Genomic DNA, 55,653 nt, shown 5'->3' on the forward strand with positions numbered 1-55,653 from the left:
ATACAAAGCCGGAAACTGCCATGCTGGATTTTCATGACTTGGTCGCTCATAGGGAAGCTCTGCTAAATCAGCAGTTGAGGCCGAGATGCAGGAAAGCCTAAGCCTAGACTTCAAGACACCTGCGGTCGGAAAACAGGGGCCCGCTTTCACACCTCAAGAACAACCAACTAAGGATGGTCGGGCGGCGTTGGCAAAAGCACTGTCAGCCTTCATCAATTCGGCCGGTGGTGTTTTGGTGTTCGGTATTGGCTGCGGTAAGGACATGAGAAATACGCGTCGTCCGGCCTTGACGGGCATTAGATCAGGATTTGGCTGCAGAACGTCTCAAAGACCTTTGCGAGCCGGCCACCTATTGGCCAGGGCAGTCCTCTTCGAGTGTAAGCCGCAACTCACAGACCTTATCATGCCGATGCCACTGGGGCTTGGCTTTGATAAGAGCGCATTGGCAGAGGAGAGGGACAAAACTGAAGAGGTTTAACACTCTTGCTGGAATACCTGCTGCAACACTCCTGTCGGTAGCGACCGACCGCGCAAAGCACTCCCTTGGGAGCCGGCTGGGGCCGCAGCGGCCTCAACCCGGTGGGCATGCCCCGTCGCGATTTTGAGAAGAGTTGCAGCCGTTTCCTGTGGCGTCCAACCTTGCGCTTCTGACGCAGTCACCAAGGCCGCAAACGCGGCTTCTAATGCGACTTCACAGTTCACCTCACGGTCTGGGCTATCCTCTGGCAATATCGGGGGTTCGACGGATTGGGACATCGTGACTTCTTTCAAAGGGGAAAAACCCGCCGCCCCAGCCTTTTGCCACTCAAACATTTCAGCAAAGGATCATTCCAGCTATCAGCAGCGTGATTAGAACTGACAACGGCACGGCCAGAAGACCGACCAACTCAACATTTCTTGTGTTTTGTCGCTTGTCCATCTTCGTCGCCCGCATGTCGTTGGCTTTGGCATCTTGCCGTCAACGTGCAGCTGTTGGAACCAACCACAAGTGCCGCTGATCGGAGATTCAGTCGGTGCTGCATATTAGCAACACATTGTGGAACGATCGGGCGGCATCAGCCAATTGCTTTTGAATGCCCTTGCACTTGCTTCGTACGATTCCGTACAGTTTCCCCCATTGGGGGAGCTGCCGATGGACCATGACGAGGAAGGCTACAGCATTGACGCCTTCGATTTCGATGTGGTGTGCGAGACCTTCAGGAGATCCGTTCGGGAGCTGAACCTGGCTGAAGAGCATTGGGTAGACCACGCGAAGGCGCTCCTACGGGAATTCACCGACAGCGCACCTGACGACGACATGATTAGCCGGATCGTCGGGCGCTAGTGGCCTATACAGCCCTAGTTGGTTAGAATCGTACCCCGGTCCTGCCACGGAAACCTTTTCCAAGGTTTGCCGCGTCATAGAGGCATCACAGAAGCTCTCGGAACAGATTGCCCAGCGCGGAGGCCTATTAACGAAAAAGCTCGCCACCTTGAGGCAACGGGCATCGCCAATGCCCTCAGAGAGCCCTGCCTGGACGTGTGGCGTCCTGTCCGGCCCTCGCCATTGATTTCGTCGGCAAGCTTGTCTTTGGCCTCGTGATAGGTCTTGAAGTTGGCATCGGGATCGCAATCGCCGGCTGCCAAGGATGCCGGGCCGCTGGCCGACCTATCAGTCAGGCGTCCGAAGCCAGAGCGTTATAAAGCAGCAAACACGCCAGGATAGAAACGGCGCTGCCTAGCAGCTGGTCTGCCGTCAGGCCGGAAAAATAGACAAGATGAAACGTCACCATCGCTCTACCAATCACGGTTCGGAACACTGCCGAATTAACCGTTAGCCGACGCTAATGTTCCGCTCTGGACTCACTACCGCTTTGGAAGAATCCTGCCGCAGCGATCAGCGCCCCGCCCGACCTTGATCTCAACGTCGGTGCCACAAGGCTTTCCTTCGTTCGCATGGTTCGCAGAGATTAGCACGATCGCATACTCTCATCTCATCCGGCGTCGTCTCCCTCACAAAGCAGCGCCGGTAAGGCTCGGCGACCTTCTTGTTTGTCCCGTGTGCCAAAGGAGGTCGCCGGGCCTGCCGTTGCTCATCTTTGCTGGTGGTTGCTCCTGATGGCTGCGCTTGACGCCGTCGCCCTACTGCTACCTGCGGGGTAAGGCCGGCGAGCCCTCTTGTCAGGCAGTCCGGCATGTAGGATTATAGTCCTCGTTGCGGCGACCCCTCAATGGAGAGCGCCAATGGCCAGAACCAAACCTTCGGAACAACTTTCCCGGGCTGAAATCGAGCGCTTCCTGGCGGCAGCCGAAGCGCTGCACAAGAGCATCGTCGGGCCGCTCCTGGCGTACCACGGCGAGCACTACCAAGCTCTACGTAAGGTCCATGGACCCCTGTTGAAGTCGATCGAGACCATCACCGGCCAGAAGGCGAAGTTCATCCAGTGGAACGGGACAGGACCGGCACAGCCCCGGGACAAGCCTCCGGGCTAAGTCTCCTCCCGGAAATCCAGCAGCTTGGCATGGCGAAGCTTCTCCTCGCCCTTTAGGAACCGCACGCGGCCGACCAGGCCCGGCTTTAGCCATTCGGCCTTGTCACTCTTGAGCCCTTTCGGCGCCGGCCCGCCAATCTTGCCTTGCACGCGGTCCCATAGGCGCTGGCGCTTGTCCGCCTTGAAGGTGACGAAGGCGCCGCCGGCATAGTGGCCTTTGTCGGCCATCAGCACCATGGCAGGCTTGCCGGCCTCGCGCTGCACGCCGATGATGTCCATCTCCTTTTCGGCATAGCACTTGATCTTGCGCCAGTTCGTCGTCGGACCCGACCGATACTTGCTGCCCTTCCGCTTTGAAACGATACCTTCAAGCCCAGCCTGGTCGACCAGATGAAAGACGGCGTCGCCAGTGCCCGGCATCGCTTCGCTGAACTGGATTCGGCCGCCGTCCGGGATCAACGCCCGGAGGATCTCGCGACGGTCTTCCACCGGCGTGTTCCGCAAGTCATGCCCGTTCAGATGCAAGAGGTCGAATGCTAGCAGATACAGATCGCGCGACGGCTTGCGGCTGGTCGCGGCTGATTGATGCGCATGGAAGTCGGATAGGCCAGCCTCATTGATCGTAATGGTCTCGCCGTCGATGATGAAGTCTTTCGCCTCGATCGCTTCCGCCTCACCGGCAAGTTGGATGTAGCGGCCCGTCCAATCATAACCGTTCTTGGTGATCAGCCGAATCCCGTCATCATCCTTGATGACCTGGGTGCGGTAGCCATCGAATTTGATCTCATGAATCCAATCATCGCCCATCGGCGGCGTGTCGACCAGTTCGGGTTCCATAGGCTTGATGAATTTCAGACGCATGCACTGACTCGCAGAACCACGACTTCAATTAGCTATCGCTAAATTAGTTCCGGAACATTTTAGACGAATTGGATCTTTGAAGGGCTATGAAGATCGAAGCCGACCAATGCCGGGCAGCGCTGACGCTCATCCGGCGCACAATGGAAGAGCACTGTCCTCCTGGCGTGCTGCCGAGCGAAGAGATGGTCAATGGGCTCTATGGTCCGGAACTGATCCATGAGGCGGAAGCCATTGCCGCCGGCATCGTCGCAACCATTGACCAGCTGCAATTGCCCGTGATGAAACCGCCGTCCCCTAGTATCAAATAGAGACCGACACAGGGAAGGTCGCTTGGCCGCGCGATCGTGGGCTCGCAACGACCGGCGAGGCGATGCCGGCCTCACCAAGGGTTACAGCCCCTCGACCAGCAGCGAAGGCGGCTCGCGGCAGTGCAACGCCCGAAGTGTTTCGAGACGACGATGTCCACCGAGCGTAGCCAGCGCGCGTCGTGCTGCACAAGGACCGAGGCAGCGGCACGGCCGCCCGGGTTACTCCAAAGGCGGCTCTTCGCTCTGTGGAGCCAAAACGGTGATATCCATCCTGGCGATTGTCGATGCGGCGCGCCCCTGGGCGCCAGAATCCGTGTCGCCACTTTCTGCCGCCATTGCCTTGGCGCGATGTCCTACGCTGTCTGCGCTTTTGCCTGGCGCAAATCCTTCGCCCGGTTCTGTCTTTGCGGGTTTCGGTCGAGTTTCAGCTGCCTGCCGATGTTGGTTTCCAATCGCCGAGACCATTGATACCTCCCCTTGATGAGGCCGCGACTGTACCTGTCAAGGCTGTAGCGAGGCTGATCACTTAAGTGGTCGGGTTGCGCCCGCTCGTAGTGGCCCTCCGATCACTGGGCTCTCGATGCCTTGGCGCTCGCGGACGTCTGGTCGGGTGGGAAGTTCAAACTCAGCCGCCCTTTGCGGCACCGGCTTCGCCCGACAACTAGGAACGATTTCGGCCGCCATGTGTTACGCAATCATGAATCTCGCGGATCCCGGATCAACAATGGCAACCGATCTTTTCACGATGCAACTCGCTGATGCTCAGCAGCGCATCAAACAGACCGAGTTCGCGCTGGTACTCAGCGAGAAAATGGTGGCTGAGAACCTCGCTTTATCCAGCAGGATACGATCGGCGAGGCGGCGTGTCCTGAAGGCCGGAAGGCCTCTGGCGACAATCGACTCAACAACTGAAAGAGTTCTTCAAATGATCTCGACCCAGTCCGGACGTGCGAGAGCTTGCCGGTAACCTTAGCGGTAATCGGCCGAGTCGCAGCAGGAAGCGCGCTGAAAACTTGCTCGATGAAGACTGCGGCGTCGCTATGAATCTCGCCTTGTGTTGCCGAATCCGATCTGCGCAAAGGCGCGTGGTCGAGACCAGGCAGCGGCTCACGAAGATTGATCCCAGCAGGGCAAATTGACCGCTACGGCTCAGTTGAGGCAGCACTTCGAAATCACGGCTATTGACCTGCTGAGCTATCAGTTTGCCTCGATCTCTAATCGTATGGGTTCTCCGCACCACCCTTCGCTCTTCGAGCTTCGGGTGGCACGCCACCCAAGGCAGCCATCTCAAACGTCGAGATAGCCGGCGGCGACGAGCATCGCCTTGTATCGTTGGGCAAATCGGCTGGGCAAACGACTGAGGTAACCTGACGCGCCAATATCCCAATGCGCGCCCAGTTCGCGGTCGAAGGCAGCCGGGTCGAATTGCAGCAAGCCGCTGCGTGGGTAGACCGTGAATTCTCCGAAGATCGGCTCCCCCTCCTCCTCGTAGAAATCGACACGCACCATGTCGAACTCGCTGCCGAGCGCCTCGGCTGCCTCGATCATCCGCGCCAGGCTCTTGGGAGGGGGAATTTCCAGGCTCGAGTCGATCGCGCCCTGGACGATGTTCAGCGGGCGCCAATCGCGATCCAGGTGGCCGGTATTCTTGGCCGTGGAACGGAAGGCGACGACGACGATGTAGGCGACGCGGCCAGCCAGCACACAGAATTTGTAGTCGACCGGGTCATAATCCTGGTCCTTGCCGACAAGCGCTTCGACGAAAACCCGCCGCTCTATGTGCGCATAGCTGCGCTCCAGCTTGCGGGCGCCATAGGTTTGGCCAAGGTATTCCGTCATCTCGGCAATGATCGTCTCCCGGTCGGCGTTGGCCGGATCGCGAACGATGACATTCATGGCGCAACCGTGGTTGCATTTGACGGCGTATGGGATTTTCAGGTCATCGAAAGGGATCTGGCGCGGATCGTCGCCCTGCCACAGCACCTCCGGGATGGCGAGCCCGGGAAGCCGCTCCCTGACGATTTCCTTGGACTTGAGCTTGTCGAGAAGGCCGGCAAAGCGAGGATCGTCATCGAAAATCTTGCGCCAGTGGATCTTTTCCGTGAACGTCACCGGGGCTGCAAAATTCGGCAGATGCCGCATCCGCTCAAGGAAACGCTGGGTCAACCGGCGGTAGCGGACAAGCAGCGCGGCGTTCAGCAACAGGAGAGATGCCCGCGCGCTGTTCGCTTCAGCCATGCCTTTGCGCCACGCGCCATTCCGCTGTCCTTGCAACCTGCGCAACTTCATCCGCGAAGTGGACGTGCCACCCTGCCCGCAGCAGTGAGGCACGTCGAGCTTCGCCGAGCTAGCCCTTCATCGGGTACAGTTTCAAATGCTGGATCAGGATGATCGTCTTGGCATCGATGATGCGGCCGTCTGAAATGCCGGCCAGCGCTTCATCAAGAGGCATTTCCAGAACCTCGATGTCCTCGCCCTCGTCGGCCGCGCCGCCGCCGGCCGAGATGCGGTCGGCGGGTGAATAGCGCGCCACAAAGAACCACAGCCGTTCGGTGACGCTGCCTGGGCTCATATAGGGGGAAAACAGCCGCTCGATGTTCTGTAGGCGATAGCCGAGCTCTTCCTCGGCCTCCTTGAGGATGGCGGTTTCGGGATCGTTTTTGTCGAGCAGGCCGGCGCAGGCCTCGATCAGCGGTTCGCGGTGGCCGGTGACGTAGGCGGGGTAGCGGAACTGCCGCACCAGAAGCACCGTCTGACGCTCGGGATCGAAAGGCAGGATCACCGCGCCGTCGCCACGGTCGTAGGTCTGGCGAATCTGCGTCTCCCACTGCCCGTCGCGCCGGCGATAATCGAGGACGGTCTTCTTCAGAACCGCCCAGTCGTCGGACAGGACTTCCTCCGAGCGGATGCGGATACGATCTTCCATGATGAGCTCCAAGCTGTCGGCGCCATGGCGTAACCGCGAACGGTTTTGCGCGCAACCGAAACGGCGAAGCTTTCACCGCCTCGTGTCTGGTGCCGGCAACTGCCATCGCCTAAATAGCTGCAGTCCCTCTCCGGAGTTTTTTGATGACCGCAGCGCTTTTCCAGCCGATCGCCCTCGATGGCCTGACCTTTCCGAATCGTATCGCGGTGGCGCCGATGTGCCAGTATTCCGCCGAAGACGGCTCGGCCAGCGACTGGCATCTCTATCACTGGATGAACCTGGCGATGTCGGGCGCCGGCATGGTCACCGTCGAGATGACCGACGTCGAACGGCGCGGCCGCATCACCCATGGCTGCCTCGGCCTCTATTCCGACGACAACGAGGCGGCCGCCCGGCGCACGCTGGATGCAGCAAGGCGCGTCGCCGCGCCGGAAACGAAATTCGGTATTCAGCTTGCCCATGCCGGCCGCAAGGCATCCAACCGAAAGCCCTGGGAGGGCGGCGGCCCATTGCAGCCGGGCGAGGATCCCTGGCAGACCGTCTCAGCCTCGGCCATCGCCTATGACACCGGCTGGAATGTGCCGCATGCGCTGGAGGAAGATGAAATCCTGCAGCTTGTCGAGCGCTTCACTCAAGCCGCGAGGCGGGCCGAGCGCGCCGGCTTCGACTTCCTCGAGCTGCACGCCGCGCACGGCTATCTGATCTTCCAGTTCCTGTCGCCGCTTTCCAACCAGCGCACCGACCGCTGGGGCGACTCGCTGGAAAACCGCATGCGTTTCCTCATCGAGATCGCCAAATCGGTGAGGAAGGCAGTTCCAAACCTGATGCTTGGCGCCCGCCTGTCGGTGAAGGACTGGGTCGATGGCGGTTTCGAGGTCGACGAGGCGATCGAGGTGGCCAAAGCCTTGAAGGCGCTTAATGTTGCCTATATCTGCTGTTCGAGCGGCGGCAATTCGCCGTTGCAGAAGCTGCCGACCGGCGCCGGCTATCAGGTGCATCTGGCCGAAGCGGTGCGCAAGGGCGCCGGCATCCCGACACGGGCTGTCGGCCTGATCGACGATCCCTCGCAGGCAGAGGCGATCGTCGCCGACGGCCGCGCCGACATGGTGGCGCTGGCCCGCGCCTTCCTCGCCGATCCGCGCTGGGGCTGGCGCGCCGCCGCCACCTTCAGCGAAAAAATCCATCCCGCGCCGCAGCTTGCCCGCTCGGTGACGACGATGCAGCATTGGACGAAGGGCTGAACAGGCAGCGCCGACGGATGCGCCAAACGCATCTGCTGGACAGATTGCCGCAGCTTCGCTTTAATCCGCCCGCTATAGTCCCTGGGGGTAGGCCGCCTTGGCGGCCGGGTTGGGAGCAAAGTCCATGGCATCAAGGGCAATCTATCCGGCAGCCGCCGCTCTGGTGGTCGCACTGTCGTTCGCCGCGTCGTCTCCGGTCGGCGCGCAATATTGCGAAGGCACGGTGCACGGCCTGTCCAGGCACTACGATCTGGATACCGGCAGCGGGTTTCTCGCCGTGCGCGCACGGCCGAACTCGTCGTCGCGCATGATCGGGCAATTGTTCAACGGCGACCACACCGAGATTTTCGACCGCCGGGGCAACTGGTACCAGGTCGAAATCGGCGGACGGACCGGCTGGGCCAACGCCCACTGGCTGCGCAACGACTGCGGTTACTGAGACCAACGATTGCGGTTGGTGAGACGTTTGGGCGCAGGCTGACGGCCATTTTTGCAACCATATTGGCTGCTTTGCGTTGCGGCCATCATGGATAACAAACCTTTTGAAACCCCGGTCGTGGTCGAACTCGGCCATGTCGGCAAATATCGCCAGATCCGCAGCACCCAGGAAGCGGCGGAGTGTCTGATGACGGTGTGGCCGCTCAATCGCGGCCCGCGCCATCGTGATGCTCTCGACACTTGCCTCAAAGTGCTGGAAGGTTATCGTTCGACGGCCGATGCACGCAGGGCTTTGATCGAAGCGGCCAAGGAATCGGAAGTGCTGGTTCCCGAAGACCGGCTGCCAGACGCCAAGTTGCATTGAAGCCCAAATTGCAATGAAAAACGGGCCGCATTGAGCGGACGGACGAACCGGAGGATTCCATGGCGAAGCTGACTTACAAGATCGTCGAGCATGACGGGGGCTGGGCCTACAAGGTCGGTTCGACATTCTCGGAGACATTCCCGACCCACCAGGATGCGCTGCGCGCCGCCGAGATCGCCTCGGCCGAACAGCAGATCGCCGGCGCCACGGACGGCATCCAGTATGAGGATGCCGAAGGCAAGTGGCACGACGAACTGGCCGACGGCCGCGACCGGCCGCAGACCGAAGTTTCCGACTGATCCTTGCCCCTCAGCTTTCGCTGCCGGCCATGGATGCTCGCCTAAGCAATTCCCTTGGGAATTGCGTGTCAAAACAAACAGGCGGGACATCCTGCCGGTCAGTCGAAGCCGCGGCTTGATCACTTGCCGCAATATTGATCGTTCACGTTGGGCCTCACATTTCCATAGGGTCCTGACGGGTCGGAGGCGCACGGCCCCGTAGCGCCGCCATAGCCTTGGCTGCCGTCGGCATTGATGCTGCCGGTGGTGCTCTGGTCGACGGTCGATGACTGCTCGTTCCCGAACGGCCACCAGCTGTGATGGTTGGAATACGTGCTGTCCGATGACTGCGCCATCGCCGATGTGGCAAGACCGATCGTCGGCACGAATGCTGCAAAAACTTTCCTGTACATTGAATTACTCCGTATCCGCCGCCTTGGGTGCGACACGGGGTAAAACCGGATATCAGCCGAATGGTTCAGTGAAATTGTTGTGAGGCTGTGGTGAGGTCTTGGCCGGCGAATGTCCGCTCGGCAATGCGCTTGATGAAGGCGATGACGCGGTCCGGCTCGACGAATTGCGGCATGTGGCCGAGGCCTTCGACCGTCTCGAAATCGAGCCCTTCGATCCTGTCCTTCATCGGCTCCCCATGTATGCGCATGGCGATGACGCGATCGGCTGTCCCGAAGAAAATGCCGGCCGGCATGGCGATCTCTTCATAGCGCTCTTCGATGCGGCCAAGATCCTGTTCGACCGCTACGAAATCGGTGGAGGTTGCATGGAAATGGCTTGGCCTCAGCCCGAGCCATCCGCCGCCATCGATCATGTAGTCGGCGGGAACGGCCTGCGGCGCGAAGATGAACTCCAGTGTCTGCCGCGCATATCTGAGGCTTGTCGGTATCGCGACGGTGTAGGCCATGATCCAGCGCCAAAGCCGCGAACGGATATAGAGCAGGCCCGCTTTCTCGCGGGCGCCGGCTTCCAGATGCGTCAGCGGCGCCAGCAAAGCGATGCCGGAAATCGCGCCGGGATGCTCCAAGGCCAGGGTCAGCGCGACGGCGCCCCCAGCGAGTGCCCGACCACGAGCGGCCTTTCCAGCCCGAGTGTTTCGATGAAGCGCCTGATGATCTCGACCTGTTCAGGCAGACGGCCGGTGGCTCCTCGCGCGCGAACAGAATAGCCCGATCCCGGCCGGTCGAGTGCGATCAGCCGGCAACCGGGGCCGAAGCGGTTGAACAGCGTGTGCTGGAACTGATGAAGCTGGGCGCCAAGTCCGTGCACGAACAGGATCGGCCGTCCCTCGCCCGTTTCGACATAATGGATGCGGCTGCCGTCGATCTCGACGAAGTTTCCGCTGGCCGGCACCAGCCTTTCGGCCTTGGCGGCAATCCAGAGCGTAGCGGCCATCAGACAGGCCACGATGACGAGAGCCAGCACGGACAGGCCGGCGACAAGCCAAAGCAGAATCGATACCAGCATGTTTTCACCCGGGAAGCGGACCGGCGCGCACCATCACCCACTGACGAACGCTCGGCAAGGCAGATGGCGGCTTGTGTCGGCATTGCCGCCAGTTCGATGGCGCGCTATCTCAGGCGACCTTCTACTCTGCCTCAGGCGACCTTGTCTGCCAACGGGCCTGTTTGCCGGAGCCTTCCATGCCTGAAATCGTCACTGCCGCCATGCTTGTCATCGGCGACGAGATTCTGTCCGGCCGCACCAAGGATAAAAATATCGGCCACCTCGCCGACATCATGACGGCCATCGGCATCGACCTGAAGGAAGTGCGCATCGTTCCCGACGAGGAGGACGAGATTGTCGCTGCGGTGAATGCCGTACGCGCCCGCTACACCTATGTCTTTACCACCGGTGGCATCGGCCCGACGCATGACGACATCACCGCCGATTCCGTTTCCAAGGCTTTTGGGGTGCCGTGCGAATACGACGCCAAGGCCTATGCCATGCTGGGCGAGAGCTATGCCGCGCGCGGCATCGAATACACCGAGGCCCGCAAGCGCATGGCGCGCATGCCGCGCGGCGCCGACCATATCGACAATCCGGTCTCCGTCGCGCCCGGCTTTCGCATCGGCAACGTCCATGTCATGGCCGGCGTGCCGGCGATTTTCCAGGCCATGCTCGACAATGTCGTGCCGACGCTGAAGGCCGGCACCAAGATGCTGTCGGCCACCGTCCATTGCCCGTTCGGCGAAGGCCTGATCGGCGGTCCCCTGGGCGACATCCAGAAGGCGCATCCCGACACCATCATCGGCTCCTATCCGAAATATGGCGACGGCAAATTCTGGACGGAGCTGGTGGTCCGCGCCCGCAGCCAGGAGGCGCTGGATTCGGCACGCAAGGACGTCGAGGCGATGGTGGCCGGCTTCACCGCCGCCAATTGACCCTGGGTTCGCGGACCATCGCCGGGCCGGAACCAAGCACCGCACTCCCACGTTTTCCCTCGGGCGCAGCACGCGCTGGCAGATTTGAGGGATTTCGCATGCGCTTCAAGACCATCGTCGCCATATTGCAGAACGAACAGGACGCCGAACGCGTGCTCGACTGCGCCATCCCGCTTGCCGACCGGTTCGAGAGCCATCTCATCGGCATCCATGCCGAAGCGCTGCCCGTTCCCTACACCTCGGCAACCGGCTTCCCCGACACCGAGTTCCTGCAGGTCTCCGCCGACATGAACCGCGAGCGCGCCGAGAAATTGCAGGCGCTTTTCGTTGGGCGGATCGAGAATTCCGGCCTTTCCTTCGAATGGCGCAGCCTCGAGAGCTTTTCCGGCGACAGCGCGCTGACGGGTATTTCCAGCGTGCGCGCCGCCGATCTGATTATTGCCGCGCAGCGCGAGACCGGGGGCGACACGAGCGCCGATGTCGACACGCTGGTTTACGATGCCGGCCGGCCAGTGCTGGTGGTGCCGCATGAGGGGCCGTTGGTCACCACATTCAAACATGTGCTGCTGGCCTGGAACGGCAGCAAGGAGGCGGCGCGTGCCGCCTTCGACGCGCTGCCCTTCATCATCGAGGCCGAAAAGACCGACATTCTGGTCATCGATCCGCCGGATACGCTGGATGACAACCCGGAAGCCGCCGGCGCCGAGATCGCCGCGGCACTCTCCAGGCATGGCGCAACGGTCAGCGTGTCGGTGCAGAAATCGGGTAATGCTTCGGTCGATGACGTCATCCAGACCCGGATCGCCGAGACCGGAGCCGACCTTCTGGTGCTCGGCGCCTACAGCCATTCCTGGCTGCGTCAGCTTTTGTTCGGCGGCGTCACGCGCACCGTGTTGCGCAGCGTGCCGGTTGCGGCCTTTTTGTCGCGGTAACTCCACAGACTGGCCCCGCCCTTGCCAATGCCCTGACTTTCCAGTTAATTCCGCGCGCATTCCACAATGGTGCGCGCGGAGTGCAGAATGTCCCTTCCCGAAAAAGCCTTTCCGGTCTCCTGGGACCAGTTCCACCGCGATGCCCGGGCGCTCGCCTGGCGGCTTGCCGGCGCCAACAAGGGACAGTGGAAGGCCATCGTCTGCATCACCCGTGGCGGCCTGGTTCCCGCCGCCATCATCTCGCGCGAACTCGGCATACGCGTCATCGAGACGGTCTGCGTCGCCTCTTATCACGACTACACCAGCCAGGGGCAGTTGCAGGTGCTGAAGGAGATCACCCCGGCGCTGCTCGCCGATGATGGCGCGGGCGTGCTGATCATCGACGACCTCACCGACACCGGCAAGACGGCAGGCATCGTGCGCGCCATGATGCCCAAGGCGCATTTCGCCACCGTCTACGCCAAGCCGAAAGGCAGGCCGCTGGTCGACACCTTTATCACCGAAGTCAGTCAGGACACCTGGATCTACTTTCCCTGGGACATGGGTTTTACCTACCAGAAGCCGATCGCCGACGATCACGCAGGCTGATTCGCGCCAGCCCCATTTCTGCCCAGACGGCCAAACCCGCCCCGTTTGCTATGAAAACAGGCACTGGAAGGGACAATATTCTGTCGAATCGACAGCTGTTGGCGGAGTTTGACGGGTCGGTGTGAGGTTTTTTACTTTTAAGACTTACACTTGTCGGTAAGATTCATACGGCGGCTAACGATTCTGAGGGCTGGGGTAGCTTTCACTGATGCTGACGACACCGGCGACACACGACCATCTGGCTGAAAGGGTCCGCAAGCTCTTCGGCACTTCGCCTTGTCGCCTGCAGGTTGCCGCTTTGCCATGGCGCAATAACGAAGACGGCGTCGAGATCATGCTGATCACCAGCCGAGACACCGGGCGTTGGGTGCTGCCGAAGGGCTGGCCCGAGGCCAGGGAGCCGCTCTGCGAGGCAGCGGCGCGCGAGGCGGGCGAGGAAGCCGGATTGCGTGGCAAGATTTCGCTTTTCGAGGCCGGTCGTTACTTCTACGCCAAGGCCCTCGCGTCCGGCGAGGAAGTCCCTTGCGAAGTGCTGGTGTTTCCGCTGCAGGTCGAGCACGTTGCCGACCGCTGGAAGGAAAAGCGCGCGCGCACCCGCAAATGGGTCAATGGGGCCGAGGCCGTACGCATGGTCAACGAGCCGGACCTCTGCCAGATCATCGCCCATTTCTGCGCCGATCCCGACAAGTTCGTCGTTAGAGCCTAGCTCACAGCCACCGCTGCATAGTCCTGCGCGCCCGCACCGGTTCTTGCCCCGATTCCGGGCTCGGTGCTTCGCTCCGCGCGCCAGCAATCCGACACTATAAATCCCTCCCCTTCAGGCCAAGCTTAGCCACAGCTTGACATGCAGGCATTTACCTGCATATTGTGTCTTCAAGATGAGTGAGACCGATGGACGCCGACAAGGTTTTCAAAGCGCTGGGCGACCCGACCCGCAGAATGCTGCTCGATCTTCTGTGTGAGAAGAACGGCCAGACGCTCGGCGAGCTTTGCGAAAATCTCGACATGGCGAGGCAATCCGCCACGCAGCACATCGATCTGCTGGAAGCGGCCAATCTGATCAGCACGGTCAAGCGTGGCCGCGAGAAGCTGCATTTCATCAACCCCGTGCCGCTGCACGAAGTCTACGAGCGGTGGGTGCGAAAATTCGAACGGCAGCGGCTGAGCCTGCTGCACGACCTGAAACAAGAACTCGAAGGAGACGACCAATGACCCGGGAAACCACCAGTTTTGTCTACGTGACCTACATCAGATCGACGCCACAAAAGGTGTTCGAAGCCATCACCAGGCCCGATATCGCCAAGCGCTACTGGGGCCACGAAAACGTCTCCGACTGGAAGCCCGGCTCGAAATGGGAACACATCCGCGCCAATGACGAACGGACCGTCGAACTCGTTGGCAAGGTCGTCGAAATCTCGCCGCCGACCCGCCTGGTCATGAGCTGGGCCAACGCCTCGCAGGCCGACGATCCCACCAAGCACAGCCGGGTGACGTTCGCCATCGAGGAATACGACACCATGGTCAAGCTGACCGTCAGCCATGACGAGCTCGAAGCCGGCAGCGGCATGGCCAAGGGCATCAGCCAGGGCTGGCCGGCCGTGCTGTCCAGCATGAAATCCTTCCTCGAAACCGGCACAGGCATCGACCTGTTCGCCAAGCCGAAATCGGCCTGAAGCAATCTGACAGCGGGAGAACGACAATGACCAGGCACTATACCGGCGGCTGCGCCTGCGGCGCGATCCGCTATGAGGCCAGCGGCGAGCCGATCTTTCAGAACCACTGCCAATGCCTCGATTGCCAGAAGCGCAGCGGTACTGGCCATTGTTCCTATGTGACCTTCGGCCGGCGCGCTGACGTAAAGATCACCGGCGAGCCGAGCACATGGCGGATGATCGCCGACAGCGGCAATGAAAAAGCCCAGGCCTTTTGCCCGACCTGCGGCACGCCGGTCTACGTAACGTTCGTCGCCATGCCGGAGGTGACGGCGATCCAGGCCACGAGCCTCGATGATCCCGGCCAGTTCGACCCGCAGGCGGTCACCTACACCGTGCGCGGCCACGTCTGGGACACGATCGACCCAGCGCTTCAGCCATTCGAGCGAATGCCTGGATGAATCAGGCAGAGCCCTATCCCTCGGATAGGGCTCTGCGTTCAGCTCAGATCACCAGGCCCTTGGTCAGTTCCAGCGCCTGCCGCTCGAACAGGCGGCGGTAGATGCCGCCCTTCAGCCGGATCAGCTCGTCATGCGAGCCTTCCTCGACGATCTTGCCACGGTCGAACACGAGCAGCCTGTCCAGCGCCCGCACCGTCGACAGACGGTGCGCGATGACCAGCGTCGTGCGGCCAACCATCAGCCGCTCCATCGCCTGCTGGATCAGCACTTCCGATTCCGAATCGAGGCTCGATGTCGCCTCGTCCAGGATCAGGATGCGCGCATCCGCCAGGAAGGCGCGCGCGATCGCCACCCGCTGGCGCTCGCCGCCCGACAGTTTCACGCCCCGTTCACCGACCAGCGTGCCGTAGCCCTTCGGCAGGCCGGTGATGAAGTCGTGCGCGCTGGCGAGCTTGGCGGCATGCTCGATCTCGGCCTGCGTGGCGTCCGGTCGGGCATAGGCGATGTTTTCCGCCAGCGAGCGGTGGAACAGGATGGGCTCCTGCTGGACGATGGCAATCTGCGCGCGCAGCGACGCCTGTGCAACCTGCGAGATGTCTTGGCCATCGATAAGGATCCTGCCGCCGCTGACATCATAGAGACGCTGGATCAGCTTCACGAAGGTCGTCTTGCCCGAGCCGGAATGACCGACCAGTCCGACCCGCTCGCCCGCCGCTATCTCCACCGAAAAGTCGCGGTAGAGCGGCAGGCGATGGCTGCCATAGTGGAAGGTGACGTTATCGAAGGCGATGTGGCCATGCGTGATCCGGATCGGCTTGGCGCCGGGCCGGTCCTCGATGCCGAGCGGTTGCGACTGGAAATCGACCAGTTCCTCCATGTCGTTGACCGAACGCTGCAAATTGCGGATATGCGTGCCGATGTCCCTGAGGTAGCCCTGCAGCACGAAGAACGAGGTCAGCACGAAGGCGACATCGCCCGCACTTGCCTGGCCCCAGGCCCACAGCATCAGCGACAGGCCGATTACTGCCGTCCGCAGCACCAGCAACATGGCGCCTTGCGTCGTGCCGTTGATGGTGCCGCGCACCCAGGTGCGGCTGGTCCGCGCGCGCCATTTGGCGACGACCTTGGCAAGACGCGTCTCCTCGCGCGTCTCGGCACCGAAACCCTTGACCACGGCATTGCAGCTCACCGCATCGGCAAGCGAGCCGCCAAGCCGCGTATCCCAGCTGTTGGCGAGCCGTGCCGCGGGCGCGACATAGCCGAGCGACAGCAGCGCCGTCACCGTGATGAACAGCAGCGAGCCGACTGCCACGACCAGCCCCATCAGTGGCCAGAACCAGCCGAGCAGCAACGTCGAGCCGACCAGCATGGCGACCGACGGCAGCAACGCAATCAGGATGGTGTCATTGAGCAGGTCGAGAGCCCACATGCCGCGCGTGACCTTGCGCACCGTCGATCCGGCAAAGCTATTGGCGTGCCAGTCGGTTGAGAAGCGTTGCACGCGATGGAACGCGTCGGCGGCGATGTCGGCCATCATCTTCAGCGTCAGCTCGACAATGCCCATGAAAGCCAGGTTGCGCAGCACCACGCCGGTCATCGCCAAAGCGATGAGCGCGAAGAACGCCGCCATTGCCGCATTCCACGCGACATCGTCAGCCAACGCACTGCTGGCGACGGCGTCGACCAGCCGGCCGGAATAGAGCGGCGTCAACACGTCCGCTATGGTCGACAGCAGGAAGCTGCCCATGATCAGCGAAAGCCGCCACGGCTGGCGCCGCCAGTGGCTGAGCGTGAAGCCAAGAACGCTGCGAAAGGCGCTTGCACGCAGATCGATTCGAAAACGAGCCATGATGTCATCCGGGCGCAAATCTGCCCGGTCCCGGTAAGGTCTGAAAATTGAAAACCGCGCTGGGCAATTCGCCCGGGGCTGCGGAGGTTCGGCATGGGTGGCGGCGCGCCCCGGGTTGTCGGGTGGCGACCGGCATCGGCAGAAGCCTGTACTCGACCCGGCATCGGTGCGAAGGGCAAACCTTCGCCGGACGCCAGGTGAGACCTAGGCTTCGCGGCCTCGCATTACCATGTGAAATACTGCCATTCAGACCTCCCGCAAGACACTTGCGGAGCGGTCCTTATAGAGACGCCATGAAGGATCGCCAAGGCCGGGCACGTGGCAAAGCGTAACTGGTCCAACCAGTGAGGTTATTTTGCAACAACAGCCGGTCAACCCCTCGCTATGCCTCATTCCGGGTTGCGATCGAGGCGCATGTAGCGGCCGTCGGTCGATGCCTTGAAGCCCAGCTTCTCATAAAGGCCATGCGCGTCACTGGTCGACAGGCTCCAGTGCGAGACCGTGTTGAGTTCAGGGTGGTTGATGAGCGCCCGCACCAGTTGCGTGCCAATGCCTTGGCCGCGATGCTGCGGCCAGATGATGATGTCGGCGAGATAGGCAAACACCGTACGGTCGGTGATGGCCCGGCCAAAACCGACTTGGTTCCTATCGATATAGGCCGCGGTGCAGAACGAGTTGCCAAAGGCGCGGCGATGAAAGTCATCGCTGCGGCCGGCGCCCCAATAACTCGCCATCAACAGATCGGAGGTCGCCCGGAAATCGATCCGTGACATGTCGAAGCTGATTTCACAGTCGGGCATGGTGCCTCGCAAAGAATGGAGGGCGGCCGAATTCAGTCCGGCCGGTGATTTGGCTGCCCACGTGGCGCGCTTATGGCACCACGAGATAGGCCTTCTGGTCGGCGATCGCGATGGTCACGTCGGTGCCGGAATTGAACTCGACGAAATCGAGCTCCATCCCGTCGCTGAAGATGACGCCGCCCCTGCTCTGCCGCGAAGAAACCACCAGCGGCCGGTCGCGGGTGATGACGCCATGCACAAGCGACACGCCGGTCGTGTTGCTCGGAAACGGTTCGCGCACCGAAAAGAACAGCTGTTCGCCTTCGCGGTCATAGCCTTGCGGCGGCACGGTCGGCACGGAGTTGTCACCATAGGCCGCGGCCAGTCCCGCGGCGCCCGCCATAACCGAGCGCAGCCAGCCGGTAGAGCCGGCGCCCGTGGAGATGATAATGCCGCTCGACGACTGGCGCTCGGTCCTGCCGCCATAGGTCAACTCGTAACGCGCCGAGACATGCGTCGAGGCGCCAACGAACAGATCGTTGAAGGCGATCAGCCGGCGTCCGTCATTGGAGCGCGCTTCGGCCATCACCACCGCCTGGCGCTTCGCCTTGCCGGCGATCGTCAGGCCGAGGACCTTTTCGGTATCGTCGGCATTCCACGGCAGCAACACGCCGTCGAAAAGCGCCGGGTTCGGGTTGATGCCGATCAGCGGCTGGTACGGGAGGTACTTCGCGGTGTTGGACACCAGCCCGTCCTGACCGAGCGCGATCACCGCGTCGGAGCCGAATTCGAACTGCGGGACCAGTTCGCGGTCGAGCCGCAACTGTTTGAGGCCTTGGGGAAGCGAACCCATCACCCGGTCGAGCGCCTGGTGATAGACGTCATGCGCCGCCTTGACCGGGTCGAAATTCATGCCGGCCTGCCGGAGATAAAAGCGCGCCTGTCCCTGCGTGTTGAAGCGCGTCGTCAGCTCCTCCAGCTCGGTCTTGCGGGTGACGACGATCACCCGGTCGATCGGCCTGCCGCTCTGGTCGCTTGCCACCCGTGCTTGCCTTTCAGGACCCGGCTTTCGGCGTGGAAAGCTGGCTGAGCGCGCTGGTGAGCATGTCAGGCGTGATCGACAGATTGCCGACCGAACCGCCCTTTTCCGCCCAGGCCTTGAAAGCCATCGCCGTCAGCACGTGCGCCGGCGCCGACGAATAGACGGTGAGTTCGAGCTGTTGGGCCTTGGCTTGCGCCTCGGCAAGCGTCAGCTTGTTGCGCGCCTCGGTATCGACCAGCAGCTTGTTGCGTTCGGCAAGCTCGATTTCGGTCGCCAGCTCGCTCTGCTTGATCTCGCGCTCCTTCTCCACGCCCCAGGCACGGCGCCCATAGATCGCGGCATCGGCCTGGCGCTGCAGCGCCTCGCGATATTCGGTCTGGAGCGCCTTGCGGATCTCCGGCGTCGGCTGGACCGAGGTGATGTGAACCTCCTCGATCGACAGGCCGGCGGTCGCGGCAATCGGATCGTTGCGCAGCAGTTCGGCGAGATTGCCGCCGAGCTTGGTCACCTCGGCCAGCGCCTGTTCCAGCGTCATGCTCGAAACCACCGCGCGGGCGCGGCTCTGTATCGCCAGCACCAGGCGTTCGGCGATCTTCTCACGGCCGTCGCCGACGACGTCGGCACGGCTGAGCTTGGCGCTGAAGTCGAAGCCTTCGGCCGCCTTGAGCGGATCGACAATGCGGTAGCTGACGGAACCCTGGATCGCCAGATCCTGGAAATTCGCCGTCGTCTCGGTGAAGATGAAAGGGTTGTCGAGCGACGTCACCGGCACCATGGCGATGGTGGTGCCGAACGTCCCGTACCAGAAGGAGATGCCGCGCCCCTGCTCACGGACCTTGCCGTTCTTGAAGCGCAGGATGTGATACTCTGGCGTTCCCTTGAAATAGCTGATAAACATGCGGCCCCCCAAGGTTCATCAATTTGATCGATGCTTAACCGCGATCCCTGAAACGGTTGGTGATGGGATAGCGGCGGTCGCGGCCAAAATTCTTCCGGGTGATCTTCACGCCCGGCGCCGCTTGCCGGCGTTTGTATTCGGCAATGTAGAGCAAATGTTCGACGCGCGTCACCGTCGCCCGGTCATGGCCGCGCGCGACGATGTCGTCGACGCCCATCTCGTTCTCGACCAGGCATTCCAGAATGTCGTCCAGCACCGGATAGGGCGGCAGCGAATCCTGGTCGGTCTGGTTCTCGCGCAATTCCGCCGACGGCGCCTTGTCGATGATATTCCTGGGGATCACCTCGCCTGAGGGACCGAGCGCGCCCGGCGGCACATGGCTGTTGCGCCAGCGCGACAGCGCATAGACCTGCATCTTGTAGAGGTCTTTTATCGGGTTGAAGCCGCCATTCATGTCGCCATAAAGCGTGGCGTAGCCCACCGACATCTCGCTCTTGTTGCCCGTGGTGACGACCATCGAGCCGAACTTGTTGGAGATCGCCATCAGGATCGTGCCGCGCGCGCGGCTCTGTAGATTCTCTTCGGTGATGCCTTCCTTGGTGCCTTCAAAAAGCTGCGCCAGCGTGTGTAGGAAACCCTCGACCGGTTCGAAGATCGGCACGATGTCATAGCGGCAGCCAAGCGCACGGGCGCAATCCTCGGCATCCTTCAGCGAATCCTCCGAGGTATAACGGTAGGGCATCATCACCGCCCGCAGCCGCTCCTCGCCGAGCGCATCGACGGCCAATGCGGCGCAGATCGCCGAATCGATGCCGCCGGAGAGACCCAGCACGACGTTCTTGAAGCCGTTCTTGTTGACGTAGTCGCGCAGGCCGAGCATGCAGGCGCGGTAGTCCGCCTCCTCGCTCTCGGGGATTTTCGACATCGGCCCTTCCGAGCAGACCCAGCCGTCGAACTCTTCTGCGTTTTGCGCGCCTGCGGCGACGCGGTTGCGCTTCCAGGTGGTGACGTCGACAGTTTCCTCGAACTGGCTCATCTGGAAGGCGAGCGTCTTGTCGGCGCCGATGGCAAAAGAGGCGCCGTCGAAGATCAGCTCATCCTGGCCGCCGATCTGATTGGCATAGATCATCGGCAAACCGGTCTCGATGACCTGGCGGATAACGACCTGATGGCGCACGTCCATCTTGGCGCGGTAGTAGGGCGAGCCGTTCGGCACCAGCAGGATTTCCGCGCCGCTCTCGGCCAGGGTTTCACAGATCCCGACGTCGCCCCAGATGTCCTCGCAGATCGGAATTCCGATGCGCACACCGCGGAAGTTGACGGGTCCCTGAGCCTCGGGGCCGGCCTGGAAGACGCGCTTCTCGTCGAACTCGCCATAGTTTGGCAAATCGAGCTTGTAGCGCTCGGCGAGGATCTTGCCGCCATCGGCGACGATGATCGAATTGTGGGTGCCGCTCTTGCGCTTCAACGGCGTGCCGATGATGACGCCCGGCCCGCCGTCGGCGGTATCTCCGGCGAAGTCCTGAGCGGCCTTCTCGCAAACCTTGAGGAAGGCCGGCTTCAGCACCAGGTCCTCCGGCGGGTAACCGGCAAGGAAAAGCTCGGTGTAGAGCACGATGTCGGCGCCCTGGCGGGCGGCATCGGCCCTGGCCTCGCGCGCCTTGGCAAGGTTGCCGGCGACATCGCCGACCGTCGGGTTGAGCTGGGCAACGGCGATGCGCAGAATATCGGGTGCGGTCTTCTGGGTCATCTGTGCGGTTTAGCGCGGCAAATTTGCCCGGGCAATGGCGTTCGTTTGGACCAATTCGGTGATCAGTCATCGCCCATATATTCGCGCAGCGATTGCGGCGAATGGTTCTCTCCGATCGACATCGCCAGAATGCGCGAGATGTGCCGGCGCGGCAGGCCGGTTTCCTGCGCCCATTTGTTGATCTGCGCCTGAATCCTGTCGAGATCCCTCTTCGAAGTCGGACTTTCGGCGATGTCGAGGCCGGCGTCACGCAAAGCCGCGACCATATCGGCCGAGATGACGAAGGCGTCCCATTGCAGCCAGCGCAGGAAATACTGGCCGGTGTTGCCGCCAAGCCGGCTGCCATGCTTGCCGAGATACGCCATCAGCCCGACCTGGTCGTCGTCAGGCCACTCCGCGAGGAATTTGCCGAAACCGCCATGTTCCTTCGACACACGCTCAACGAAGGCGGCGTTGTCGCGGACGGATTTGATCTTCTGCGGGTTGCGCACAATGCGTTGATCAGCCGTAAGGTCGTGCCAGAAGTCATCAGGTTGAAACAACAGCCGTTTCGGCTGGAAATGGAGAAACGCGTCCTCGAACCCGGGCCATTTCTGTTCAATAACGCGCCAGACGAAGCCGGCGGCAAACACCCGCTCGGCCATTGTCGAGAGGATACGATCGTCCGTAATGTCAGCCACGGCGGCATTTTCAGGCGCCGGCCCGAGCAGCGAGGTCAGCACCGCGTCGCCGCCTTTGCGTTTTGCAGCACGGGCGCGAATCTTCGCGAAATCGGGCATCCTGCATCCTCGCGCCGCGCTTTTGACGAAACGCCATCTTCCTATATGCAAACGAGGCTGCCAAGCCGACGCTTTTCCTATGGAGACATCCATGCACAAGACCGTGCCAGAACTGGCCAACCGCTGGCTGAAGCGAACGCCGGAGGGCCTCAGCGAGCTCGAGCGGCGGGTGTTGCAGAGCACTGTCGACCGCAAGCCCATCTCGCAGGATATCAACGACAGCCTCACCGGCCTTCAGGGCGCCGGCGACCGGATCGCCGATGCCATTGCCCGCATCGGCGGCTCGTGGACGTTCATCCTGTCCTTCATTGCTTTCCTGGTGCTGTGGATCGGCGCCAATTGGTGGCTGCTCGGGCGAGACTCGTTCGACCCCTACCCCTTCATCTTCCTCAACCTGGTGCTGTCGATGATCGCCGCCTTGCAGGCGCCGGTGATCATGATGTCGCAGAACCGACAGGCCGCGCGCGACCGCATCGACGCCGCGCATGACTATGAGGTCAACCTCAAGGCCGAGATCGAGATCATGGCTCTGCATGAAAAGCTGGACGAACTGCGCCACAGCCAGATCATCGGCGTGCGCGAGGACATCGCGCGCCTGGCCGAACAGGTGAACCGCATAGACGAAAAACTGTCGGGCCGGCAAACCTCTCAATGACCGGGATCGTCCATCACCTCATCGAGCAATATGGGTTGATCGCGGTTTTCCTGGGCTGTGTCGCCGAAGGCGAAAGTGCGGCCATCCTCGGCGGCTTCTTCGCCCATCAGCATGTCTTCATCCTCTGGAAGGCTTTCCTCACGGCCGCCATTGGCGCCTTCGTCGGCGACACGTTTTTCTTCATTCTCGGCCGCAGCTTTGCCGACCATCCCAGGGTGCTGAAACTGAAGGCGAGGCCCGGCTTCAACCACGCCTACCGTCTCGTCTCGTCCCATCCCAACATCTTCGTCCTGTCCAACCGCTACATCTATGGCCTGCGCCTGGTCGGCGGCATCGCGGCCGGTTTCGCCAGCATTTCGGTAGCGCGCTTCGTTATCCTCAACGCGGTGTCGTCGCTGGTCTGGGCGGCTTTGTTCTGCGGCATCGGCTACGTCTTCGGCCTCGGCGCCGAGCAGATGATAGGCAAGGCACTGCTCCATCACGAACGGCTGCTGATCGCGCTTGCCATAGGTCTGGGTGTCGCCATCCTTGCCTGGCTCATCGCCCGCACCGTCGTCGGCAAGGAGCGCGCCAAGGACGCCCGCGACAGCGAAACGACATCGTAAGGTTCAGTCGTCGTCCTCGACCAGAGCCCGGTCGCCGCGATCGAGGATCAGCGGGATGATGAGATCTTCCTCGTCGGCCAGATGCCGCTTCAGCATGGCGACCAGCCGGCTGTTCTCGTCCGCATAGGCGTCGGCGGCGAAGCGCTGCCTGTCCTCGCTCTCCTCGAGCGTGCGGATGAAGGCGTTCGCCGTCTCGGCGTTGCGCTCCAGCCCCTCATGAATGGTGTGATGGTCGGCATCGAGGATTTCGAAGCCGCGCTTCAGGCGCGGCTCCGCCTTGGCGAAAGCCGGGAAATATTGGTAGTCCTCGACATTGTGGTGGCCGTCGAGATTGCCGAGAAAGTGGTTCAGCCGCGGCGCGAACCAGCGCGCGAAATCCGGCGCCGTCAGCCTGCCTTCGCGATAGTCGCCAATGCCGTTGGTGAGCATGCCGCCCAGCTCTCGGAACATGTCGTGCCGCTGCAGCCACATGTTTGCCATGCCGTGGATGTTGGCGTGGCCCTGCCATGTCTCGCGCGGATATTTTTCCGCCAGCCAGCGCAGGTCTTCCGGCAGGCCGGCTCTTTCAAGCAGCAGAAAATTGGCTTCCACGACGTCAGTCTCCTTTGGTGACTAACATATGGGAGCGTTCAGATCAGATCGGTAGTCCCGTGATGCGCTCGATGAGGGCGATTCCCCAGACGCCGGCGACGATAACAACCGAAATCAGCACCGCCAGCGAGCCGCAGTCCTTGGCGAGCTGGATGTCGACGTTGAACTCGCGACTGAAGGCATCGCAGGCTGCCTCGATGCCGGTGTTCAGCACTTCGACCATGATGAGCAGCAGCACCGCGCCGATCAACAGCGCGTAGCCGCGCCACGAGACCGAGACGAACCAGCCGAGCGGCAGCGCCAGCACCAGCAGCATCAGTTCCTGCTGAAATGCCCTTTCGCTGGCGGCGAGCTTGCGAAAGGCTCGCACAGAATTGAAGTAAGCACCGATCAGCCGCTGCATGCCGCATCCCCTTCGTATCACCGGCAGGGGATATCGCAATGGCTGGATCAAGGGAATAAGGCAGCCGCCGCAAAATCACTCCTCCGCAACCTTGATCGTCGGCGTCGACTTCTCGAACTGCGGCAGTCCATCGTCGATCGTATAGTAATCGCCCTTGTCGCCGACAAAGATGTGGCATTGGCCTTCGAGCCCGGTCGGGTTGTCGAACGATCCGGCCAGAACTGAGACATAGGCATCCTGACCCGGCTTCCAGAACAGCACCGAGCCGCAGATCTTGCAAAAGCCGCGCTTGGCAAAGGAAGACGATTCGTACCAGCTGATGTTGTCGGCGCCGGTTATCGTGATGTCGCCGTCGGCGACGTTGGTCGCGGCGTAAAAATGCCCGCTCTGCTTGCGGCACTGCGAACAGTGGCAATAAATGACGCCGCGCAACGGCCCTCGCGTCTGGAAACGCACGGCTCCACACAGGCAAGATCCGATGTGGTTGTTGCTCATCCCTACCTCCACCAGCCATCGTCCACGGCTTCGCCGCTGGCCGAGAGGATTTCAGTTTTGCCGCAGCCGGGCACCGGCAAATGCGACATGGGGTGGGCGTGTTCGGACCTGACCTCAGGATCTTTGCAAACCATTTCTGCAGCCTGCGGTAGAACGGACGCGTTACCTGGCGGCACATTAAGGAAACTTTAGCGCCGGCGCATCTATGGTCGTTGCCAAGCGAATGTCGCGATTGGGGACGTGTCTTTCGCAGGATGATCCGAAATACGGCTGGCACTCTCCGGTCGGCGGCATCTCGCACGGTCTGCGATGGTTCCCAGAGGCAGAGTGAACAGAACATGCAGCCGGCAGCCGTCCAGACCGACCGAAACAGCGACATTGCAACAGCCGTTGTGGCGACCATGCGTCAGCTCGGCGTGCTTGGCCTGCCGCGCAATTACGAAATCTTCTACGAAGCACTGAAAGGCACCAATCGCGAACTCGGCCTGGCCGTCGTCGCGCTCGGCAACCAACCGACGCAGGACGATCTCGACCGCATCGGCCGCGCTTTCTTTGCCCAGCATCACGGTCCCGGCATTGTCGAGCAGGCGCGCGACGTGCTGGCCAGGGAACTCGAGGACATCGCCTTGCTGCTGCGCAGCGAACGTAGCCATATCGAGAAATACGGCAAGATCCTCGATGAGACATCGAGTGGCCTCGCCAACCGCAGCCTGCTTTCGCAGGATCTGCTGCAGAAGGTCGCCAGCGCCATGGCGGCGGCCACCAACTCGACCCTCGACCACGGCAAGCAGGTTGCAACCACGCTGAGCGACAAGACGGCGGAACTGGAGAGCGTCAAGTCGAAGCTTGAGGAGTACAAGCGGCTCGCCGACACCGACCCTTTGACGCATATCTGGAACCGCCGCGCCTTCGACAAGCAAATCACGGCGATTTACACCTCCAACAAGGGGATCCTGTTCAACGCCCTGATCCTTGCCGACATCGACCATTTCAAGGGTGTCAACGATCGCTACGGCCACCCGGTCGGCGACAAGATCATCCAGATCGTCGCTGAAATCTTCCAGACCAGCATCCGTGAAGACATGTTCGTTGCCCGCACCGGCGGCGAGGAATTCGCGCTGATCGTCGAGGGCGCCAGCGAGGATACCACTTACGAGATCGCCGAACGCATCCGCGTGCTGATCGAACAGACGCCGTTCACCAGCAGCCAGACCGGCGCCAATTACGGCACGGTGACCGTTTCCATGGGCATCTGCATGGCTTCCGAAGCGGAAAGCCCGGAGGATCTTTACACCAAGGCGGACCGGGCGCTCTACCGCTCCAAGGTTGGCGGGCGCAACCGCGTCACCCGGCACTCGACAATGGCCGGCCGCACCGGCAAGAACTGGCTGCTATACAAGAAAGACTGACGCTTCGGCGTGCGGCCAATTCCCGGGCACGGGCAAATTTATCGGATCCCGTCTCTTTCCATATGAATTTTCGTGGGCTATATTTTCCATGGAAAGAGAGAGGCCATGTCTGTTACACAACCCAATGCTGCCGCCCCTGATCTGACCGCGAAGGCGGCCGAAAATGCGGTTCTGACCAAGGCCACGCTGCGCGCCGCCGAACTCTTGGATATAACCGCCAGGGTGCTTGCGTCGATCATCGGCGTCTCGGAAGCCACGGTTTCACGCATGCGCAGGCAGGAATTCCTGCTGGAGCGCGGCACCAAGCCGTTCGAACTCGCGGTGCTGTTCGTGCGGCTGTTCCGTTCGCTCGACGCCATTGTCGGCGGTGACGAGACGATAGCCCGGGCATGGCTGAAGAACGCCAATACCGCGTTCGATGGCAGCCCGCTTGAAAAGATCCTCACCATTACCGGGCTTGTCGATGTCATTGCCTATCTGGACTCCCGACGCGCTCTCGTCTGAAGCCGTCCGGTTCGACGGCAAATACTGGCGCATGGTCGAGGCGCAGCACCGCGTCTCGACGCTGAAGATCGTTGACACGCTGGACGAACAGGCGCTGCTCGAGGATCTGATCGAGGAGACCAAGCCGCAGATCCCCATGGAATGCCGGCATCTCCACTATCTCCTGGCGACGCCCTTCCGCTACGGCTCGATCTATCCCTACGGCTCGCGCTTCCGCCGCGCTGGCCGCACCCTGGGTGTCTACTATGCCGCGGAGACGATCATGACGGCGGTCGCCGAAATGGCCTTCTACCGCTTGTTGTTCTTCGCCGATTCGCCCGACACGCCATGGCCGCACGACGCCGCCGAATACACCGCCTTCGCCGCCGCGATCCGCACCGACAAGGCTGTCGACCTCACGCGGCCGCCACTCGACCGCGATCAGGCTGAGTGGACGCATCCGACCGACTACGCCGCCAGCCAAGCGATTGCCGATGTCGCGCGTGAGGCTGGGCTGGAGGCGATCCGTTACCGTTCGGCGCGCGACCCGAAGGGCGTCAATGTGGCGTTGCTGACATGCCGCGGCTTTACCAAGGCCAAGCCGCTGGAGCCGCATACCTGGCGCATCCGGCTCGGCGCGTTCGGCGTCCAGGCCATCTCAGAATTTCCGGAGAAGCGGATCGAGTTTTCCAGAACCGCCTTTGCCAACGATCCCCGGCTCAACGGATTGCGCTGGGAACGCGGGCGTTGATCTAAACGAAAAAGCGCCGGATTTCTCCGGCGCTTATCATTTCAGTTTCTGAAAACAGGCTCTCAGCCGTTCACGGCCTGCTTGTGCCGGATCGGATGGGTCTTCTTCAAGAGGTCGGACACCAGGAACGCCAGCTCGATCGCCTGGTCGGCGTTGAGGCGCGGGTCGCAATGGGTGTGGTAGCGATCCTGCAGTTCCTCTGCGGTGATGGCGCGGGCGCCGCCGGTGCATTCGGTGACGTTCTTGCCGGTCATCTCGACATGGATGCCGCCCGGGTGCGTGCCCTCAGCGCGATGCACTTCGAAGAAGGTCTGTACTTCCTTGAGGATGCGGTCGAATGGCCGCGTCTTGTAGCCGGCTGCCTCGATGGTGTTGCCGTGCATCGGGTCGGACGACCACACGACGCTGCGGCCTTCCTTCTGCACCGCGCGCACCAGCTTCGGCAGATGGTCGGCGACCTTGTCGGAGCCGAAGCGGGCGATCAGCGTCAGCCGGCCCGGCTCGTTCTCCGGATTGAGCAGGTCGATGAGCTCCAGCAGGCCGTCAGTCGTCAGCGACGGGCCGCATTTGAGGCCGAGCGGGTTCTTGATGCCGCGGCAATATTCGACATGCGCATGGTCGGGCTGTCGGGTGCGGTCGCCGATCCAGATCATGTGGCCCGACGTTGCGTACCAGTCGCCGGAGGTCGAATCGACGCGGGTCAGCGCCTCTTCATAGCCGAGCAGCAGCGCCTCGTGACTGGTGTAAAAGTCGGTCTCGCGCAGCGCGTAGTTGGTCTCCGAGGTGATGCCGACGGCCTTCATGAAGTCCATCGTCTCGGTGATGCGGTTGGCGAGCTTGCCGTATTTCTCGCCCTGCGGGCTGTCGGAGACGAAACCCAGCATCCAGCTATGCACATTCTCCAGGCTGGCATAGCCGCCCTGGGCGAAGGCGCGCAACAGGTTGAGCGTCGCCGCCGACTGGCGGTAAGCCATCTCCTGGCGGGCCGGGTCGGGAATACGCGACTTCGGGTCGAACTCGATGCCGTTGATGATGTCGCCACGGTAGCTTGGCAGCGTCACCTCGCCCTTGGTCTCATTGTCGGACGAGCGCGGCTTGGCGAACTGGCCGGCGACACGGCCGACCTTCACCACCGGCTGCGCGCCGGCAAAGGTCAGCACCACCGACATCTGCAGGAAGACGCGGAAGAAGTCGCGGATGTTGTCGGCGCCATGTTCGGCGAAACTCTCGGCGCAATCGCCGCCCTGCAGAAGGAATGCGTCGCCGGCAGCGACAGCCGCAAGCTGCTTCTTCAGCTTGCGCGCCTCACCGGCAAAAACCAGCGGCGGAAAGGTGGCGAGCTGGGCTTCCGTGTTCTTCAGCGCGGCGAGGTCCGGATAGGCAGGAACCTGCTTGATCGGCTTTGCTCTCCAAGAATTCGGCGACCATTTCGTCATCGCTGCACCCAAACGCTCTTTCCAGCAGGCTTTTGCCCGCCATTCCCGCCCCATATGGGGATGGCGGCTCCATACACGAAGCCGATTTTCTATTCTAGACCGGAATTCAAGCGCTGGCGAATGATGGGGAGCTCCATGCCGCGACCCACTTTGGCTTCTTATCTTCGCGACGGCTGTGCAATATCCCTTGGTGCCAGAATCGATCCTCACCGATGTAGTCGCGCCGGTCATCGTCCGCTGCGCAACAATTCTCCATGGAGTCCCTATGTCCGTGTCCGCCTACCTTGACCGCGTGCGCCGCGAGCAAGGCCTGTTTACGATCGAAGAGGTTGTTGGCCTGTCCGAGCGCGGCAACGTGATCTACGACCCCTACTCCACGCTGATTTCCGCAGGCGCCGTCATCGGGCGAGGCAACGTCTTCTTCCCCGGCGTCTACCTGTTCTGCACCGACGGTGGCGCGCTGGAGATCGGCGACGCCAACATTTTCCACGCCAACACACTGTTCGAAGCATCCGCCGGCGCAATCCGCGTCGGCTCACGCAACCAGTTTGGCGAAGGCGGTTTTACTGCAAAGGCCAACAGGCCGGGAGCCTCGATCGTGATCGGCGATCAAGGCCGCTATCTCAACGGCGCGGCGGTGTTCGGTGAGACGGTGCTCGGTTCGGGCAGCCAGCTTCTCGGCGCGATCACCGTCGACAGTTGCCGGCTGGAACCGGGCGGCAGTTTTCGTGAGTCCGACCCCGACCGCCGGGCCGGATTGCTGAAAGGCGCCGGCGCCGCGCGCGGCTTCACCGTGCCTGCCGGGCACGTCATCGTCGGCGCCGGCACGTTCTCGGCATCCGACCTGCAGTTGCAGTCGAATTTCCATCCGAAAGTCTAGGTGGCCACCAGCCGCGCCAACTGCGTCATGACGACAGCCGAGCCCGCCAGGCGCTTTTCCGCCGTCGGCCAGTCGCGGATGAAGACCACGCTGTGGTCGGCCCTGATCTTGGCCAGCGAGCCCTGTTCGCCGATGTACTTGACCAGCCCGACCGGGTTCGAAAACTCGCGCTTGCGGAAGTGGATGACGACGCCCTTGGGGCCGGCATCGAGCTTTTCGACATTGGCCCTCCGGCAGAGTGCCTTGATGAAGACGATCTTGAGCAGATGCTTCACTTCCTCCGGCAGCGGGCCGAAGCGGTCGATCAGCTCGGCGCCGAAAGCATCGATCTCCTCGGTGCTTTCGAGATCGCCAAGGCGGCGGTAGAGCGCCAGCCTGAGCTGCAGGTCCGGCACATAGCTTTCCGGGATCATGACCGCCGTGCCCACCGCGATCTGCGGCGACCAGCCGCCATCCTGCACCTCACCGGAATCCTTCACCTCGGCCACCGCCTCCTCCAGCATCTGCTGGTAGAGCTCAAAGCCGACCTCCTTGATGTGTCCGGATTGTTCTTCGCCGAGTAGATTGCCGGCGCCCCTGATGTCGAGGTCGTGGCTGGCGAGCTGGAAGCCGGCGCCAAGCGTGTCCAGCGATTGCAGCACCTTCAGCCGGCGCTCGGCGGTGTCGGTGAGCTTGCGATTGGCCGGCAGCGTGAACAACGCATATGCCCGCACCTTGGAACGGCCGACGCGGCCGCGCAGCTGGTAGAGCTGCGACAGGCCGAACATATCGGCGCGATGGATGATCAGCGTGTTGGCGGTCGGAATGTCGAGCCCGGATTCGACGATGGTGGTCGACAACAGCACGTCGTACTGGCCGTCATAGAAGGCGTTCATGATGTCGTCGAGTTCGCCCGGCGGCATCTGGCCATGGGCCACCGCCACCTTCAGCTCGGGGACGGATTCGCGCAGGAAATCATGGATTTCGGCGAGATCGCTGATGCGCGGAACGACATAGAAGGAATGGCCGCCGCGGTAGCGTTCGCGCAGCAGCGTCTCGCGGATGACCAGCGGGTCGAAAGGCGAGATGAAGGTGCGCACCGCCATGCGGTCGACCGGCGGCGTGGCGATCAGCGACAGTTCGCGCACGCCGGTCAAGGCAAGCTGCAGCGTGCGCGGGATCGGCGTCGCCGACAGCGTCAGCACGTGGACGTCGGTCTTGAGGTCCTTCAGCCGTTCCTTGTGCTTGACGCCAAAATGCTGCTCCTCGTCGATGATCAGCAGGCCGAGATTCTTGAACGAGATCGCCGACCCGAGCAGTGCATGGGTGCCGATGACGATGTCGACCTGCCCCTCGGCGATGGCTTTCTTGGTTTCCGCCAGTTCCTTGGCGCCGACCAGCCGCGAGGCCTGGCCGACGCGGATCGGCAGGCCGGAGAAGCGCTGCGAAAAAGTCTTGAAATGCTGGCGCGACAACAGCGTCGTCGGCACCACGACCGCGACCTGGAACCCTTCCATCGCCGCGATGAAGGCGGCGCGCAACGCCACTTCGGTCTTGCCGAAGCCGACATCGCCGCAGATCAGCCGGTCCATCGGCTTGCCGGCGCCGAGATCGTCCACGACGGCATCGATCGCGCCCTGCTGGTCGTCGGTCTCCTCATAGGGAAAGCGCGCCGAGAATTCGCCGTAAAGCCCTTCCGCCGGCACCATGGGCGGCGCGGTACGCATCTGGCGCTCGGCGGCAATGCGGATCAACTGTCCGGCCATGTCGAGCAGGCGCTTCTTCAGCCGCGCCTTGCGCGACTGCCAGGCGCCGCCGCCGAGCTTGTCCAGCGTCGCCTCGGCTGTGTCAGAGCCGTAGCGCGACAGAAGCTCGATGTTTTCCACCGGCAGGAACAGCCGGTCGTCGCCGGCATAGTGGATTTCCAGGCAGTCATGCGGCGCGCCGACCGCCTCGATGGTGCGCAGGCCGATGAAGCGGCCAATGCCGTGATCGGCGTGGACGACGATGTCGCCGGCCGACAGCGACGAGGCCTCGGCGATGAAATCCGACGCGCGCTTCTTGCGCTTCGAGCGGCGGATCAGCCGGTCGCCCAGAATGTCCTGCTCGGCGACGACGACCAGCTGTTCGGTCTCGAAGCCGGATTCCAGCGGCAGCACGGCGAGTACCGCCTGCCCCGGCTCGAGCTTTTCCGCCTCGGCCAGCGTCGCCACCGGCACGAGATTGCCGAGATGGTGCTCGGCCAGGATCTGGCCCAACCGGTCGAGCGAGCCTTCGGTCCAGCCGGCGACGATGACCCGGCGGCGCGCCGCGCGCTCGTCAGCGATGTGTTTTACGACGACATCGAAGACGTTGATGTTTGGGTCAGCCCGTTCCTCGGCAAAGCTGCGGCCATGGCGCGAGCCGCCATGGAAGACCTTCTTGGCCCCGACATCGGGCGCGTCGAAGGCGGTGAAGTCGATGGCTTCGCGCGGTCCGAGCGACGCCACGAGGTTTTCCGGTGAGAGATAGAGCAGGTCCGGCGCCACCGGCTTGTAGGGCACGGCGTCCTTCAACGCGGCGTCGGCCTGTTTGCGGCGCGCTTCGTAGTGGTCGAGGATTAGCGTGTGACGCTCAGCCAGCGCTTCGTGCGCCAGATGGTCGAAGATGACAGGCGCATCCGGCAGATAATCAAACACTGTCTCCAGCCGCTCGTAGAACAGCGGCAGCCAGTGCTCCATGCCGGCAAAGCGCCGCCCTTCGCTCACCGCCGCATAAAGGCCGTCGTCGCGCTGCGGCGCGCCAAAGGCTTCGATATAGGAGCGGCGGAAGCGGCTGATGGTTTCGGGGGTCAGCGCCACTTCACTCATCGCCTGCAGCGCCATCGACTTGCGCTGGCCGGTGGTGCGCTGCGTGGCGGCGTCGAAGACGCGGATCGATTCCAGCGTGTCGCCGAAGAAATCGAGCCGCAGTGCTTCCGTCCAGCCGGGTGCGTAGAGGTCGAGGATGCCGCCGCGCACGGCGAATTCGCCGATACCGCGCACCGTCGGCACTCGCTCGAAGCCGGAAATCTCCAGCCGGGACACCAGCGCGTTCATGTCGATTTGGTTGCCGGGCTTTGCGTGGAAAGTCTGCGCTTCGACCAGATCGGCCGGCGGAATGCGCTGCAGCAGCGCATTGGCAGTGGTCAGGATGACCGCGCGATGCGGCTTTTTTGCCAGCGCGATCATTGCCGTCAGGGCGTCGAGCCGCTTGGCGGCGGCATCGGAGCCTGGCGAAACGCGGTCATAGGGCAGGCAATCCCAGGCCGGCAACTCCAGCACCGGCAGGCCGGGGGCGGCAAAGGTCAGCGCCTCGATGATCGACGGCAGGCGCTGGCCGTCGCGCGCCACGAACAGCACCGGTTTGTCAGGCGCAATCTCATGGATCGCCTGCACCAGCGCAAAGGCTTCGTAGCCATCGGCAACGCCGTCGACGATGAACTGGCCGGCACGGCCTTTCGGCAGACCGATTTTGGGAATGAGGCTCATGGTTGCACGTTTAAAATGTCATGGTCCGGCGCGATGCCAGGATCTTTTGCAGGACGGCACAGTCGATATTCCTGGGAACCGGGCGTTCGCCGGTGACCATGGGCAGGAATTCGGTGTCGGGGATGTCGAGGAGCCTTTCATATTGGTCGATTTCATCGCCGGTCAAGGCGCCGATCTCGTTGTCGGCAAACGTACCGAGGATAAGGTCCATCTCGCGCATCCCGCGATGCCAGGAGCGGAACAACAGCTTGCGGCGCCTGATATCCAGCCCCTCGCTTGATCGTTTCGTCCCGGTCATCGTGCCGCATCCTTGCTTGGTGCGGCGCATATAGCGTGGATAGAGGGCGGTGTCAGCCTTGCAACGCACGGGTGGGCGGCTAAACATCCCTGGTGTGAAGAACACTCCTGACAACGCTGGTGCCGGACACCGCCCGCACTTCACCCTCCCCCTTGTGGGGAGGGTCGGCGAGCACGCTTCGCAAAGCGAAGCGGGTGAGACGGGGTGCGGCGCTGACCTACCGACTTCCTCGAAAGTTAGCCGCGCACCTACCCCCATCCCGCTCCGCTTCGAGGATCGACCCTCCCCACAGGGGGGAGAGTGAAGCCATGCGCCCCTCCCTCCTCGACCCTCTCTTCGTCCCGATCACTTCGCTTGCCGGCGTCGGCCCCAAGGTTGGCGCTCTGATCGAGAAGGTGGTGGCGGCCGATCTCGGCGAACGGCCGGCGCGCGCCGGCGACCTGTTGTTCGTTCTGCCGCACACCGTCATAGACCGCCGCAATCGTCCCGGCATCGCGCTTGCGCCGGCCGGCGCCATCGTCACGCTCGACGTGCGCATCGACCGCCACCAGCCGCCGCCGCGCGGCAACCGGTCGGTGCCTTACCGCGTCTATGCCCATGACGACACCGGCGAGATCGGCCTGATCTTCTTCCACGCCCATGCCGCCTATCTCGAAAAGGCGATGCCGGTGGGCGAGCATGTCGTCGTCTCCGGCCGCATGGAGTGGTTCAACGGCCGCCCGACCATGGTCCATCCCGACCATATCGCCCTGGTGAGCGAGGCGGAAACACTGCCGCTGGTCGAACCGGTCTATCCGCTGACCGCCGGCCTGTCGGGCAAGGTGCTGCGCCGCGCCATCGGCCAGGCGCTCGGCCGGCTGCCGGAATTGTCGGAATGGCAGGACGGCGCCTTCATGCGCAAGCAGACTTTCCCCGCCTTCGCCGACGCGCTCGCCCGCATCCACTATCCCGCGGACCCGATCGATGTCGCCATCGAGGGGGTGGCATGGCGCCGCCTTGCCTATGACGAGCTTCTCGCCGGCCAGGTCTCGCTGGCATTGGTGCGGGCAAAAGTGCGCCGCCTGTCGGGCCGGCCGCTCATCGGCGACGGTCGCATCGTCGAGAAACTGCGCGCAGCCCTGCCCTATTCATTGACCGGCAGCCAGGAATTCGCGCTTGCCGAAATCAATGCCGATCTGGCCGACCCCGAGCGCATGCTGCGCCTGCTGCAAGGCGATGTCGGCTCCGGCAAGACGGTGGTGGCGCTGCTGGCCATGGGGCGCGCAGTCGAGGCCGGCGGCCAGGCGGCCTTGATGGCGCCGACCGAAATCCTGGCGCGCCAGCATCTGGCGACGATCACGCCTTTGGCCGAACAGGCCGGCCTGCGCGTCGCTATCCTGACCGGCCGCGAAAAGGGCCGCGAACGCACTGAAACGCTATCAGGTCTCGCCAGCGGCGAGATCGACATCGTCGTCGGCACCCATGCGCTGTTCCAGGAAACGGTGGCCTATCACGACCTCGTCTTTGCCGTGGTCGACGAGCAACACCGCTTCGGCGTCCACCAGCGGCTTGCCATCACCGCCAAGGGCGACGCCCCCGACATGCTGGTGATGACGGCGACGCCGATCCCGCGCACTCTGGTGCTGACCGCCTTCGGCGACATGGACGTCTCCAAGCTGACGGAAAAACCGATCGGCCGCCAGCCGATCCGCACCGTCACGCTGCCGCTGGAACGGCTGGACGAACTGGTCGGTCGCATGCTGGACGCGGTTGCCGACGGCCAGAAGATCTACTGGATCTGCCCGCTGGTCGAGGAATCCGAAGAGATCAAGCTGATGTCGGCCGAGGACCGATTTGCCTCGCTGCAGCCCTTGTTCGGCGATCGCATCGGCCTCGTCCACGGCCGCATGAAGGGCGCCGAAAAGGACGAGGCGATGCGCGCCTTCAAGGCCGGCGAAACCCGCATCCTGATCGCCACCACCGTCATCGAGGTCGGCGTCGACGTGCCGGATGCCACCATCATGGTCATCGAGCATGCCGAACGTTTTGGCCTGGCGCAACTGCACCAGTTGCGCGGCCGCGTCGGCCGCGGCGACAAGCCTTCTTCCTGCGTGCTGCTTTACAAGGACCCGCTCGGCGAGACGGCAAAACGCCGGCTGTCGGTGATGCGCGAGACCGAGGACGGTTTCCTGATCGCCGAAGAGGATCTGAAGCTGCGCGGCGAAGGCGAATTGCTCGGCACCCGCCAGTCCGGCACGCCGGGCTTCCAGGTGGCGCGCATCGAGGTGCACGCCGACTTGCTCGAAGCAGCCCGCGACGATGCAAGGCTGATCCTGTCGCGCGACCCGGAACTACAGTCTGAGCGCGGCGAGGCGCTGCGCCTGCTGCTCTATTTGTTCGGCCGCGACGAGGCCGTACGGCTCTTGCGCGCCGGCTGAGCGCCCTCGGCGATCAGCCCGCCAAGCGGCGGGTTGGCGAGATCTCCGTCGATCGGCTGGCCGTTCATAGTCACCATTTTCGGCTTGACTTCGGGCGCCACCAGCCCGGCCGAGACGATCAGCCTGGCGCCGTCCTCGATCGTCATGTCGAGCAGCACGATGTCGGATTTCGGCACGTACATCAGGAAACCGGTGGTAGGGTTCGGCGTGCACGGCATGAACACGGCGATCATCGGGTCGCCTGCATGGTCGAGCTTCTGGTTGATCTCGGTTTCCTTCTCGCTGGCGACGAAGACCAGCGACCAGACGCCTTTTCGCGGATATTCGACCAGCCCGACCTGGCGGAACATATCGCCCTTGTTCGACAGCACCGTCTGGAAAATCTGCTTCAGCGAACCGTAGATGCCGCGCACCAGCGGCATACGGCCAAGCAGCCGTTCGCCGAAATTGACGATGGCGCGACCGACGATGTTGGCGGTCATGAAGCCGATCAGCGTGATCAGCACGAGCGCCACGATCAGGCCGAAGCCGGGCACCGGAAACGGCAAATAGGTGTCGGGGCTGTAGCGCGCCGGAATGTACGGCTTCACCCAGGAATCGACCCAGCCGACGAACGACCAGGCGATATAGGCGGTGATCGCCAGCGGCGCGCAGACGATAAAGCCTGTGAGGAAATAGTTCCTCAGCCGGGTCATGCCTGAAGTTCTGGGAGCATCGGACATGGTTCACCGGGGACGCGGGTTGCAGCGCCACACTAGTGAAGCGGACGGCGCTTTGGAACTGCGAAGTTTTTTAGACCCCCGATGAGCGCCGACTACTCCACCGTCACCGATTTCGCCAGGTTGCGCGGCTGGTCGACGTCCGTCCCCATGAACACGGCGGCGTAGTAGGCCAGCATCTGGATCGGCAGCGCATAGATGATCGGCGAGATGATTTCCGGCACGTCGGGCAGGATGATCGTCTCCATCGTCTTGACGCTGACCTGCGCCGCGCCCTTGGCGTCGGTGATCAGGATGATCTTGCCGCCGCGCGCCGCCACTTCCTGCATGTTCGACACGGTTTTTCGAAGATGCGATCATGCGGCGCGATGACGATGACCGGCATGTTCTCGTCGATCAGCGCGATCGGCCCGTGCTTCAGTTCGCCCGCGGCATAACCCTCGGCATGGATGTAAGAGATTTCCTTGAGTTTCAGCGCGCCTTCCATGGCCAGCGGGAAATTGGTGTCGCGTCCGAGATAGAGCACGTCCTTGTAGCGCGAGATTTCGCGCGCGATGCGCTCGATCTGCTCTTCGAGCTTCAGTACCTGGTTGGCGTAGCGAGGCGCCTCCGAAAGAGCGCGCACCAGCGTCTTTTCCTCATCCTTCGAGATCGTGCCGCGCGCCACACCCGCACGCACCGCCAGCGAGGCCAGCACCGAAAGCTGGCAGGTGAAAGCCTTGGTCGAGGCGACGCCGATCTCCGGCCCGGCCAGCGTCGGCAGCACGACGTCGGATTCGCGCGCCATGGTCGATTCGCGCACATTGACGATGGCGCCGATCTTCATGCCCGCCTTGCGGCAATAGCGCAGCGAGGCCAGCGTGTCGGCGGTTTCGCCGGACTGCGAGATGAAGAAGGCGGCATCATCCGCCGATAACGGCATTTCGCGGTAGCGGAATTCCGAGGCGACATCGATGTCGACCGGCAGCCGCGCATAGCGCTCGAACCAGTATTTGCTGATCAGGCCGGCTAGATAGGCGGTGCCGCAGGCCGAGATCGCCAGCCGGCCGATCTTGGCAAAGTCGAACGGCAGTTCCAGCGGCTTCGACACGCCAGAGACGAAATCGACATAGTGCGCCAGCGTATGCGAGATCACTTCGGGCTGTTCATGGATTTCCTTTTCCATGAAATGGCGGCGGTTGCCCTTGTCGACCATGAAGCTGGTCGACAGTGATTGCTGGCGCTTGCGGGCAACCTCTTTGCCGTCGATGTCGAAGATGGTGACGCCATCGCGGCGCACCACCGTCCAGTCGCCGTCTTCGAGGTAGGTGATGGAATTGGTGAACGGCGCCAGCGCGATGGCGTCGGAGCCCAGAAACATCTCGCCATCGCCATGGCCGACGGCCAGAGGCGGACCATTGCGGGCGCCGACGATGAGGTCCTCGTCGCCGGTGAACATGATGGCCAGCGCAAAGGCGCCTTCCAGCCGCTTCAGCGCCTGGTGCGCGGCCTCGATCGGCTTCAGCCCCTTGGCCAGTTCGCGCGCCACCAGATGCGCTACGACCTCGGTGTCGGTCTGCGACGAGAAGGAATAGCCGTCGCGGATCAGCTCATCGCGCAACTCGGCGAAATTCTCGATGATGCCGTTGTGAACGATGGCGACGCCGTTGGAAAAATGCGGATGGGCGTTGGTCTCGTTGGGCACGCCATGGGTCGCCCATCGCGTGTGGCCGATGCCGATGGTGCCGTCGAGCGGTTCTTCCTTCAGCCGGCGTTCGAGGTTGATGAGCTTGCCTTCGGCGCGGCGGCGGCCGAGCGCACCTTTCTCGACGGTGGCGACTCCGGCGGAGTCATAGCCACGATATTCAAGCCGCTTCAAAGCATCGACAATGAGCGGCGCGACTTGGCTCTGGCCGACAATTCCGACGATACCGCACATGCGCCTGCCCCCGATTCACCTGGAAAACCAGTCCCGATGGAAAACCAGCGTTATCTAGGGATTGCCGGCCCGCCGCGAAAGTCACTTTGCATTTCGTCTGGTGTAACGGAACGCTTCTCAACCCGATGCACCATGACACACCGCTCTTGCAATCCGGTTACCGCAATTCCTCGGTTGTTCAATTGCTTCGGCGGTTAATGGTCGGTGCCGGCCTTTTTCTTCGCCGCAGCGGCCGAGGCAAAGCGCTCGCGCAATTCCTTGCCTTTCCCGGGAATGGTCTTCTGGCGGGCGCGGCCGAAGGCCAGCGCATCGTCCGGCACGCTTTCGGTGATGACGCTGCCCGAGGCGATGTAGCCACCCTTGCCGATGGAAACCGGCGCCACCAGCGACGAGTTCGAGCCGACAAAGGCACCCTCGCCGATATCGGTGAAGAACTTTGAATAACCATCATAGTTGCAGGTGATGGTGCCGGCGCCGATATTGGCCCCCGCGCCCACACGGGCATCGCCGATATAGGTCAGATGATTGACCTTGGCGCCCTCCTCGATGACCGCCTGCTTGACCTCGCAGAAATTGCCGACCTTGGCCTTTTGCCTCAGATCGGCGCCAGGCCTGAGCCGCGCGAACGGACCGACGTCGCAATTGGAGGCGATGGTGGCGCCCTCTATGTGGCTGAAAGCGTGTATCTTGGCCCCGGTTGCAATTTTCACGCCCGGGCCGAACCAGACATTGGGCTCGACGATCGTGTCGGCGCCGATTTCGGTGTCGTGCGAGAAATACACCGTCTCCGGCGCGATCAGCGTTACGCCCGACAGCATGGCCTCGTAGCGCCGGCGCACCTGCCAGATGCCTTCCGCCTGCGCCAGCTCGGCCCGGTTGTTGATGCCGAGCGCGCTCTCGAAGCTCGTTTCGGTGGCGAGGACATCGAGCCCTTTCGCACTGGCGATCTCCACGATGTCGGTGAGATAGTACTCGCCCTTGGCGTTCTTGTTGCCAACCTGGTCGAGCAGGTCGAGCGCATGCTTGCCCGCCACCGCCATCATGCCGGCATTGCAGAAGCCGATCTTCTTTTCCTCGGCGGAGCAGTCCTTCTCCTCGCGGATGGCGGTGAGCTTGCCGCCCTTTTCGATCAGCCGGCCATAGCCGGTCGGGCTGGGCGGACGGAAACCGATCACTACGACGGCCGCGCCATCGGCAAGCTTTTGCCGCGCGGTCACCAGGGCTTCAGCATCGATCAGCGGCGTGTCGCCGAACATCACGAGAATGTCGTCATAACCCGTTGATATTGCACCGCGTGCGGCCAGCACGGCATGCGCAGTGCCGAGCCGCTTCTCCTGCACGAAGGTCTCGGCCTTGGGCGCGAATTTCGCCGCCGCCTTGCGCATATCATCGGCGCCATGGCCGATCACCAGCGCCTGGCTGCGGGCGCCGGCGGCCTCGGCCGCTTTCACCACATGGGCGACCATCGGCAGTCCGGCGATCTGGTGCAGCACCTTGGGCAGAGCGCTCTTCATGCGCGTGCCTTCACCGGCGGCGAGAATGACGGACAAGCAGGATCTCTGGCTCATGGAAGGACAACCGTATGAAATGGGATCAGGAATCGCAGAGTGGTAGCATCTGGCGTCATGCTGCACCAATGGGGTTAAATTCCGGTGAGGTGATGAGGCAGTTCACTCTCGATCAGCGGATCGCTACCCCAGCCGGCCCAGCACCGGAAAATTCTCGAGCAGCCAGTAGGACACCGTCTGCACGCCGCCGGTGAGAAAGAACACCCCGGCGACGACCAGCAGCGCGCCGATCGCCTTTTCGACGCGACCGAGATGGACGCGGAATTTGCCGAGGAAGCGCATGAAGGCGCCGGAGAACAGGGCAGCAATCAGGAACGGAATGCCGAGGCCAAGCGAATAGGCGGCAAGCAGAAGAGCGCCCTCGCCCACCGTCTCGCGGCCGCCGGCCAAGGTCAGGATCGGCCCCAGCACCGGGCCGATGCACGGCGTCCAGCCAAAGGCGAAGGCCAGCCCCATGACATAGGCGGCGACCATGCTGGCAGGCTTGCCCTGCGACTGAAAGCGCGCCTCGCGCGACAAAAGTGGTATGCGCAGGATGCCGAGGAAATTCAGCCCCATCAGGATGATCAGCACCCCGGCAGCCATCGCCAGCGGCTCCTGCCACACGCGCAGCCAATGGCCGATGGTCGAGGCGCCGGCGCCGAGCGCCACGAATACCGTGGAGAAACCGAGTACGAAGGCGAGCGAGGAATAGATGAGCGCGCCGCGGGCGCCGGCCTTGGCCGCGACGCCGGCACCGCCACCGCGAAAGTCGTCGACCGACACGCCGGCCATGTAGCAGAGATAGGGCGGCACCAGCGGCAGCACGCAAGGCGACAGGAACGAGATCGCCCCCGCTCCGACCGCGCTGACATAGCCGATGTCCAATGGCATTCCAGAACTCCAGATTCCTTGGCGCCGATATAGCGACGCAAAATCGTGTTCGCCAATCACCATCGTGTGGAATTTGGCTACAGATACGATCCGGCCGGACGAATTGTTGTCGGCCAATCCCAAGTTGACCAAGCCGGGGAAGAAATGTCCCTCGCCGAACGTTCACAGAGCGAAGCCGCGATTTCTGCGCGCTTCGTCGGATCACCAGGGAGATTTCCATGAAAACGATCACCGTCGGCTTGGCCGCCCTTCTGCTCAGCACCGCCGCATCCTTCGCCGCCGAAGCGTGGAAGGAAGCGGAAGTCGCTGGCACCAAGATCTACACCGATGCCAACGGCATGACGCTCTATACCTATGACAAGGACGAGAAGGGCAAGACCAACTGCTATGACAAATGCGCCACCAACTGGCCGCCGCTGAAGGCCGAGGATGGCGCCAAGGCGGACGACGAATGGACCATCGTCGAACGCACCGACGGCACCAAGATGTGGGCCTATGACGGCAAGCCGGTCTACACCTTCATCAAGGACAAGAAGGCCGGTGACATCACCGGCGACGGCGTCGGCGAAGTCTGGCACATCGTCAAGGCCGACTGATCGTCCGAACCTCTATCCCGCACCCCATCGGCGGGACTCGGCTGGCCGCCGGCTCCAAGCGACCCGGCGACCAGTTCGGCATTTACGGGCAGCACGAACTGGTCGCGGCGCCTTTCCCGGTGGCTCGAAACACGAACCCTCCCAGACAAAAATTTTGTGATCTTCTCCATACACTCTAAGAGTGTATTGCGGCACACGCCTCCGCATTTTGGCCGCTTGCCCTTGACCGATCGCAAAAGCGCGGCCATGTGAGCGACCAATTGAATGCGTCACGCAGCGGAATTCTTCTGCCGCCCCACAGCTGATATGAGACCTCATGGACGTCGTCGTCGTCGAATCGCCGGCCAAGGCAAAGACAATCAACAAGTATCTCGGCAAGAACTTCAAGGTTCTGGCCTCGTTCGGCCATGTCCGCGATCTGCCGGCCAAGGATGGTTCGGTGCGTCCCGACGAGGATTTCGCCATGTCCTGGGCGGTCGACACCGCGTCCGGAAAGCGTCTCACCGACATCGCCAACGCGGTCAAGGATGCCGATGGCCTGATCCTCGCCACCGATCCGGATCGCGAGGGCGAAGCCATTTCCTGGCACGTGCTGGAGGTGCTCAAGCAGAAGCGCGTGTTGAAGGACAAGCCGGTCAGCCGCGTCGTCTTCAATGCCATAACCAAGTCGTCGGTGCTGGAAGCGATGGCCAATCCGCGCCAGATCGATGCACCATTGGTCGATGCCTATCTGGCTCGCCGCGCACTCGATTATCTCGTCGGCTTCACGCTGTCGCCGGTGCTGTGGCGCAAATTGCCGGGCGCCCGTTCGGCCGGCCGCGTCCAGTCGGTGGCGCTGCGCCTGGTCTGCGACCGCGAATCCGAAATCGAACGTTTCGTCCGCGAGGAATACTGGCAGATCGCTGCCCTCCTCGGCACGCCACGCAACGACAGCTTCGAGGCGCGGCTGACCGCGTTCGAGCGCAAGAAGCTGCAGAAGCTCGACATCGCCAGCAAGGCGCAGGCCGACGATATCAAGGGCATGCTCGAAGGCGCGACCTTCAAGGCTCTGTCGGTGGAAGCCAAACCGACAAGGCGCAATCCTGGCCCGCCCTTCACCACTTCGACGCTGCAGCAGGCGGCATCGTCGGGCCTCGGCTTTTCGGCGACGCGCACCATGCAGGTGGCGCAGCGCCTCTATGAAGGCATGGAGATCGGCGGCGAGACCACCGGCCTGATCACCTATATGCGAACCGACGGCGTGCAGATGGCGCCGGAGGCGATCGACGCCGCCCGCGGCACCATCGCCAAGGAATTCGGCCCAAGATACCTCCCGGAAAAGCCGCGCCAGTACACAGCCAAGGCCAAGAACGCCCAGGAAGCGCACGAGGCGGTCCGCCCGACCGATTTCATGCGCACGCCGGCTTCGGTCAGGCAGTATCTCGATTCCGACCAGCTGCGGCTTTACGAGCTGATCTGGAAGCGCGCCATCGCCAGCCAGATGCAGTCGGCCGAGATCGAGCGCACCACGGTCGAAATCGAGGCGGTCAATGGCGCCCGCACGGCGGAGCTTCGCGCCGTCGGTTCGGTCGTTCGCTTCGACGGCTTCATCGCCGCCTACACCGACCAGAAGGACGAGGACGCCGAAGACGAGGAAAACCGTCGCCTGCCCGAGATCCGTGCCGGCGAGCAGCTGGCCCGTCAGGCGATCAATGCCACCCAGCACACCACCGAGCCGCCGCCGCGCTATTCCGAGGCGTCGCTGATCAAGAAGCTGGAAGAGCTCGGCATCGGCCGTCCGTCGACCTACACCGCGATCCTGAAGACGTTGGAAGACCGTGACTACGTCAGCATCGACAAGCGCCGGCTGGTGCCGCAGGCCAAGGGCCGGCTGCTGTCGGCTTTCCTCGAAAGCTTCTTCGAGCGTTATGTCGAATATGACTTCACGGCCTCACTCGAGGAAAAGCTTGACGAGATTTCCGACGGCAAGCTCGCCTGGAAGGACGTGCTGCGCGACTTCTGGAAAGACTTTTCCGGCGCGGTCGCCGACATCAAGGAACTGCGCGTCACCGACGTGCTCGATGCGCTGAACGAGGAACTGGCGCCGCTGGTGTTCCCCGCGCGGGAGGATGGCTCGAATCCCCGCATCTGCCCGAAATGCGGCTCCGGCAATCTGTCGCTGAAACTCGGCAAGTTCGGCGCCTTCGTCGGCTGCTCCAACTATCCGGAATGTTCCTTTACCCGCCAGCTCGGCGACGCCGCCAACCCGAATGGCGAGAATGGCGGCGGCGAGGACGGCACCAAGGTGCTCGGCAAGGACCCCTACACGGCAGAGGAAATCACGCTGCGCTCAGGCCGCTTCGGTCCCTATATCCAGCGCGGCGACGGCAAGGAAGCCAAGCGCTCCAGCCTGCCCAAGGGCTGGACGCCTGATTCCATCGACCATGAGAAGGCCCTGGCGCTGCTGTCGCTGCCGCGCGACATCGGCAAGCATCCCGAGTCCGGCAAGATGATCTCCGCCGGGCTTGGCCGCTATGGTCCGTTCGTTTTGCACGATGGCACCTACGCCAATGTCGACAGCATCGAGGATGTGTTCTCGATCGGCCTCAACCGCGCTGTCACTGTGATCGCCGAGAAGCAGCTGAAGGGCAAGGGCGGCCGCAATGGCGGCACTGCTGCCGCGCTGAAGGAACTCGGCGACCATCCCGATGGCGGCGGCAAGATCGTCGTGCGCGATGGCAAATACGGGCCCTATGTCAACTACGGCAAGGTCAACGCGACGCTGCCCAAGGGCAAGGATCCGCAGTCGGTGACGGTCGAAGACGCGCTGGCGCTGATCGCCGAGAAGGAAGCCAAGGGCGGCGGCGGCAAGAAGCCGTTCCGCAAGGCGGCAGCCGCCAAGGTCCCCGCAGCCAAGACAACCACTGGCAAGACAACCACTGGCAAGAAAACCACAGCCAAGAAGTCGGCGACCAAGAAGCCGGCGGCGAAGAAAAAGGGATAGCAGCGTGGCGCGCAGGATCACCGGTAGAAGCCACGGCGATCCGCGCACCGCCGACACGAGGGCCAAGGTCAAGGACGACTACAGGCCCTCGCGTGACGAAATCCTGCGCTACATCGCCGAGAACCCCGACCGCGCGGGAAAACGCGACATTGCCAAGGCGTTTGCCTTGCGCGGCGACGACCGCATCTGGCTGAAGGACATTCTTCGCGACCTGCAGGACGAAGGCATCCTGACCAAGGAGCGCAAGCGGCTGGCCCGTGTCGGCGCCCTGCCCCATGTCGCCGTGCTCGACATTTTCGGCCGCGACGGCGACGGTATTCTGCTGGCGCATCCGGCGGAGGCCGTCGGCACCGGCGAACCGCCGGTGATCTCGATCCGCGTCTCCCGCGGCGGCAATGGCCCGCAGCCGGGCATCGGCGACCGTGTGCTGGCCAAGACCTTCCCGACCGACGATGCGACCGGGCCTGCCTATACCGGCCGCGTGATGAAGATTTTCGAGAAGCGCACCGATGCCGTGCTGGGCGTCTTCCGTATCCTGAGGGACGGCACCTTCCGAATCGAGCCGGTCGAACGTCGCCAGCCCGAACTGATCGTCGACAAGGAATTCCAGAACGGCGCCAGGAACGGCGATTTGGTCGAGGTCGAGCCGGCGCGGGCCTCCCGGTATGGTTTGCCGCGCGCAAAAGTGCTGGCGGTGCTGGGCTCGCTGACCAGCGAAAAGGCGGTCTCGATGATCGCCATCCACGCGCACGACATTCCGCATATCTTCCCGGCCGACGTCATCGCCGAATCCGAGGCGGTAAAGCCGGCGACGCTTGCTCACCGCGAGGACTGGCGCGACCTGCCGCTGGTGACCATCGACCCGGCCGACGCCAAGGACCATGACGACGCCGTCTTCGCCACGCCCGACCTCGACGAGAAGAACCCCGGCGGCGTGATCGCCACAGTGGCGATCGCCGATGTTGCGGCCTATGTCCGCTATGGCACCGCACTCGATCGCGAGGCGCTGAAACGCGGCAATTCTGTCTATTTCCCCGACCGCGTCGTGCCGATGCTGCCCGAGCGCATCTCCAACGACCTGTGCTCGCTGCGCGAAGGCCAGGACCGTCCCGCACTTGCCGTGCGCATGACTTTCGCCGCCGATGGCCGCAAGCTGCGCCACACCTTCCACCGCGTCATGATGAAGGCGACGGCCAAGCTCGCCTATCCGCAGGCCCAGGCCGCGATAGACGGCGTGCCCGACGACAAGACCGGTCCGATCCTCGATACGGTGCTGAAGCCGCTGTGGCACGCCTACGCCATCCTCAAGCGCGGCCGCGATGGCCGCCAGCCACTCGAGCTTGATCTGCCCGAGCGCAAGATCCTGCTCAAGCCGGACGGCACCGTCGACCGCGTCATCGTCCCGGAGCGGCTCGACGCCCACAAGCTGATCGAAGAATTCATGATCCAGGCCAATGTCGCCGCCGCCGAAACGCTGGAAGCGAAGAAGCAGGCGCTCGTCTACCGCGTCCACGATGCGCCGTCGCTGGCGAAGCAGGAATCGCTGCGCGAGTTCCTGCAGACGCTCGGCCTGTCGCTGGCGCGTGGCGCGCAGATGCGGCCCGCCCAGTTCAACGGGATTCTCGAGCGCGTGCGTGGCGCCGACAATGAGGGGCTGGTCAACGAAGTGGTGCTGCGCTCGCAGAGTCAGGCCGAATATTCGCCCAAGAACATCGGCCATTTCGGCCTCAACCTGAAGCGCTACGCGCATTTCACCTCGCCGATCCGCCGCTATGCCGATCTGATCGTGCATCGCGGGCTGATTGCCGCACTTGGGCTCGGCCCCGGCGGGCTGACGCAGGACGAAGAGACGCGGCTGGAAGACGTCGCGGTGCTGATCTCGGGCACCGAGCGCCGCGCCATGGCGGCCGAGCGCGACACCGTCGACCGGCTGATCGCTGCCTACCTCGCCGAGCGCATCGACGACCGCTTCGACGCCCGCATTTCGGGCGTCACCAAATCGGGACTATTTGTCCAATTGCCGCAGTTTGGCGCAGATGGCTTCATCCCGGTGTCAAGTCTGGATGGCGATTACTATATATATGACGAAACCGCGCGATCGCTGTTCGGAGAACGCACCGGCAAGGGCTATCAGCTTGCCGACCGCGTCGAGGTTCGCCTGATCGAGGTGGCGCCTATGGCCGGCGCGATGCGTTTCGAGATGCTGACCGACCCGAAGCACCTGCCCGGCTCCAAACGGTCGTTTCACAAGGCAAAAGGCCGCGCCCGCGCGTCGCAATCGCGCCCGGGGTCGCGCGGCAGGAGACGATAATGGCAAGCGAAATGGGAATCCAGAAGCAGGTTTTCGGCGGCGAACATCATTCGGGCCGAGTCGCCCGCCCGCTGTGGACGGCGATGAAGCGCGGCGCCCTTGGCCGCTGCCCGCATTGCGGCGAAGGCAGGTTATTCGCCGGCTTCACCAAAAGCGTCGACAAATGCGCCGCGTGCGGTGAGGAGTTCCACCACCACCGCGCCGACGACCTGCCCGCTTATCTCGTCATCGTCATCGTCGGCCACATCGTTCTCGGCGCCTTCATGGGCGTCGAGGCGACGTCGACGCTCTCCATGTGGCAGCACATCGCCATTTGGGTGCCGTTGACCATCGTGCTGTCGGTCGCTCTGCTGCAACCGGTCAAGGGCGCCGTCATCGGACTGCAATGGGCGCTCTATATGCACGGCTTCGGCGGCGAAAAAGACGGCACCGAGCCGCATCCCGGAACCTAGTTTGCGTCAGGGCAATGTCGCCTGGCGCAACATGCCGACCGTGAAAGGCCACTTTCGTTTGCCAGAAGTTTCCGCTAGGTCCTGCGCATGGAAGGTATGACCAAGGCGGAAGTCAGCAGGATGGACCGTGGCGCAGCCGCCCACAGCGGCCTGCCCATACGCCCGCGCGATGCCGCCACCCTGATCCTGCTCGACCGCGAGGGCGACGAGATTCTGGTGCTGATGGGCCGGCGCCATGCAGGCCACGCCTTCATGCCCGGCAAGTTCGTCTTTCCCGGCGGCCGCACCGATTCGGCCGACAGCCGCATTGCCGTTGCCACCCCATTGCTTCCGGAGGAAGAAGCCAGGCTGACCGCCGGCGTCGGCCGCATCAGCCCGTCGCGGGCCCGTGCCATCGCGATCTCGGCCATCCGCGAGACTTATGAGGAAGCCGGCCTGCTCATCGGCCGCAAAGGCTCTTTCGCAACCGACAAACGCGACTGGCAGGGCTTTGTCGAGCACGGCGTCCAGCCTTCGCTGGCGCCGCTGCGCTTCCTCGCCCGCGCCATCACCCCGCCCAATCGCGTGCGTCGTTTCGACACCCGCTTCTTCAGCGCCTGGCGCAGCGATGTCGCCGTGGAACTGCCGGGTGGCGGCCCGACCAATGAGCTGGAAGAACTGATCTGGCTGCCGCTTGCCAAGGCCAGAGAGGCCAATATCCCCGACATCACCCGAACGATCTTGCAGGAGTTGGAGACGCGGCTTGCCGGCGATCCACGCCTGCGACCCGGTGGGTCCGTGCCGTTCTACCGGCTTATCCGCAACCGCTTTGTTCGCGAAATTCTTTAGAGCAATTCCAGGAAAAGTGTGACGCGGTTTTCCGTCCGGAATTACGCAATATCAAACAGACAGAGTATTCAGGCATCCCATGACGGTCGATACCCAGCAAGAGGGCGACGAGCGCGTACATTGGCTACCGATGATCGCCGCGATCTCGTCGATCAGCGTCGTCGGCATCGCCATAGGCCTCGGCATGCCGCTGCTCAGCGTTATTCTCGAGAGCCGCGGCCACTCGGCATCGATGATCGGCCTCAACACCGCGGTCGCCGGCCTCGCCTCGATCGCCGGCGCCCCGCTGGCCACGCCGCTGGCGATGCGCTTCGGCGTCGCCTGGACGATGATCGCCATGATCGCCGCCGGCGCGCTCGCCTTTGTCGGCTTCCACTTCGCGCCGGACTTCTGGATGTGGTTCCCACTACGCATCGTGCTGCACATCACGCTGACGGTGCTGTTCATCCTGTCGGAATTCTGGATCAGCACCTCGGCGCCGCCGCGCCGGCGCGGCCTGGTGCTCGGCATCTACGCCACAGTGCTGTCGCTCGGCTTCGCCGCCGGGCCATGGATCTTCGCCCATATCGGCAGCACCGGCTTCTTGCCGTTTGGCGTCATCATCGTCCTGGTCGCGCTGGCCGCAATCCCGGTGCTGGCCGCACGGAATGAAAGTCCCACAATCGTGGTTGACGGCGAAACCAGCAACTTCCTGCGCTACATCTGGCTGGTGCCGACAGCGACCGCCGCCGTGCTGGTGTTCGGCGCCGTCGAGACCGGCGGCTTTGCGCTGTTCCCCGTCTATGGCAACCGCATCGGCTATTCCGAGGCGGATGCAGCCCTCCTGCTCACCATGATCGGCCTCGGCAACGTGCTGTTGCAGATCCCTATCGGTATGATCAGCGACCGCGTCTCAGACCGCCGCTATCTGCTTTTGGCCTGCGCCACGGTCGGACTTGCCGGCACCATCTTCATGCCGTTCTTCGCCGGCAATTGGCACCTGATGGCGGCGCTTCTGTTCGTCTGGGGCGGCGTGGTGGCCGCCATGTACACGATCGGCCTTGCCCATCTGGGCTCGCAGCTCTCCGGCCATGAACTGGCCTCGGCCAACGCCGCCTTCGTGCTCTGCTACGGCGTCGGCATGGTGCTTGGCCCGCAGGCGATCGGCATCGGCATGGATGCCTTCGGGCCCTCCGGCTTCGGCTGGTCGCTCGGCCTGTTCTTTGCCGCCTATATCGCCTTGGTCAGCGCCAGGCTGGTCCGCAAGATCTGGTAGCCTGTCCGTCGCCAGCCTGCGCAATCCTGACGGGATGTCGCCGCTGCTGACAGAACCGTGTCAGGAGACCTCAGCTAAAAGGGTGTCCCAAAAAACCCGAGTTTGAGGATACGGCGATGATCGACAGCGGCTTTGAAACCACATCTCTGCGCATGACGCTTCTGCTGCTTGTCAGCTTCCAGGCCCCGGCAGCCGATGTCGACCGCATCATGGACGCCGTGGTCGCGATCGCGCCGCTGGCAATGGGCAAATACGACCGCAACGCCTATCAAACGGCGCACGGCATCGAACGCTACCGACCGCTGGAAGGTGCAGCCGCCGGCGTCGAAACCGAACTGCGCCGCCGCCCCGGCACCGTCGAGGTCTCGTTCGAGTTGCCCGACGACCAGGTGCTCGCCGCCCGCGTCGTCGAGGCGATTTTCCAGGCGCATTCCTACCAGGAGCCGGTGATCCGCATCCAGCCGATCCTCGCCAGCCGCTCCAAGGGCCTGGACGACCGCGCCAATCCGAATCGCTGGTGGAACACCACCGGGGACTGGAAGAAAGCGCTTCCAGTTAAGGAAGAAGCCTAGAAATCCGGCCCCGCTGAGGGGAAGCAGCGACCTTACCTTCTCCCGTTGTGAGGTGAGAAGCGGTCCGTAGCGGACGAAAAGCCAATTGCTTGCTTTTTCGAGATTCGAACGCCCTGAGCCTGCGAAGAGTTGTTCGGGGTGACCAATCCACCCTGCCGAACCCCGCCGCTTCGCAGCGTCCCGACATTCGCCGGCCTATAGCCATGCTGTCCGTCTCATCCTCAGCCTCCATCGGGCCGATGATAAAACCGGACAACTCATGTGCTACCTAATCCGGACAACTCATGTGCTTACGACAGAGGCAAGGCGTCGGGCTTGACTTTCCGGGCACGTTCTTTATGTGTCGCGCCAAGTTTCCCGCGTCCGGGTGTTTTCCCCCGCTCCAGCGGCCAGAACCCCACGAACATAACGGACTGATACAATGGCCAAAGCCGCAAACATCAAGATCAAGCTTCTGTCGACCGCCGACACCGGTTTCTTCTACGTGACCAGCAAGAACAGCCGTACCAAGACCGACAAGCTGTCGTTCCGCAAATACGACCCGGTCGCCAAGAAGCATGTCGAGTTCAAGGAAACCAAGATCAAGTAATCTGGTTTTCATACGCTCTGTCAAAAGCGCCGCCCCTTCGGGCGGCGTTTTTGATTCAAGGCCCCGAAAGCCAGAACCCTCCGCTGTTTGGCGCGAAGTGCTCATCTCATTTTTTGGCAAAAAAGGGGGCCGGTCGGCGTATGGCAGCGGTACGAGGAGGCCACTATGTGCCAGCGCCGGCCGGCCGACCCCACGGACCCAGGAGATGCGGCGGACCTGAGCATCATGGGGTATTCGGCGAAGCGATGCGGCTGTCTACCCTCGTGCCCGCATCGCCCTTGTTCTTGCACCGCACATTTGCGCAACAATGTTTGAAAATCAATAGTTTCTTAACCAAGCCTGCCGAATCGCTTGGATTAAGGTAAATTCCTAACCCTGTCCGATTGACTGCATAATCGGTGGTCTAGCCTACGCTGCCTTGGCGACGACCCGGTTGCGGCCGCCACTTTTGGCTTCGTAGAGCGCCACGTCGGCACGTTTCATCAACGCCGCTACCGTGTCCGCGCCCTTCAGAACCGATGACACGCCGACGCTGACCGTGACTTCGATCGCCTTGCCTTCAGGGCCGATGGCAAACGGCAGCTGGGCGATTTCGGCGCGAATGCGCTCGGCAACCTTCTCCGCCACCGCGCCGTCCGTGTCCGGCATCACAACGACGAATTCCTCGCCGCCGAAGCGGCAGGCAAGGTCGATGCCCCTGACGTTCTTGCGCAGCCGCCTTGCGAACTCGCGCAGCACATCGTCGCCGCCATCATGGCCATGCGAGTCATTGACGGTCTTGAAGCGGTCGAGATCGGTGATCATCACCGACAGAGGCCGCCGCCGCGCCACGGCGCGGTCGAACAGCGTCTGCAGATGACTGTCGAGGTAGCGGCGGTTGTGCAGCCCGGTCAATGCGTCGGTCACCGCCATCTCGATGGTCTGGGCGACGCTGGCGCGCAGCTGATCGTTATAGCGCTTGCGCCGCACCTGCGTACGCAGCCGCGCCGTCAGCTCCTGCTGGTCGATCGGCCGCATCAGATAGTCGTTGATGCCGAGTTCGAGGCCTCTGATGATGCGGCCCTCCTCGCCTTCGTCGGCAATCAGGATGATCGGCAGGAAGCGGGTGCGGTCGAGCGAACGCAATTGCGAACACAACCGCAGCGGATCGAAATCGGTAAAACCGGTCGAGATCAGCACGCACTCATAGGGCGCCTCGGCGGCCTGGAAGAAGCCGGCATGCGGATCGGCGGCAATGTCGAGCTCGGCGCTGCCGCGCAGCATGTTCTGGATGCGCTCAACCGACGATTTGCGCTCGTCGATCAACAGCACCTTCGGCGTGGCGTCCTCCGACGCGAAGCTGCGGCTCAACAGCGCCTCGATGCCGATGTTGCGGGTGGTCGATGCGCGCAGCCGCAGCTCGTCGGTCAGCGACTTCAGCCTGACCAGGCTCTTCACCCGCGTCATCAGTTGCAGATCGTTGACCGGCTTGGTGAGAAAGTCGTCGGCGCCTGCCTCGAGGCCGCGCACCCGGTCGGCAACATGGCCCAGCGCGGTCACCATGACCACCGGTATATGCGCGGTCGCCGGATCGCTTTTCAGCCGCTTGCAGACCTCGAACCCGTCCATGCCGGGCATCATCACGTCGAGCAGCACGACATCGACCTTGCCGTTTTCACAGGTCTCGATCGCATCCGGCCCGTTGGAGGCCGTCAGCACCTCGAAATATTCGGCCAGCAGCCGAACCTCGAGAAGTTTGACATTGGCAGGGATGTCGTCGACGACGAGGATCCGCGCGGTCATGTCACAAGGCTCCGGCTGGAATGGGTGAAGGCATCAGGCATCACCGAGATAAGATTTGATCGTCTCGATGAAACGCGGCACCGAGATCGGCTTGGAGATGTAGGCCTCGCAACCGCCCTGGCGAATGCGTTCCTCGTCGCCCTTCATTGCGAAGGCGGTGACGGCGATGACCGGAATGGAATGGAGGTCGTCGTCCTCCTTCAGCCATTTCGTCACTTCCAGCCCCGACACTTCGGGCAGCTGGATGTCCATCAGGATCAGGTCGGGCCTGTGCTGGCGCGCCAGATCGAGCGCCTCGAGCCCGTTGCGCGTGCGAACCGTCTCGTAACCGCTGGCTTCGATGAGGTCGCGAAAGAGCTTCATATTGAGCTCGTTGTCCTCGACGATCATGACCTTCTTAGGCATCGATTTCCCGTCCCGGCCAGGCTTCTGCCCGAAGCCCTGCCGCCATGCGCCCTTGTCGAAGCACACCAAACCCTCGCCCACTCTTAAGGCAATATGATTGACGAAACGGAAACCCGAAGCGGCAAAAGCCATTCGGATTCCACCTCGAAAACCACATTGGATCGGGGCTGTGGCTTGCCGCAGGCGACGCTTGCGATTACTGCGGAAAAGAGACTCATTTCCGCAACGAGAAGGTAGTGATGGCAAACGCAGCGTCAATGCGCGAGGAAGCGGAAACCATTGCCGTGAAGGCACTGGGCTTCGTCGCCGCCGACCCCGAACTCCTGCCGCGCTTCCTGGCCATCACCGGCATCGAGGCGTCCGCCATCCGCCGCGCCGCGGCCGAACCGGGATTCCTTGCCGGCGTGCTGCAGTTCATCCTCGCCCACGAGCCGACCTTGCTGCGCTTTGCCGAGGAAACCGGCACCCCGCCTGCCTCAGTCGGCAAGGCGTTGCGCGCGCTGCCTCTTGGCGGCGACGACCATGAGCATTCGATATGAGCGACGATCCCGAGACGGCACGCCAGATCGCCGAACTTGCAGCCGACGACCGGCCTCTGCTGATCCTCGATGTCGACGATGTCCTGCTCGAATTCATCCGGCCGTTTCCGCATTTCCTGAAATCGCGCGGCTTCGGCCTGACCCTGGCCTCCTTCCGTCTCACCGGCAACATTGCCGAAACGGCGAGCGGCCGGCTGATCGAACAGCCGGAGGTGACGGCACTTCTCGGAGATTTCTTCGATACGCAGGCCGACTGGCAGAGCGTTACCGACGGTGCCGAACAAGCGCTTGCCAGCCTTGGCGACCGCGCCGAGATCGTCCTTTTGACCGCCATGCCGCACCGGCATCGCGCCGCCCGCCGCGCCCATCTCGATGCGCTCGGTCTGCCCTATCCGCTGTTGACCACCGAAATGGCCAAGGGACCGGCGGTGGCGAAACTGCGCGGCAAGAACGGCCGGCCGGTAGCCTTTGTCGACGACCAGCCCGCCAACCTCATCTCGGCACGCAACTCGGTTGCCGACGCCCATCTCTTCCACCTGATGGCCGACAATTCGCTGCGCGCCTTCCTGCCGCCGGTGCCGGACGACATCATCTCCGTCGAGGACTGGCACGAGGCCGCGCCGAAGATCGCGAGCGCGCTCGGGCTCTAAGCCCAAGCGCCTCCAAGCTTGGCGATCAAGGCTGCAGCTTCGCCCCTGCTCCGCCATTGTTGCCCTCGCCAGGGATCGCATTCTGATCGGTGTTGTCTTCCACGACCGGATCCGGCCCCTTCAGCATGGCGCCGTTGACCGTCACCGACCCATCGTGCCTGGCGTTGATCACCCATTCGATACGGCCATCCGGCAGCGTCTTGGCAAATCCCTTGATGGCCAAGGCGCCGGTAAAAGCCTGTGAGGCCTGCGGGTAGGTCTTCGCCGCCTCCTGCAGGCTTGCCACGATCTTGTCGTAGCCGGTCACGTCGATCGTCACGTTGGCATCGGGCTTCTCGCCATCGGGAAACGTCATATCGCCCTCCAGCCCGATTTCGGCACCGCCGCCCTTGACCGTGCTGTGGCCGATGAGGATCTTGGGGCCGTTCGCCAGAAAATCTTTCTTCACGCCGTCGCCGAAATCCGCCGAAAGCGGCGGGTTGTTGTTGAGATCGAAGGCCTCGATAGCCTTCTTGGCCATTGTGTCGAGATCGATGTTGGCCCCACCGAAATTGAGGTCGATGTCGGTGGGCAACAGCGCGACGCTCCAGGCTGGAACAAGATTTTGCGGTATCGAGAGCCCAGACGCTTTGATCCCGTAGCTGATCGTCCCGTTGCGCGAGACACCGTCCATGCCGAAGGCGATGCCGAGTGTTGCTGCGCCGAAACTGCCGATCGGGCTGCCGACGCTGAAATCCTTGAGACTGTAAGCCCCATCAATCCGCTCCCATATCGGCAGCGCGGTCAGAAGATGCGACTTGAGCTCCGCCTGATTGGCTTTCAGTTTCGCCTCGTCCTCATTGGCCACGGCGAAAGCCAACAGGTCCAGAATAGGCTTCGTGCGCAGCCCCTTGCCTTTCGCGTCGACCGAAAATTCGGGCGACTTGACCGTCAGCGGGATTTTCTGCCCGCTGTTGGGGTTGTCGATCGTGATGACCTCTGCAAAATCGGCAATCGTCTGAACCATGCTAAAATCGACACCGCCATTTGCGCCCTTGGTAGCGCTCATTGTGGCGGTTCCAGCACCAGAACTCATCTCCGTGCGCTGCCTGGCGTCCTGCGACGTCATATTCATGCCTTCAAGTGACGACGTGGCGCTGCTGAAAGCCGCCAACTCGGGATCGTAGACACCAACGAACTTCCCGCCCTTGATAGACATCTTCATGCTTTGCGGCCCCTGAGGGCCGTTGAACTCCATCGACCCTTCCGGCGCCAGATTGCCTGAGACATCCCACGCGCCATCGCTGCGTGGTTTGGTCAACAGCGTATAAGGGGTGAGATCGAGCTTCAGGCCATCCTGTTTTGCCAAGAGTTCCACGACGGGCTTGAAATCGAATGCGAGCTTGTAGGCGTCGCCTTCGACCGAGACCTTCAGAAATCCGATCTCGAACGGCTTCTTGCTGAAATAGCGCGCCAGATTGTCGGTAAGCTGCTTGGCGCCCTCGCTGTCGACCGTCTGCCCAAGCGCCGGCGCACTGCAGGCTAGAAGCAAAGCGAATGGCAAAACGCGCTTCATATCGATCCTCCACTTTATTGCAGTCGTCAAAACCGCTTCTACCACTGGTAGGAAAATACCATCACAGCCGCAAGACAAGACCTATGGATTGCTGCCGCCTACAGCACCAGCCGCATCAGCGGCCGTCCGGCCTT

General features: G+C 62.7%; 56 protein-coding genes and 1 pseudogene (1 of these 57 cut by a window edge). 31 read left to right on the plus strand and 26 right to left on the minus strand.

Annotated features, from left to right (window positions below):
- Window positions 1-1,132: 1,132 nt before the first annotated feature.
- Window positions 1,133-1,324 (plus strand): hypothetical protein, encoded by a 192-nt coding sequence (locus tag NKL06_RS27990; protein WP_023667524.1) that lies wholly within the window; start codon window positions 1,133-1,135, stop codon window positions 1,322-1,324.
- Window positions 1,325-2,223: 899 nt separating this feature from the next.
- Window positions 2,224-2,472: a hypothetical protein gene (locus NKL06_RS27995; protein ID WP_023691191.1), complete on the plus strand. Its 249-nt coding sequence runs from the start codon at window positions 2,224-2,226 to the stop codon at window positions 2,470-2,472.
- On the opposite strand, the gene NKL06_RS28000 is transcribed toward NKL06_RS27995, so the two are convergent.
- On the minus strand, window positions 2,469-3,332 hold the full coding sequence (locus tag NKL06_RS28000; RefSeq protein WP_023667527.1) for an ATP-dependent DNA ligase: 864 nt from the start codon (window positions 3,330-3,332) through the stop codon (window positions 2,469-2,471). The two genes, NKL06_RS27995 and NKL06_RS28000, sit on opposite strands and share 4 nt — an antisense overlap.
- 86 nt (window positions 3,333-3,418) lie before the next feature.
- Here NKL06_RS28000 and NKL06_RS28005 point away from each other — a divergent pair, with 86 nt between their 5' ends.
- On the plus strand, window positions 3,419-3,640 hold the full coding sequence (locus tag NKL06_RS28005; RefSeq protein ID WP_023681532.1) for a hypothetical protein: 222 nt from the start codon (window positions 3,419-3,421) through the stop codon (window positions 3,638-3,640).
- 1,287 nt (window positions 3,641-4,927) lie between these two features.
- Here the strand turns inward: NKL06_RS28005 and NKL06_RS28010 are convergent.
- Together NKL06_RS28010 and NKL06_RS28015 are read right to left on the minus strand one after the other, a co-directional pair.
- Window positions 4,928-5,878 (minus strand): ATP-grasp fold amidoligase family protein, encoded by a 951-nt coding sequence (locus NKL06_RS28010; protein ID WP_023807364.1) that lies wholly within the window; start codon window positions 5,876-5,878, stop codon window positions 4,928-4,930.
- 109 nt (window positions 5,879-5,987) lie between these two features.
- Window positions 5,988-6,566: an NUDIX domain-containing protein gene (locus NKL06_RS28015; RefSeq protein ID WP_023667531.1), complete on the minus strand. Its 579-nt coding sequence runs from the start codon at window positions 6,564-6,566 to the stop codon at window positions 5,988-5,990.
- A gap of 143 nt (window positions 6,567-6,709) precedes the next feature.
- On the opposite strand from NKL06_RS28015, the gene NKL06_RS28020 reads away from it, so the two are divergent.
- From NKL06_RS28020 to NKL06_RS28035, 4 genes are all read left to right on the plus strand, one after another.
- Window positions 6,710-7,807: an NADH:flavin oxidoreductase/NADH oxidase gene (locus tag NKL06_RS28020; protein WP_023691187.1), complete on the plus strand. Its 1,098-nt coding sequence runs from the start codon at window positions 6,710-6,712 to the stop codon at window positions 7,805-7,807.
- A gap of 124 nt (window positions 7,808-7,931) precedes the next feature.
- Entirely contained in the window at window positions 7,932-8,246 is a 315-nt protein-coding gene (locus NKL06_RS28025) for an SH3 domain-containing protein (RefSeq protein ID WP_023691186.1), read from the plus strand.
- A gap of 84 nt (window positions 8,247-8,330) precedes the next feature.
- A complete protein-coding gene (locus NKL06_RS28030; RefSeq protein WP_032891817.1) occupies window positions 8,331-8,609 on the plus strand; it encodes a DUF982 domain-containing protein in 279 nt (92 codons plus the stop codon).
- A 59-nt stretch (window positions 8,610-8,668) separates the two neighbouring features.
- Window positions 8,669-8,908, plus strand: a complete 240-nt coding sequence (locus tag NKL06_RS28035) for a DUF2188 domain-containing protein (RefSeq protein ID WP_023667535.1) — start codon at window positions 8,669-8,671, stop codon at window positions 8,906-8,908.
- A gap of 119 nt (window positions 8,909-9,027) precedes the next feature.
- On the opposite strand, the gene NKL06_RS28040 is transcribed toward NKL06_RS28035, so the two are convergent.
- From NKL06_RS28040 to NKL06_RS28050, 3 genes are all read right to left on the minus strand, one after another.
- A complete protein-coding gene (locus NKL06_RS28040) occupies window positions 9,028-9,300 on the minus strand; it encodes a hypothetical protein (protein WP_023691185.1) in 273 nt (90 codons plus the stop codon).
- Window positions 9,301-9,365: 65 nt separating this feature from the next.
- A complete protein-coding gene (locus NKL06_RS28045; protein WP_352581351.1) occupies window positions 9,366-9,926 on the minus strand; it encodes an alpha/beta fold hydrolase in 561 nt (186 codons plus the stop codon).
- A gap of 8 nt (window positions 9,927-9,934) precedes the next feature.
- Window positions 9,935-10,366, minus strand: a complete 432-nt coding sequence (locus tag NKL06_RS28050) for an alpha/beta fold hydrolase (protein WP_352581352.1) — start codon at window positions 10,364-10,366, stop codon at window positions 9,935-9,937.
- A gap of 176 nt (window positions 10,367-10,542) precedes the next feature.
- Here NKL06_RS28050 and NKL06_RS28055 point away from each other — a divergent pair, with 176 nt between their 5' ends.
- The 7 genes from NKL06_RS28055 to NKL06_RS28085 all read left to right on the plus strand — a co-directional run bounded on the left by NKL06_RS28055 (window position 10,543) and on the right by NKL06_RS28085 (window position 14,916).
- Window positions 10,543-11,283, plus strand: coding sequence for a competence/damage-inducible protein A (locus NKL06_RS28055; RefSeq protein WP_023681539.1), 741 nt, complete (start codon window positions 10,543-10,545; stop codon window positions 11,281-11,283).
- Window positions 11,284-11,381: 98 nt separating this feature from the next.
- Entirely contained in the window at window positions 11,382-12,215 is an 834-nt protein-coding gene (locus NKL06_RS28060) for a universal stress protein (RefSeq protein WP_023681540.1), read from the plus strand.
- 87 nt (window positions 12,216-12,302) lie between these two features.
- Window positions 12,303-12,803, plus strand: a complete 501-nt coding sequence (gpt, locus tag NKL06_RS28065; RefSeq protein WP_023667540.1) for a xanthine phosphoribosyltransferase — start codon at window positions 12,303-12,305, stop codon at window positions 12,801-12,803.
- Between the two features lie 208 nt (window positions 12,804-13,011).
- On the plus strand, window positions 13,012-13,509 hold the full coding sequence (locus NKL06_RS28070; protein ID WP_023667541.1) for an NUDIX hydrolase: 498 nt from the start codon (window positions 13,012-13,014) through the stop codon (window positions 13,507-13,509).
- 185 nt (window positions 13,510-13,694) lie between these two features.
- The gene (locus tag NKL06_RS28075) at window positions 13,695-14,015 is read left to right on the plus strand and encodes an ArsR/SmtB family transcription factor (RefSeq protein WP_023681541.1); all 321 of its coding nucleotides are present in this window, start codon (window positions 13,695-13,697) and stop codon (window positions 14,013-14,015) included.
- Window positions 14,012-14,476: an SRPBCC family protein gene (locus NKL06_RS28080; protein WP_023681542.1), complete on the plus strand. Its 465-nt coding sequence runs from the start codon at window positions 14,012-14,014 to the stop codon at window positions 14,474-14,476. The genes NKL06_RS28075 and NKL06_RS28080 overlap by 4 nt, the downstream gene beginning before the upstream one ends.
- Before the next feature lie 26 nt (window positions 14,477-14,502).
- Entirely contained in the window at window positions 14,503-14,916 is a 414-nt protein-coding gene (locus NKL06_RS28085) for a GFA family protein (protein WP_023681543.1), read from the plus strand.
- A 43-nt stretch (window positions 14,917-14,959) separates the two neighbouring features.
- On the opposite strand, the gene NKL06_RS28090 is transcribed toward NKL06_RS28085, so the two are convergent.
- From NKL06_RS28090 to NKL06_RS28115, 6 genes are all read right to left on the minus strand, one after another.
- On the minus strand, window positions 14,960-16,765 hold the full coding sequence (locus tag NKL06_RS28090) for an ABC transporter ATP-binding protein (RefSeq protein WP_023681544.1): 1,806 nt from the start codon (window positions 16,763-16,765) through the stop codon (window positions 14,960-14,962).
- A 389-nt stretch (window positions 16,766-17,154) separates the two neighbouring features.
- On the minus strand, window positions 17,155-17,565 hold the full coding sequence (locus tag NKL06_RS28095) for a GNAT family N-acetyltransferase (protein ID WP_023681545.1): 411 nt from the start codon (window positions 17,563-17,565) through the stop codon (window positions 17,155-17,157).
- Between the two features lie 70 nt (window positions 17,566-17,635).
- The gene (locus tag NKL06_RS28100; protein WP_027050400.1) at window positions 17,636-18,586 is read right to left on the minus strand and encodes a diacylglycerol kinase catalytic domain-containing protein; all 951 of its coding nucleotides are present in this window, start codon (window positions 18,584-18,586) and stop codon (window positions 17,636-17,638) included.
- Between the two features lie 13 nt (window positions 18,587-18,599).
- On the minus strand, window positions 18,600-19,484 hold the full coding sequence (locus NKL06_RS28105) for an SPFH domain-containing protein (protein ID WP_023691182.1): 885 nt from the start codon (window positions 19,482-19,484) through the stop codon (window positions 18,600-18,602).
- Window positions 19,485-19,518: 34 nt separating this feature from the next.
- Window positions 19,519-21,234 (minus strand): NAD+ synthase, encoded by a 1,716-nt coding sequence (locus NKL06_RS28110; RefSeq protein ID WP_023691181.1) that lies wholly within the window; start codon window positions 21,232-21,234, stop codon window positions 19,519-19,521.
- Between the two features lie 62 nt (window positions 21,235-21,296).
- Complete coding sequence (locus tag NKL06_RS28115; protein WP_023691180.1) at window positions 21,297-22,013, minus strand: DNA-3-methyladenine glycosylase I; 717 nt, start codon at window positions 22,011-22,013, stop codon at window positions 21,297-21,299.
- Between the two features lie 91 nt (window positions 22,014-22,104).
- Here NKL06_RS28115 and NKL06_RS28120 point away from each other — a divergent pair, with 91 nt between their 5' ends.
- On the plus strand, window positions 22,105-22,668 hold the full coding sequence (locus tag NKL06_RS28120) for a DUF1003 domain-containing protein (RefSeq protein WP_023691179.1): 564 nt from the start codon (window positions 22,105-22,107) through the stop codon (window positions 22,666-22,668).
- A complete protein-coding gene (locus NKL06_RS28125) occupies window positions 22,665-23,273 on the plus strand; it encodes a DedA family protein (RefSeq protein ID WP_023691178.1) in 609 nt (202 codons plus the stop codon). Before NKL06_RS28120 ends, NKL06_RS28125 begins: the two co-directional genes overlap by 4 nt.
- A gap of 3 nt (window positions 23,274-23,276) precedes the next feature.
- On the opposite strand, the gene NKL06_RS28130 is transcribed toward NKL06_RS28125, so the two are convergent.
- The 3 genes from NKL06_RS28130 to NKL06_RS28140 all read right to left on the minus strand — a co-directional run bounded on the left by NKL06_RS28130 (window position 23,277) and on the right by NKL06_RS28140 (window position 24,762).
- On the minus strand, window positions 23,277-23,864 hold the full coding sequence (locus NKL06_RS28130) for a hemerythrin domain-containing protein (protein ID WP_023691177.1): 588 nt from the start codon (window positions 23,862-23,864) through the stop codon (window positions 23,277-23,279).
- 43 nt (window positions 23,865-23,907) lie between these two features.
- The gene (locus NKL06_RS28135) at window positions 23,908-24,267 is read right to left on the minus strand and encodes a diacylglycerol kinase (RefSeq protein ID WP_023667554.1); all 360 of its coding nucleotides are present in this window, start codon (window positions 24,265-24,267) and stop codon (window positions 23,908-23,910) included.
- Between the two features lie 75 nt (window positions 24,268-24,342).
- A complete protein-coding gene (locus tag NKL06_RS28140; RefSeq protein WP_023691176.1) occupies window positions 24,343-24,762 on the minus strand; it encodes a GFA family protein in 420 nt (139 codons plus the stop codon).
- A gap of 338 nt (window positions 24,763-25,100) precedes the next feature.
- Between NKL06_RS28140 and NKL06_RS28145 the strand changes: the two genes are divergently transcribed.
- The 3 genes from NKL06_RS28145 (at window position 25,101) to NKL06_RS28155 (ending at window position 27,405) form a co-directional block, all read left to right on the plus strand.
- A complete protein-coding gene (locus tag NKL06_RS28145; RefSeq protein ID WP_023681555.1) occupies window positions 25,101-26,171 on the plus strand; it encodes a GGDEF domain-containing protein in 1,071 nt (356 codons plus the stop codon).
- A 105-nt stretch (window positions 26,172-26,276) separates the two neighbouring features.
- Window positions 26,277-26,675, plus strand: coding sequence for an MbcA/ParS/Xre antitoxin family protein (locus NKL06_RS28150; protein ID WP_023681556.1), 399 nt, complete (start codon window positions 26,277-26,279; stop codon window positions 26,673-26,675).
- A complete protein-coding gene (locus tag NKL06_RS28155; RefSeq protein WP_023691175.1) occupies window positions 26,635-27,405 on the plus strand; it encodes an RES family NAD+ phosphorylase in 771 nt (256 codons plus the stop codon). Before NKL06_RS28150 ends, NKL06_RS28155 begins: the two co-directional genes overlap by 41 nt.
- Before the next feature lie 62 nt (window positions 27,406-27,467).
- Here the strand turns inward: NKL06_RS28155 and NKL06_RS28160 are convergent, their stop codons facing one another.
- Window positions 27,468-28,841 carry a class II 3-deoxy-7-phosphoheptulonate synthase gene (locus NKL06_RS28160; protein WP_023691174.1) on the minus strand — a complete coding sequence of 458 codons (1,374 nt, stop codon included), beginning with the start codon at window positions 28,839-28,841 and terminating at the stop codon, window positions 27,468-27,470.
- 271 nt (window positions 28,842-29,112) lie between these two features.
- Here NKL06_RS28160 and NKL06_RS28165 point away from each other — a divergent pair, with 271 nt between their 5' ends.
- A complete protein-coding gene (locus NKL06_RS28165) occupies window positions 29,113-29,721 on the plus strand; it encodes a hypothetical protein (protein ID WP_196814070.1) in 609 nt (202 codons plus the stop codon).
- Here NKL06_RS28165 and mfd read toward each other — a convergent pair.
- Window positions 29,718-33,209, minus strand: a complete 3,492-nt coding sequence (gene mfd, locus NKL06_RS28170) for a transcription-repair coupling factor (RefSeq protein WP_023691172.1) — start codon at window positions 33,207-33,209, stop codon at window positions 29,718-29,720. The two genes, NKL06_RS28165 and mfd, sit on opposite strands and share 4 nt — an antisense overlap.
- 10 nt (window positions 33,210-33,219) lie before the next feature.
- Entirely contained in the window at window positions 33,220-33,507 is a 288-nt protein-coding gene (locus NKL06_RS28175) for an FAD assembly factor SdhE (RefSeq protein ID WP_023681561.1), read from the minus strand.
- Between the two features lie 308 nt (window positions 33,508-33,815).
- Here NKL06_RS28175 and recG point away from each other — a divergent pair, with 308 nt between their 5' ends.
- On the plus strand, window positions 33,816-35,924 hold the full coding sequence (recG, locus tag NKL06_RS28180; protein WP_023691171.1) for an ATP-dependent DNA helicase RecG: 2,109 nt from the start codon (window positions 33,816-33,818) through the stop codon (window positions 35,922-35,924).
- On the opposite strand, the gene NKL06_RS28185 is transcribed toward recG, so the two are convergent.
- The 4 genes and pseudogenes from NKL06_RS28185 to NKL06_RS28200 form a co-directional block, all read right to left on the minus strand.
- On the minus strand, window positions 35,876-36,646 hold the full coding sequence (locus NKL06_RS28185; RefSeq protein ID WP_031193123.1) for a DUF502 domain-containing protein: 771 nt from the start codon (window positions 36,644-36,646) through the stop codon (window positions 35,876-35,878). The genes recG and NKL06_RS28185 overlap by 49 nt on opposite strands.
- 92 nt (window positions 36,647-36,738) lie before the next feature.
- A pseudogene (gene glmS / locus NKL06_RS28190) lies at window positions 36,739-38,561 on the minus strand (glutamine--fructose-6-phosphate transaminase (isomerizing)).
- Between the two features lie 194 nt (window positions 38,562-38,755).
- A complete protein-coding gene (gene glmU / locus NKL06_RS28195; protein WP_023691169.1) occupies window positions 38,756-40,129 on the minus strand; it encodes a bifunctional UDP-N-acetylglucosamine diphosphorylase/glucosamine-1-phosphate N-acetyltransferase GlmU in 1,374 nt (457 codons plus the stop codon).
- A 123-nt stretch (window positions 40,130-40,252) separates the two neighbouring features.
- Complete coding sequence (locus NKL06_RS28200; RefSeq protein ID WP_023691168.1) at window positions 40,253-41,002, minus strand: cytochrome c biogenesis CcdA family protein; 750 nt, start codon at window positions 41,000-41,002, stop codon at window positions 40,253-40,255.
- Window positions 41,003-41,220: 218 nt separating this feature from the next.
- Between NKL06_RS28200 and NKL06_RS28205 the strand changes: the two genes are divergently transcribed.
- The 8 genes from NKL06_RS28205 to rpmG all read left to right on the plus strand — a co-directional run bounded on the left by NKL06_RS28205 (window position 41,221) and on the right by rpmG (window position 50,588).
- Entirely contained in the window at window positions 41,221-41,598 is a 378-nt protein-coding gene (locus NKL06_RS28205; RefSeq protein ID WP_023691167.1) for a COG4315 family predicted lipoprotein, read from the plus strand.
- Window positions 41,599-41,914: 316 nt separating this feature from the next.
- A complete protein-coding gene (gene topA / locus NKL06_RS28210; RefSeq protein ID WP_023691166.1) occupies window positions 41,915-44,581 on the plus strand; it encodes a type I DNA topoisomerase in 2,667 nt (888 codons plus the stop codon).
- Between the two features lie 4 nt (window positions 44,582-44,585).
- A complete protein-coding gene (gene rnr, locus NKL06_RS28215; RefSeq protein WP_023691165.1) occupies window positions 44,586-46,892 on the plus strand; it encodes a ribonuclease R in 2,307 nt (768 codons plus the stop codon).
- A complete protein-coding gene (locus NKL06_RS28220) occupies window positions 46,892-47,344 on the plus strand; it encodes a DUF983 domain-containing protein (protein WP_027050375.1) in 453 nt (150 codons plus the stop codon). The genes rnr and NKL06_RS28220 overlap by 1 nt, the downstream gene beginning before the upstream one ends.
- Window positions 47,345-47,431: 87 nt before the next feature.
- Window positions 47,432-48,172 (plus strand): NUDIX hydrolase, encoded by a 741-nt coding sequence (locus NKL06_RS28225; protein WP_023691164.1) that lies wholly within the window; start codon window positions 47,432-47,434, stop codon window positions 48,170-48,172.
- 79 nt (window positions 48,173-48,251) lie between these two features.
- The gene (locus NKL06_RS28230) at window positions 48,252-49,427 is read left to right on the plus strand and encodes an MFS transporter (RefSeq protein ID WP_023691163.1); all 1,176 of its coding nucleotides are present in this window, start codon (window positions 48,252-48,254) and stop codon (window positions 49,425-49,427) included.
- A 116-nt stretch (window positions 49,428-49,543) separates the two neighbouring features.
- Window positions 49,544-49,999, plus strand: a complete 456-nt coding sequence (locus tag NKL06_RS28235) for a YqfO family protein (protein WP_023688312.1) — start codon at window positions 49,544-49,546, stop codon at window positions 49,997-49,999.
- Between the two features lie 421 nt (window positions 50,000-50,420).
- Window positions 50,421-50,588 (plus strand): 50S ribosomal protein L33, encoded by a 168-nt coding sequence (gene rpmG / locus NKL06_RS28240; RefSeq protein WP_006201775.1) that lies wholly within the window; start codon window positions 50,421-50,423, stop codon window positions 50,586-50,588.
- A gap of 408 nt (window positions 50,589-50,996) precedes the next feature.
- Here rpmG and NKL06_RS28245 read toward each other — a convergent pair whose 3' ends face one another.
- Both NKL06_RS28245 and NKL06_RS28250 read right to left on the minus strand, forming a co-directional pair.
- Window positions 50,997-52,370, minus strand: coding sequence for a PleD family two-component system response regulator (locus NKL06_RS28245; RefSeq protein ID WP_023691162.1), 1,374 nt, complete (start codon window positions 52,368-52,370; stop codon window positions 50,997-50,999).
- Between the two features lie 33 nt (window positions 52,371-52,403).
- The gene (locus NKL06_RS28250) at window positions 52,404-52,775 is read right to left on the minus strand and encodes a response regulator (protein ID WP_023667574.1); all 372 of its coding nucleotides are present in this window, start codon (window positions 52,773-52,775) and stop codon (window positions 52,404-52,406) included.
- A 239-nt stretch (window positions 52,776-53,014) separates the two neighbouring features.
- Between NKL06_RS28250 and NKL06_RS28255 the strand changes: the two genes are divergently transcribed.
- Both NKL06_RS28255 and NKL06_RS28260 read left to right on the plus strand, forming a co-directional pair.
- Window positions 53,015-53,314 carry a DUF3572 domain-containing protein gene (locus NKL06_RS28255; protein WP_023691161.1) on the plus strand — a complete coding sequence of 100 codons (300 nt, stop codon included), beginning with the start codon at window positions 53,015-53,017 and terminating at the stop codon, window positions 53,312-53,314.
- Entirely contained in the window at window positions 53,311-53,964 is a 654-nt protein-coding gene (locus tag NKL06_RS28260) for a hypothetical protein (protein ID WP_023691160.1), read from the plus strand. The genes NKL06_RS28255 and NKL06_RS28260 overlap by 4 nt, the downstream gene beginning before the upstream one ends.
- Window positions 53,965-53,989: 25 nt before the next feature.
- Here NKL06_RS28260 and NKL06_RS28265 read toward each other — a convergent pair whose 3' ends face one another.
- Complete coding sequence (locus NKL06_RS28265; protein ID WP_023691159.1) at window positions 53,990-55,519, minus strand: hypothetical protein; 1,530 nt, start codon at window positions 55,517-55,519, stop codon at window positions 53,990-53,992.
- A gap of 98 nt (window positions 55,520-55,617) precedes the next feature.
- A protein-coding gene (locus tag NKL06_RS28270) for a GNAT family N-acetyltransferase (RefSeq protein ID WP_023691158.1) crosses the window boundary here: on the minus strand, window positions 55,618-55,653 show its end. The gene runs 540 nt beyond the window's last position; the window shows 36 of its 576 coding nt (coding positions 541-576); the start codon falls outside the window, past its right edge — the gene reads right to left on this strand; its stop codon occupies window positions 55,618-55,620.

The organism is Mesorhizobium sp. C268A (assembly GCF_040324475.1).
GTDB lineage: Bacteria > Pseudomonadota > Alphaproteobacteria > Rhizobiales > Rhizobiaceae > Mesorhizobium.

What these genes read in the sequence shown, in the direction of transcription:
- NKL06_RS28110 (WP_023691181.1), bottom strand. Translation starts at nt 21,234, where the DNA reads ATGACCCAGAAGACCGCACCCGATATTCTGCGCATCGCCGTTGCCCAG.
- NKL06_RS28005 (WP_023681532.1), top strand. Translation starts at nt 3,419, where the DNA reads ATGAAGATCGAAGCCGACCAATGCCGGGCAGCGCTGACGCTCATCCGG.
- NKL06_RS28025 (WP_023691186.1), top strand. Translation starts at nt 7,932, where the DNA reads ATGGCATCAAGGGCAATCTATCCGGCAGCCGCCGCTCTGGTGGTCGCA.
- NKL06_RS28020 (WP_023691187.1), top strand. Translation starts at nt 6,710, where the DNA reads ATGACCGCAGCGCTTTTCCAGCCGATCGCCCTCGATGGCCTGACCTTT.
- NKL06_RS28160 (WP_023691174.1), bottom strand. Translation starts at nt 28,841, where the DNA reads ATGACGAAATGGTCGCCGAATTCTTGGAGAGCAAAGCCGATCAAGCAG.
- NKL06_RS27990 (WP_023667524.1), top strand. Translation starts at nt 1,133, where the DNA reads ATGGACCATGACGAGGAAGGCTACAGCATTGACGCCTTCGATTTCGAT.
- NKL06_RS28145 (WP_023681555.1), top strand. Translation starts at nt 25,101, where the DNA reads ATGCAGCCGGCAGCCGTCCAGACCGACCGAAACAGCGACATTGCAACA.
- NKL06_RS28155 (WP_023691175.1), top strand. Translation starts at nt 26,635, where the DNA reads ATGTCATTGCCTATCTGGACTCCCGACGCGCTCTCGTCTGAAGCCGTC.
- NKL06_RS28055 (WP_023681539.1), top strand. Translation starts at nt 10,543, where the DNA reads ATGCCTGAAATCGTCACTGCCGCCATGCTTGTCATCGGCGACGAGATT.
- NKL06_RS28260 (WP_023691160.1), top strand. Translation starts at nt 53,311, where the DNA reads ATGAGCGACGATCCCGAGACGGCACGCCAGATCGCCGAACTTGCAGCC.
- NKL06_RS28035 (WP_023667535.1), top strand. Translation starts at nt 8,669, where the DNA reads ATGGCGAAGCTGACTTACAAGATCGTCGAGCATGACGGGGGCTGGGCC.
- NKL06_RS28250 (WP_023667574.1), bottom strand. Translation starts at nt 52,775, where the DNA reads ATGCCTAAGAAGGTCATGATCGTCGAGGACAACGAGCTCAATATGAAG.
- NKL06_RS28225 (WP_023691164.1), top strand. Translation starts at nt 47,432, where the DNA reads ATGGAAGGTATGACCAAGGCGGAAGTCAGCAGGATGGACCGTGGCGCA.
- NKL06_RS28265 (WP_023691159.1), bottom strand. Translation starts at nt 55,519, where the DNA reads ATGAAGCGCGTTTTGCCATTCGCTTTGCTTCTAGCCTGCAGTGCGCCG.
- NKL06_RS27995 (WP_023691191.1), top strand. Translation starts at nt 2,224, where the DNA reads ATGGCCAGAACCAAACCTTCGGAACAACTTTCCCGGGCTGAAATCGAG.
- NKL06_RS28090 (WP_023681544.1), bottom strand. Translation starts at nt 16,765, where the DNA reads ATGGCTCGTTTTCGAATCGATCTGCGTGCAAGCGCCTTTCGCAGCGTT.
- NKL06_RS28245 (WP_023691162.1), bottom strand. Translation starts at nt 52,370, where the DNA reads ATGACCGCGCGGATCCTCGTCGTCGACGACATCCCTGCCAATGTCAAA.
- NKL06_RS28070 (WP_023667541.1), top strand. Translation starts at nt 13,012, where the DNA reads ATGCTGACGACACCGGCGACACACGACCATCTGGCTGAAAGGGTCCGC.
- rpmG (WP_006201775.1), top strand. Translation starts at nt 50,421, where the DNA reads ATGGCCAAAGCCGCAAACATCAAGATCAAGCTTCTGTCGACCGCCGAC.
- glmU (WP_023691169.1), bottom strand. Translation starts at nt 40,129, where the DNA reads ATGAGCCAGAGATCCTGCTTGTCCGTCATTCTCGCCGCCGGTGAAGGC.
- NKL06_RS28080 (WP_023681542.1), top strand. Translation starts at nt 14,012, where the DNA reads ATGACCCGGGAAACCACCAGTTTTGTCTACGTGACCTACATCAGATCG.
- topA (WP_023691166.1), top strand. Translation starts at nt 41,915, where the DNA reads ATGGACGTCGTCGTCGTCGAATCGCCGGCCAAGGCAAAGACAATCAAC.
- NKL06_RS28000 (WP_023667527.1), bottom strand. Translation starts at nt 3,332, where the DNA reads ATGCGTCTGAAATTCATCAAGCCTATGGAACCCGAACTGGTCGACACG.
- NKL06_RS28010 (WP_023807364.1), bottom strand. Translation starts at nt 5,878, where the DNA reads ATGGCTGAAGCGAACAGCGCGCGGGCATCTCTCCTGTTGCTGAACGCC.
- NKL06_RS28050 (WP_352581352.1), bottom strand. Translation starts at nt 10,366, where the DNA reads ATGCTGGTATCGATTCTGCTTTGGCTTGTCGCCGGCCTGTCCGTGCTG.
- recG (WP_023691171.1), top strand. Translation starts at nt 33,816, where the DNA reads ATGCGCCCCTCCCTCCTCGACCCTCTCTTCGTCCCGATCACTTCGCTT.
- NKL06_RS28255 (WP_023691161.1), top strand. Translation starts at nt 53,015, where the DNA reads ATGGCAAACGCAGCGTCAATGCGCGAGGAAGCGGAAACCATTGCCGTG.
- NKL06_RS28205 (WP_023691167.1), top strand. Translation starts at nt 41,221, where the DNA reads ATGAAAACGATCACCGTCGGCTTGGCCGCCCTTCTGCTCAGCACCGCC.
- NKL06_RS28095 (WP_023681545.1), bottom strand. Translation starts at nt 17,565, where the DNA reads ATGCCCGACTGTGAAATCAGCTTCGACATGTCACGGATCGATTTCCGG.
- NKL06_RS28120 (WP_023691179.1), top strand. Translation starts at nt 22,105, where the DNA reads ATGCACAAGACCGTGCCAGAACTGGCCAACCGCTGGCTGAAGCGAACG.
- mfd (WP_023691172.1), bottom strand. Translation starts at nt 33,209, where the DNA reads ATGAGCCTCATTCCCAAAATCGGTCTGCCGAAAGGCCGTGCCGGCCAG.
- NKL06_RS28220 (WP_027050375.1), top strand. Translation starts at nt 46,892, where the DNA reads ATGGCAAGCGAAATGGGAATCCAGAAGCAGGTTTTCGGCGGCGAACAT.
- NKL06_RS28200 (WP_023691168.1), bottom strand. Translation starts at nt 41,002, where the DNA reads ATGCCATTGGACATCGGCTATGTCAGCGCGGTCGGAGCGGGGGCGATC.
- NKL06_RS28075 (WP_023681541.1), top strand. Translation starts at nt 13,695, where the DNA reads ATGGACGCCGACAAGGTTTTCAAAGCGCTGGGCGACCCGACCCGCAGA.
- NKL06_RS28150 (WP_023681556.1), top strand. Translation starts at nt 26,277, where the DNA reads ATGTCTGTTACACAACCCAATGCTGCCGCCCCTGATCTGACCGCGAAG.
- NKL06_RS28185 (WP_031193123.1), bottom strand. Translation starts at nt 36,646, where the DNA reads ATGTCCGATGCTCCCAGAACTTCAGGCATGACCCGGCTGAGGAACTAT.
- NKL06_RS28140 (WP_023691176.1), bottom strand. Translation starts at nt 24,762, where the DNA reads ATGAGCAACAACCACATCGGATCTTGCCTGTGTGGAGCCGTGCGTTTC.
- NKL06_RS28135 (WP_023667554.1), bottom strand. Translation starts at nt 24,267, where the DNA reads ATGCAGCGGCTGATCGGTGCTTACTTCAATTCTGTGCGAGCCTTTCGC.
- NKL06_RS28085 (WP_023681543.1), top strand. Translation starts at nt 14,503, where the DNA reads ATGACCAGGCACTATACCGGCGGCTGCGCCTGCGGCGCGATCCGCTAT.
- NKL06_RS28060 (WP_023681540.1), top strand. Translation starts at nt 11,382, where the DNA reads ATGCGCTTCAAGACCATCGTCGCCATATTGCAGAACGAACAGGACGCC.
- gpt (WP_023667540.1), top strand. Translation starts at nt 12,303, where the DNA reads ATGTCCCTTCCCGAAAAAGCCTTTCCGGTCTCCTGGGACCAGTTCCAC.
- NKL06_RS28125 (WP_023691178.1), top strand. Translation starts at nt 22,665, where the DNA reads ATGACCGGGATCGTCCATCACCTCATCGAGCAATATGGGTTGATCGCG.
- NKL06_RS28105 (WP_023691182.1), bottom strand. Translation starts at nt 19,484, where the DNA reads ATGTTTATCAGCTATTTCAAGGGAACGCCAGAGTATCACATCCTGCGC.
- NKL06_RS28235 (WP_023688312.1), top strand. Translation starts at nt 49,544, where the DNA reads ATGATCGACAGCGGCTTTGAAACCACATCTCTGCGCATGACGCTTCTG.
- NKL06_RS28175 (WP_023681561.1), bottom strand. Translation starts at nt 33,507, where the DNA reads ATGACCGGGACGAAACGATCAAGCGAGGGGCTGGATATCAGGCGCCGC.
- NKL06_RS28015 (WP_023667531.1), bottom strand. Translation starts at nt 6,566, where the DNA reads ATGGAAGATCGTATCCGCATCCGCTCGGAGGAAGTCCTGTCCGACGAC.
- NKL06_RS28115 (WP_023691180.1), bottom strand. Translation starts at nt 22,013, where the DNA reads ATGCCCGATTTCGCGAAGATTCGCGCCCGTGCTGCAAAACGCAAAGGC.
- NKL06_RS28230 (WP_023691163.1), top strand. Translation starts at nt 48,252, where the DNA reads ATGACGGTCGATACCCAGCAAGAGGGCGACGAGCGCGTACATTGGCTA.
- NKL06_RS28040 (WP_023691185.1), bottom strand. Translation starts at nt 9,300, where the DNA reads ATGTACAGGAAAGTTTTTGCAGCATTCGTGCCGACGATCGGTCTTGCC.